The organism is Rhodococcus sp. AB351 (assembly GCF_049538275.1).
GTDB lineage: Bacteria > Actinomycetota > Actinomycetes > Mycobacteriales > Mycobacteriaceae > Rhodococcus.
Map to the genome: position 1 here is coordinate 1 of NZ_JBMVFW010000012.1, position 57,428 is coordinate 57,428.

The 57,428-nt window shown below is 68.3% G+C and carries 55 protein-coding genes, 1 tRNA gene and 1 pseudogene (1 of these 57 running past the window's edge); 21 read left to right on the top strand and 36 right to left on the bottom strand.

What is annotated here, in order from left to right; all coding sequences use genetic code 11:
* The 8 genes from ACPCXD_RS18910 to ssd all read right to left on the bottom strand — a co-directional run.
* The coding region (locus ACPCXD_RS18910) for a peptide ABC transporter substrate-binding protein (protein WP_423660769.1) at positions 1-1,588 on the bottom strand (1,588 nt) is incomplete at its 3' end.
* A 444-nt stretch (positions 1,589-2,032) separates the two neighbouring features.
* On the bottom strand, positions 2,033-2,392 hold the full coding sequence (locus ACPCXD_RS18915; protein WP_229566887.1) for an Rv3654c family TadE-like protein: 360 nt from the start codon (positions 2,390-2,392) through the stop codon (positions 2,033-2,035).
* Positions 2,389-2,763 (bottom strand): TadE family type IV pilus minor pilin, encoded by a 375-nt coding sequence (locus tag ACPCXD_RS18920; RefSeq protein WP_229566885.1) that lies wholly within the window; start codon positions 2,761-2,763, stop codon positions 2,389-2,391. The genes ACPCXD_RS18915 and ACPCXD_RS18920 overlap by 4 nt, the downstream gene beginning before the upstream one ends.
* Before the next feature lie 9 nt (positions 2,764-2,772).
* Positions 2,773-2,976, bottom strand: coding sequence for a DUF4244 domain-containing protein (locus ACPCXD_RS18925; RefSeq protein WP_088898787.1), 204 nt, complete (start codon positions 2,974-2,976; stop codon positions 2,773-2,775).
* A gap of 61 nt (positions 2,977-3,037) precedes the next feature.
* The gene (locus tag ACPCXD_RS18930) at positions 3,038-3,613 is read right to left on the bottom strand and encodes a type II secretion system F family protein (RefSeq protein ID WP_088898788.1); all 576 of its coding nucleotides are present in this window, start codon (positions 3,611-3,613) and stop codon (positions 3,038-3,040) included.
* Positions 3,610-4,413, bottom strand: coding sequence for a type II secretion system F family protein (locus ACPCXD_RS18935; RefSeq protein ID WP_088898789.1), 804 nt, complete (start codon positions 4,411-4,413; stop codon positions 3,610-3,612). The genes ACPCXD_RS18930 and ACPCXD_RS18935 overlap by 4 nt, the downstream gene beginning before the upstream one ends.
* On the bottom strand, positions 4,410-5,582 hold the full coding sequence (locus ACPCXD_RS18940) for a TadA family conjugal transfer-associated ATPase (protein WP_088898790.1): 1,173 nt from the start codon (positions 5,580-5,582) through the stop codon (positions 4,410-4,412). The genes ACPCXD_RS18935 and ACPCXD_RS18940 overlap by 4 nt, the downstream gene beginning before the upstream one ends.
* Positions 5,579-6,649, bottom strand: coding sequence for a septum site-determining protein Ssd (ssd, locus tag ACPCXD_RS18945; protein ID WP_423660774.1), 1,071 nt, complete (start codon positions 6,647-6,649; stop codon positions 5,579-5,581). The genes ACPCXD_RS18940 and ssd overlap by 4 nt, the downstream gene beginning before the upstream one ends.
* A gap of 344 nt (positions 6,650-6,993) precedes the next feature.
* Here ssd and ACPCXD_RS18950 point away from each other — a divergent pair, with 344 nt between their 5' ends.
* Positions 6,994-7,848 (top strand): HAD family hydrolase, encoded by an 855-nt coding sequence (locus tag ACPCXD_RS18950; protein ID WP_390889739.1) that lies wholly within the window; start codon positions 6,994-6,996, stop codon positions 7,846-7,848.
* A gap of 449 nt (positions 7,849-8,297) precedes the next feature.
* On the opposite strand, the gene ACPCXD_RS18955 is transcribed toward ACPCXD_RS18950, so the two are convergent.
* On the bottom strand, positions 8,298-9,047 hold the full coding sequence (locus ACPCXD_RS18955) for a Fic family protein (RefSeq protein ID WP_172414998.1): 750 nt from the start codon (positions 9,045-9,047) through the stop codon (positions 8,298-8,300).
* 198 nt (positions 9,048-9,245) lie between these two features.
* On the opposite strand from ACPCXD_RS18955, the gene acs reads away from it, so the two are divergent.
* On the top strand, positions 9,246-11,177 hold the full coding sequence (acs, locus tag ACPCXD_RS18960; protein WP_016693237.1) for an acetate--CoA ligase: 1,932 nt from the start codon (positions 9,246-9,248) through the stop codon (positions 11,175-11,177).
* 68 nt (positions 11,178-11,245) lie between these two features.
* Here acs and ACPCXD_RS18965 read toward each other — a convergent pair whose 3' ends face one another.
* Positions 11,246-12,616 (bottom strand): MFS transporter, encoded by a 1,371-nt coding sequence (locus tag ACPCXD_RS18965; RefSeq protein WP_229566877.1) that lies wholly within the window; start codon positions 12,614-12,616, stop codon positions 11,246-11,248.
* Positions 12,617-12,817: 201 nt separating this feature from the next.
* Between ACPCXD_RS18965 and nhaA the strand changes: the two genes are divergently transcribed.
* The 3 genes from nhaA to ACPCXD_RS18980 are packed head-to-tail and all read left to right on the top strand — an operon-like array spanning position 12,818 to position 15,499.
* Entirely contained in the window at positions 12,818-14,032 is a 1,215-nt protein-coding gene (gene nhaA / locus ACPCXD_RS18970; RefSeq protein WP_026061359.1) for a Na+/H+ antiporter NhaA, read from the top strand.
* Entirely contained in the window at positions 14,032-14,547 is a 516-nt protein-coding gene (locus tag ACPCXD_RS18975) for a phage holin family protein (RefSeq protein WP_016693234.1), read from the top strand. Before nhaA ends, ACPCXD_RS18975 begins: the two co-directional genes overlap by 1 nt.
* Positions 14,548-14,563: 16 nt before the next feature.
* On the top strand, positions 14,564-15,499 hold the full coding sequence (locus tag ACPCXD_RS18980; protein WP_160876047.1) for an alpha/beta fold hydrolase: 936 nt from the start codon (positions 14,564-14,566) through the stop codon (positions 15,497-15,499).
* 27 nt (positions 15,500-15,526) lie between these two features.
* On the opposite strand, the gene marP is transcribed toward ACPCXD_RS18980, so the two are convergent.
* Genes marP through nth form a run of 4 tightly spaced genes read right to left on the bottom strand, consistent with a single transcriptional unit; the run spans position 15,527 to position 18,876 of the window.
* Positions 15,527-16,714 (bottom strand): acid resistance serine protease MarP, encoded by a 1,188-nt coding sequence (gene marP, locus ACPCXD_RS18985; RefSeq protein ID WP_016693232.1) that lies wholly within the window; start codon positions 16,712-16,714, stop codon positions 15,527-15,529.
* A complete protein-coding gene (locus tag ACPCXD_RS18990; protein ID WP_016693231.1) occupies positions 16,711-17,409 on the bottom strand; it encodes an NUDIX hydrolase in 699 nt (232 codons plus the stop codon). The genes marP and ACPCXD_RS18990 overlap by 4 nt, the downstream gene beginning before the upstream one ends.
* Positions 17,406-18,077 carry a TlpA family protein disulfide reductase gene (locus ACPCXD_RS18995; protein ID WP_088898795.1) on the bottom strand — a complete coding sequence of 224 codons (672 nt, stop codon included), beginning with the start codon at positions 18,075-18,077 and terminating at the stop codon, positions 17,406-17,408. The genes ACPCXD_RS18990 and ACPCXD_RS18995 overlap by 4 nt, the downstream gene beginning before the upstream one ends.
* A gap of 4 nt (positions 18,078-18,081) precedes the next feature.
* A complete protein-coding gene (gene nth / locus ACPCXD_RS19000) occupies positions 18,082-18,876 on the bottom strand; it encodes an endonuclease III (protein WP_016693229.1) in 795 nt (264 codons plus the stop codon).
* Between the two features lie 72 nt (positions 18,877-18,948).
* On the opposite strand from nth, the gene ACPCXD_RS19005 reads away from it, so the two are divergent.
* Entirely contained in the window at positions 18,949-19,221 is a 273-nt protein-coding gene (locus ACPCXD_RS19005) for a hypothetical protein (protein ID WP_060653839.1), read from the top strand.
* 191 nt (positions 19,222-19,412) lie between these two features.
* A complete protein-coding gene (locus ACPCXD_RS19010) occupies positions 19,413-20,087 on the top strand; it encodes a Crp/Fnr family transcriptional regulator (RefSeq protein ID WP_006552426.1) in 675 nt (224 codons plus the stop codon).
* 79 nt (positions 20,088-20,166) lie between these two features.
* On the opposite strand, the gene ACPCXD_RS19015 is transcribed toward ACPCXD_RS19010, so the two are convergent.
* From ACPCXD_RS19015 to sp36, 3 genes are read right to left on the bottom strand one after another with little or no spacing between them, the layout of a single operon-like run.
* Positions 20,167-20,955, bottom strand: a complete 789-nt coding sequence (locus ACPCXD_RS19015; protein WP_085469830.1) for an MBL fold metallo-hydrolase — start codon at positions 20,953-20,955, stop codon at positions 20,167-20,169.
* A 58-nt stretch (positions 20,956-21,013) separates the two neighbouring features.
* The gene (locus ACPCXD_RS19020) at positions 21,014-21,478 is read right to left on the bottom strand and encodes a RidA family protein (protein ID WP_160876050.1); all 465 of its coding nucleotides are present in this window, start codon (positions 21,476-21,478) and stop codon (positions 21,014-21,016) included.
* Positions 21,479-21,481: 3 nt separating this feature from the next.
* On the bottom strand, positions 21,482-21,646 hold the full coding sequence (sp36, locus tag ACPCXD_RS19025; protein WP_006552429.1) for a Sp36 family protein: 165 nt from the start codon (positions 21,644-21,646) through the stop codon (positions 21,482-21,484).
* A 50-nt stretch (positions 21,647-21,696) separates the two neighbouring features.
* Between sp36 and bagA the strand changes: the two genes are divergently transcribed.
* Together bagA and bagB are read left to right on the top strand one after the other, a co-directional pair.
* Positions 21,697-22,713: an ATPase BagA gene (gene bagA, locus ACPCXD_RS19030; RefSeq protein ID WP_420714492.1), complete on the top strand. Its 1,017-nt coding sequence runs from the start codon at positions 21,697-21,699 to the stop codon at positions 22,711-22,713.
* On the top strand, positions 22,710-23,840 hold the full coding sequence (gene bagB / locus ACPCXD_RS19035) for an ATPase BagB (RefSeq protein WP_016693224.1): 1,131 nt from the start codon (positions 22,710-22,712) through the stop codon (positions 23,838-23,840). The genes bagA and bagB overlap by 4 nt, the downstream gene beginning before the upstream one ends.
* Before the next feature lie 49 nt (positions 23,841-23,889).
* Here the strand turns inward: bagB and ACPCXD_RS19040 are convergent, their stop codons facing one another.
* Entirely contained in the window at positions 23,890-24,213 is a 324-nt protein-coding gene (locus ACPCXD_RS19040) for a WhiB family transcriptional regulator (RefSeq protein WP_006552432.1), read from the bottom strand.
* Between the two features lie 293 nt (positions 24,214-24,506).
* On the opposite strand from ACPCXD_RS19040, the gene ACPCXD_RS19045 reads away from it, so the two are divergent.
* The gene (locus ACPCXD_RS19045; protein ID WP_026061357.1) at positions 24,507-26,933 is read left to right on the top strand and encodes a penicillin-binding protein; all 2,427 of its coding nucleotides are present in this window, start codon (positions 24,507-24,509) and stop codon (positions 26,931-26,933) included.
* Between the two features lie 79 nt (positions 26,934-27,012).
* Here ACPCXD_RS19045 and ACPCXD_RS19050 read toward each other — a convergent pair whose 3' ends face one another.
* Complete coding sequence (locus ACPCXD_RS19050; RefSeq protein WP_016693221.1) at positions 27,013-27,489, bottom strand: GatB/YqeY domain-containing protein; 477 nt, start codon at positions 27,487-27,489, stop codon at positions 27,013-27,015.
* A 66-nt stretch (positions 27,490-27,555) separates the two neighbouring features.
* Here ACPCXD_RS19050 and ACPCXD_RS19055 point away from each other — a divergent pair, with 66 nt between their 5' ends.
* Positions 27,556-28,509, top strand: a complete 954-nt coding sequence (locus tag ACPCXD_RS19055) for a metallophosphoesterase (RefSeq protein ID WP_059383099.1) — start codon at positions 27,556-27,558, stop codon at positions 28,507-28,509.
* Between the two features lie 54 nt (positions 28,510-28,563).
* A tRNA-Pro gene (locus ACPCXD_RS19060) sits at positions 28,564-28,637 on the top strand.
* A 64-nt stretch (positions 28,638-28,701) separates the two neighbouring features.
* On the opposite strand, the gene ACPCXD_RS19065 is transcribed toward ACPCXD_RS19060, so the two are convergent.
* Entirely contained in the window at positions 28,702-30,195 is a 1,494-nt protein-coding gene (locus ACPCXD_RS19065; RefSeq protein WP_088898801.1) for an amino acid permease, read from the bottom strand.
* A 374-nt stretch (positions 30,196-30,569) separates the two neighbouring features.
* Here ACPCXD_RS19065 and ACPCXD_RS19070 point away from each other — a divergent pair.
* Positions 30,570-31,091, top strand: a pseudogene (locus ACPCXD_RS19070) (YdcF family protein).
* Between the two features lie 9 nt (positions 31,092-31,100).
* On the opposite strand, the gene ACPCXD_RS19075 reads toward ACPCXD_RS19070, so the two are convergent.
* The 5 genes from ACPCXD_RS19075 to ACPCXD_RS19095 all read right to left on the bottom strand — a co-directional run bounded on the left by ACPCXD_RS19075 (position 31,101) and on the right by ACPCXD_RS19095 (position 37,019).
* A complete protein-coding gene (locus ACPCXD_RS19075; protein ID WP_160876056.1) occupies positions 31,101-32,849 on the bottom strand; it encodes a cholesterol oxidase substrate-binding domain-containing protein in 1,749 nt (582 codons plus the stop codon).
* A 76-nt stretch (positions 32,850-32,925) separates the two neighbouring features.
* Positions 32,926-33,759 carry a metal-dependent hydrolase gene (locus ACPCXD_RS19080; protein ID WP_423660783.1) on the bottom strand — a complete coding sequence of 278 codons (834 nt, stop codon included), beginning with the start codon at positions 33,757-33,759 and terminating at the stop codon, positions 32,926-32,928.
* Between the two features lie 330 nt (positions 33,760-34,089).
* Positions 34,090-35,550: a catalase gene (locus ACPCXD_RS19085; RefSeq protein ID WP_423660785.1), complete on the bottom strand. Its 1,461-nt coding sequence runs from the start codon at positions 35,548-35,550 to the stop codon at positions 34,090-34,092.
* Positions 35,551-35,645: 95 nt separating this feature from the next.
* Positions 35,646-36,080, bottom strand: a complete 435-nt coding sequence (locus tag ACPCXD_RS19090; RefSeq protein ID WP_024102806.1) for a Fur family transcriptional regulator — start codon at positions 36,078-36,080, stop codon at positions 35,646-35,648.
* A gap of 87 nt (positions 36,081-36,167) precedes the next feature.
* The gene (locus ACPCXD_RS19095) at positions 36,168-37,019 is read right to left on the bottom strand and encodes an SDR family NAD(P)-dependent oxidoreductase (protein WP_423660787.1); all 852 of its coding nucleotides are present in this window, start codon (positions 37,017-37,019) and stop codon (positions 36,168-36,170) included.
* 186 nt (positions 37,020-37,205) lie between these two features.
* On the opposite strand from ACPCXD_RS19095, the gene ACPCXD_RS19100 reads away from it, so the two are divergent.
* The gene (locus ACPCXD_RS19100; protein WP_229566868.1) at positions 37,206-38,078 is read left to right on the top strand and encodes a helix-turn-helix transcriptional regulator; all 873 of its coding nucleotides are present in this window, start codon (positions 37,206-37,208) and stop codon (positions 38,076-38,078) included.
* Between the two features lies 1 nt (position 38,079).
* On the opposite strand, the gene ACPCXD_RS19105 is transcribed toward ACPCXD_RS19100, so the two are convergent.
* The 7 genes from ACPCXD_RS19105 to ACPCXD_RS19135 form a co-directional block, all read right to left on the bottom strand.
* Positions 38,080-38,712 (bottom strand): acetoacetate decarboxylase family protein, encoded by a 633-nt coding sequence (locus ACPCXD_RS19105; protein ID WP_229568238.1) that lies wholly within the window; start codon positions 38,710-38,712, stop codon positions 38,080-38,082.
* Complete coding sequence (locus ACPCXD_RS19110; RefSeq protein ID WP_423660789.1) at positions 38,705-40,417, bottom strand: FAD-dependent oxidoreductase; 1,713 nt, start codon at positions 40,415-40,417, stop codon at positions 38,705-38,707. Before ACPCXD_RS19110 ends, ACPCXD_RS19105 begins: the two co-directional genes overlap by 8 nt.
* On the bottom strand, positions 40,414-41,919 hold the full coding sequence (locus ACPCXD_RS19115) for a flavin-containing monooxygenase (RefSeq protein ID WP_423660791.1): 1,506 nt from the start codon (positions 41,917-41,919) through the stop codon (positions 40,414-40,416). Before ACPCXD_RS19115 ends, ACPCXD_RS19110 begins: the two co-directional genes overlap by 4 nt.
* On the bottom strand, positions 41,916-42,494 hold the full coding sequence (locus ACPCXD_RS19120; RefSeq protein WP_059383106.1) for a TetR/AcrR family transcriptional regulator: 579 nt from the start codon (positions 42,492-42,494) through the stop codon (positions 41,916-41,918). The genes ACPCXD_RS19115 and ACPCXD_RS19120 overlap by 4 nt, the downstream gene beginning before the upstream one ends.
* Positions 42,495-42,636: 142 nt before the next feature.
* A complete protein-coding gene (locus ACPCXD_RS19125; protein WP_145690975.1) occupies positions 42,637-43,668 on the bottom strand; it encodes an aspartate-semialdehyde dehydrogenase in 1,032 nt (343 codons plus the stop codon).
* Positions 43,669-43,670: 2 nt separating this feature from the next.
* Entirely contained in the window at positions 43,671-44,936 is a 1,266-nt protein-coding gene (locus ACPCXD_RS19130; RefSeq protein WP_088898810.1) for an aspartate kinase, read from the bottom strand.
* A 78-nt stretch (positions 44,937-45,014) separates the two neighbouring features.
* The gene (locus ACPCXD_RS19135; protein ID WP_423660794.1) at positions 45,015-46,310 is read right to left on the bottom strand and encodes a glycoside hydrolase family 183 protein; all 1,296 of its coding nucleotides are present in this window, start codon (positions 46,308-46,310) and stop codon (positions 45,015-45,017) included.
* 354 nt (positions 46,311-46,664) lie between these two features.
* On the opposite strand from ACPCXD_RS19135, the gene leuA reads away from it, so the two are divergent.
* On the top strand, positions 46,665-48,476 hold the full coding sequence (gene leuA / locus ACPCXD_RS19140) for a 2-isopropylmalate synthase (RefSeq protein WP_088898811.1): 1,812 nt from the start codon (positions 46,665-46,667) through the stop codon (positions 48,474-48,476).
* Positions 48,477-48,709: 233 nt separating this feature from the next.
* Positions 48,710-49,084: an SHOCT domain-containing protein gene (locus tag ACPCXD_RS19145; RefSeq protein ID WP_088898812.1), complete on the top strand. Its 375-nt coding sequence runs from the start codon at positions 48,710-48,712 to the stop codon at positions 49,082-49,084.
* Positions 49,085-49,106: 22 nt separating this feature from the next.
* Here the strand turns inward: ACPCXD_RS19145 and ACPCXD_RS19150 are convergent, their stop codons facing one another.
* Entirely contained in the window at positions 49,107-50,003 is an 897-nt protein-coding gene (locus ACPCXD_RS19150) for a LysR family transcriptional regulator (protein ID WP_016693199.1), read from the bottom strand.
* Between the two features lie 72 nt (positions 50,004-50,075).
* Here ACPCXD_RS19150 and ACPCXD_RS19155 point away from each other — a divergent pair, with 72 nt between their 5' ends.
* The 3 genes from ACPCXD_RS19155 to ACPCXD_RS19165 are packed head-to-tail and all read left to right on the top strand — an operon-like array spanning position 50,076 to position 52,964.
* Positions 50,076-51,113: an EamA family transporter gene (locus ACPCXD_RS19155; RefSeq protein WP_016693198.1), complete on the top strand. Its 1,038-nt coding sequence runs from the start codon at positions 50,076-50,078 to the stop codon at positions 51,111-51,113.
* Positions 51,008-52,261, top strand: coding sequence for a Mur ligase family protein (locus ACPCXD_RS19160; protein WP_088898813.1), 1,254 nt, complete (start codon positions 51,008-51,010; stop codon positions 52,259-52,261). Before ACPCXD_RS19155 ends, ACPCXD_RS19160 begins: the two co-directional genes overlap by 106 nt.
* Positions 52,254-52,964 carry a type 1 glutamine amidotransferase gene (locus tag ACPCXD_RS19165; protein WP_006552453.1) on the top strand — a complete coding sequence of 237 codons (711 nt, stop codon included), beginning with the start codon at positions 52,254-52,256 and terminating at the stop codon, positions 52,962-52,964. Before ACPCXD_RS19160 ends, ACPCXD_RS19165 begins: the two co-directional genes overlap by 8 nt.
* A gap of 19 nt (positions 52,965-52,983) precedes the next feature.
* On the opposite strand, the gene ACPCXD_RS19170 is transcribed toward ACPCXD_RS19165, so the two are convergent.
* The 3 genes from ACPCXD_RS19170 to ACPCXD_RS19180 all read right to left on the bottom strand — a co-directional run bounded on the left by ACPCXD_RS19170 (position 52,984) and on the right by ACPCXD_RS19180 (position 55,193).
* Entirely contained in the window at positions 52,984-53,826 is an 843-nt protein-coding gene (locus ACPCXD_RS19170; protein ID WP_423660798.1) for an alpha/beta fold hydrolase, read from the bottom strand.
* Between the two features lie 240 nt (positions 53,827-54,066).
* A complete protein-coding gene (locus ACPCXD_RS19175) occupies positions 54,067-54,537 on the bottom strand; it encodes a rhodanese-like domain-containing protein (RefSeq protein ID WP_016693195.1) in 471 nt (156 codons plus the stop codon).
* The gene (locus tag ACPCXD_RS19180; RefSeq protein ID WP_088898816.1) at positions 54,534-55,193 is read right to left on the bottom strand and encodes a TetR/AcrR family transcriptional regulator; all 660 of its coding nucleotides are present in this window, start codon (positions 55,191-55,193) and stop codon (positions 54,534-54,536) included. Before ACPCXD_RS19180 ends, ACPCXD_RS19175 begins: the two co-directional genes overlap by 4 nt.
* 234 nt (positions 55,194-55,427) lie before the next feature.
* Here ACPCXD_RS19180 and ACPCXD_RS19185 point away from each other — a divergent pair, with 234 nt between their 5' ends.
* A complete protein-coding gene (locus tag ACPCXD_RS19185) occupies positions 55,428-56,363 on the top strand; it encodes a metal-dependent hydrolase (protein ID WP_423660800.1) in 936 nt (311 codons plus the stop codon).
* Positions 56,363-57,428 carry the 5' portion of a hypothetical protein gene (locus ACPCXD_RS19190; RefSeq protein WP_088898818.1) on the top strand. The gene runs 83 nt beyond the window's last position, so only the first 1,066 of its 1,149 coding nucleotides appear in the window; it begins with the start codon at positions 56,363-56,365; its stop codon lies off the right edge, out of view. Before ACPCXD_RS19185 ends, ACPCXD_RS19190 begins: the two co-directional genes overlap by 1 nt.

Here is a 57,428-nt window from a genome sequence, read left to right on the forward strand (position 1 = left end):
CGATGTCTCCGAACGCGTCGATCTTCACGTTGTCGACCCGGTCGCTCGTCACGGCCTGGTTCAGTCCGTAGAAGAGCGGCGTGGCGGGCATGTCGCGGAACAGGATGTCCTCGGCACGCTGGTACTCCACCGTGGCGTCGTCGAGGGTGTCGGCGTTGTTACCGGCCGACAGGGCCGCGTCGAACTCGGGGTTGCTGTAGAAGGTCATGTTCGACCCGGCCGGCGGCATCGCGGCCGTGCTGTAGACGGGCGCCAGGAAGTTGTACAGCGACGGGTAGTCCATGATCCAGCCCATCCGGAACGGACCGGTCATGCCCTTGTCGTCCTGCAGCGGCAGGTACTGCGCGAACTGCAGGTCGCCGCGAAGCACGTACTCGACACCGAGGTTGCTGCGGAACTGGTTGCCGATCGCGGTCATCCACTGGTCGTGCCCGGCTCCGGCGTTGAACCACAGATCGACCGGCCGACTGCGATCGAAGCCGGCCTCGTCGAGAAGCTTGTTGGCCTGCTCGACGTTCAGCTCGCACTTGGCGCCGCAGGCGTCCTCGCGGTAGCCCTCGACGACGGGCGACCCGAAGGAGGCCGCCGGCGTGCGGGTGTCGGTGAAGATGGCCGTAGTGATGGCCTGACGATCGATCGCCATCGAGAATGCTTCGCGGACACGGGGATCGGCGAAACGCTCGTCGTAGGTCGGGAACGAGAGCGCGGTGATGTCGGGGCGGGCGCGCTCGACGTAACGATCACCGAACTGGTCGCGGGCGGTGGCCCAGGCGTCCGGCGGCAGATTCAGCAGCACGTCGAGGCCGCCGGCCTGGACGTCGGTGAAGGCGGTGGTCAGTTCGGTGTAGACCTTGAACTGTACGCCCTCGGCCTGCGCCGGGTTGTCACCGGCGTAGTCCTCGTACTTGGTCACGGTGAAGCCCTGACCGTCGACGAAGTCCTCGTCGGCCTTGAACGGGCCGTTGCCGATCGGACGGCGACCGAACGCCTCGGGGTCGTCGAAGAACACCTCGGGCAGAGGGTAGAACGCGGTGTACCCGAGGGTGACCGGGAAGATTGCGAACGGTTCCTTCAGCTCGACGGAGATCGTCGTGTCGTTCACGGCCTCGAGGCCCGACATGGTGGTCGCGGCGGGCTCGGCACCGTCCGCGGCCTGCAGCTCGTCGTATCCCTTGACGTTCTCGAAGAAGTACGAGGCACCGTACGCGTTGGTGCTCAGAGCGGTGTAGTTCCACGCGTCGACATACGACTTCGCGGTGACGGGAGTTCCGTCGTGGAACGTCCAGCCCTCGTTCAGTTCGATGGTCCAGGTCATCTGGTCCTCGGACTCGACCGATTTCGCGACGCCGGTGTACTCGACCTCGCTGGTCTCGTCGTTGTAGCGCACCAACGGCGTGAACAGCGACTTGAGGACCTGATTGCCCTCGCTCTCGGTGGTGTTGCCCGGAACCAGCGGGTTCTCGGGCTGCATGATGTGCAGGCTGTAGACGCCCTCGGCACCGGAAGCACTGCCGCCCCCACATGCCGCGAGCAGGCCGGCAGCCACGAAGCCTGCCGACACGGCCGCGATTACGCGCTTGACCCTCAAGATCGATCCTCCCTCAGTTCCCGCGGGACGGGGTCGCCGTCCGCGCAGGCCGCGATGGTCCGCGGTGTCGGTGTGGGCCACAGTGCGAACGATGTGCAGCCCGGAATGTCGGAGGACTCTAGACACACTTCGAGAGTCCGTCACGCGGCGTCCCCGATCGGGGGACCGGAAAAGAACGAACGAAATACCTTCGTAATCGGACAGGAACACACGTCGCCTGCCGGATACGTCGATGTGAAAGGGTTCCGACCACGGAACCGACCCTCATCCCCGCACTACATCCGCTCCCGCACCCCTTACCGCTGCCCGACCGGGAACCGGAATTGCTTCGTCCACCACCACTGTGTCCACAATCGTCTATGACGACCGTCACACATAATAAGCACAGGTAAGCAACGAGCGCGAATCCGCTGGATACGGCCGCGAGCGACCCGCCGACGGGCCTCATCGGGCAGGACCGGCTCGCGCGACGGCCGTCGCCTCCTTACCGCCGAAGAGGGCCGACACCGCAGCGGTAACCTCGACGACCGCGTCCCACTCGTCGATCTCGCAGCGCCGCAATCGCACTCGCATCCGCGTGGTGATCACCTCGCTCGCCTCGCAGGCCTGCACGACCCCGCGGTCCAGCGCCGAGGCGACCGCCACCGCCGCCAGGTCGGCTGCCGCCTGCGCACGATGACGTGCGACGACGACCGACCCGACGTGCAGCAACGTGGCCGTGATCGCGATGAGGCCGGCCATCACGGCGCAGCCGATCACACTCGCGCTCCCGTCGTCGCCGAGGAGGGACGGGCCCGACCTCATCGGGTTCCTTCCGGCTCGCGCACCGCCACCGTCTCGGCCGTGAGAGTCAGCAACGGGAGCAGCGGGCTCTCCGCGGTCACGACCGCCACGATCAGATCTCCCTCCTCGCGTACCGCCACGCGTGCGTCCGGAGGCGCGACTCGCGTGGCCACCTCGACCGCCCTCGCCTGGTCTCCCCGCGCGGCGAGGCGGGCGGCTTCACGGGCGGCGTCATGGCACCGCACCTGGTACGCGATGCCCAGCACCGCACCGAGGCACAGCACGAGCACCGTGACCAGGCTTGCGACGGCCAGAGCCGCTTCGACGGTGACCCCGCCTACGTCCTCACGAACGAAGGCGCGTAACCAGCGTCGTCCGAGCATCTTTCGCATGCGTCGGCGTCACACCGCCGTGTTCAGGGCACGCTCGACGATGCCCGTCAGCGCGGACACGATCGAATCGCCGGTCACCACGGTGTACAGCACCGCCCCGAAGGCCGCCGCCGCGATGGTCCCGATCGCATATTCCGCCGTCGACATGCCGTCGTCCTGCACGACGAGCGCTCCGAGACGACCACGCAGACCGTGTGCGAACGCTTCGGTCACTGTTCGTTTCCCCATCTTCCATCCCTCCCATCCGTACGGCGCGGACCGTCCGCGCCGACGTTCACATCAGCCCGGCACCCAGTACGTCCCGTGCCAGACCGACGACGACCGGCACGATGCCCAGGCACACGAAAGCGGGCAGAAAGCACAGACCGAGCGGCCCGCTCACGAGCACTCCCGCCCGATCGATCTCGGCGGCGACCCGATCCTCCGTCTCGGCGCGCTGCCGGACCGCGAGTTCGGCAACGGTGTCCGACAGGGGTGCACCGGATTTCGCCGATCGACGCGCCGCGCGGGCGAAATCGTCCAGCGCGTCGACTGCTCCCGACCCTCCCCACGCGTCGGCCGGATCGGCTCCGAGCGCCAGTCGGTCGGCGCCTCTCCGCAGTGCTGCTGCGAGGTCGGGTGGAGCGGACTCCGCGACGACCCGCGCCGCAGAGCCGGCGGGCATCCCCGCGCGCAGGCACGCCGCGAAGAGATCGAAGGCGGCTGGAAGTGCGTGCGGGTCGGTCTCGGGCGCAGACGTATCCGAAGGAGCAGCAACGGATCTCGTGGAAGACAAGCGGGTCGCTCCGCGAGGCATCGGTGCGACGACGAGCGAGGCCGCTCCCAGCAACACCGTCCACGTCGCGCTCATGTCCCCACCCGTGCTGCGATCCGGTCCGTCCACAGCAGACCCGCACAGACCAGCGCCGTGCCGACCACGAGCATGACGCCGCCGAGCCCACCGGCGAGAAGGATGCCGAGCGGGGCAGCACCCATGAGCTGCCCGAGACCCACCCCGAGCACCGGCAGTCCCGCCAGGACCGTCGCCGTGGCGCGCGCGCCGGCGAGCCCGGCCTCCGTGCGGGCGCGGATCCGCATACGGGCGGCCAGATCGACGCGCGCGGCTCCGAGCAGTTCGGCGAGCGCGAGACCGTGGTGGTCGGAGACCGCCCACGCGTCGGCGACACGGCCCAGACTGTCGGCGACACCCTCACCGCCCGACGATGCTGCGGCCGATCGCAATCCGTGTGCTGCCGACCCACCGAGGCGCGCCCGGGCCGCAGCGACCCGGAAGGCACCGGCGACGGGCCCGGCCGTCTCCCCGGCCGCCGTCTCACACGCGTCGGCGGGATGCGTCCCCACCCGCAGATCGGCGATCACGGTGTCGAGTCCCGACAGCAACATCCGTCGTTGCCGATCGAGCTCCGCAGCGCGACGACGCGATCGGCGACGCCACACCGCGGTCGTGGCGACGGTCGCGCCGGCCAGGGCCGGCGTGATCCCCACCCACACCACCACCGTCGCGAGCACGATGACCGCCACCCCGGCGACGAGGGCGCGCGGTATCGGGCGCGGCGTCGCGTCGGGCACCCCGCGTCGCAGTCGGCGCCGGGCGGAGGACGAGGGCAGGACGAACAGCGCCGCCGCGAGGCACAGGAGCGTCGCGTTCACGGTGTGTCCCGTCGACGCAGGATCCGCTCGAGGGCATCCATGCCGTGCTCGTCGCCCTTGTCGTGGGTCCACGCGGGTGTGACGATCACGCCCGCGACGGGGTCCCGCTCGACCACACCGATCCCCACGAGACGGCGCACTCCGTCGCTGCCCCGGTGGACGTGCAGGATCACCTGCACCGCTGCGACGAGCTGGCTGTGCAGCGCCGCCCGGTCGAGACCGCCGAGCGCGGCGAGGGCCTCGAGTCGCGCGGGCACCTCGTCGGGCGAATTGGCGTGCACGGTCCCGGCACCACCGTCGTGACCCGTGTTCAGCGCGGTCAGGAGATCGACGACCTCGGCGCCTCTCACCTCGCCGATGACGATGCGGTCCGGGCGCATCCGCAGCGCCTGCCGCACGAGATCGCGGACGGTGACCTCGCCGACGCCCTCCACGTTGGGTGCCCGTGCCACGAGGCGCACCACGTGCGGGTGGGCCGGGACCAGTTCGGCGGCGTCCTCGACACAGACGATGCGTTCGGTCGGGTCCACCGCGCCGAGCAGCGCCGCGAGCATCGTCGTCTTGCCCGCACCCGTACCGCCCACGACGAGGAAGGCCAGGCGCGCGCGGACGATGCGGAGCAGCAACCGGTAGGCGGCCTCGGAGATCGCACCGCGATCCCGCAGCGACTCGAGCCCCTGGGTCGCGGGTCGCAGCACCCGCAGCGACAGGCACGTCCCGGCCTGCGCGACCGGGGAGAGCACCGCGTGCAATCGGACGCCGAACTCACCGTGCCCGGGCAGTCTGCCGTCGACCCACATCTGGGCGTCGTCGAGTCGACGCCCGGCGAACAGTGCCAGTCGCTGCGCGAGCCGTCTGACCGCTGCCTCGTCGGGGAAGGTGACCTCGGTGAGGTGCAGCCCGTTGCCGCGATCCACCCAGACACGGTCGGGAGCGGTGACGAGCACGTCGGTCACCGCCGGGTCTGCCAGCAGATCCTCGAGCGGACCCGCGCCGGTCAGTTCGGTCTGCAGATGTCGCAGTGCCGCAAGCAGATCGGAGTCCCCGAGCACTCCCCCGGATTCCGCGCGCAGGGCCGCAGCGACGCGGGCCGACGTGAGCTCACCGGTCTCGTCGGCCAGCCGGTCGCGGACCCGCGCGAGGAGGTCGTCCCCGAGGATCCCGGTCATGCCGCACGTCCCGGGCCGTCGCGGTCGGCCCCGACGGCCGCCAGCACGTCGTGCGCCGCACCGAGCAACGGTGAGCGCGGCCGCAGCCGCAGCCCTCCACGTTCGAGCATCTCGGTCAGGCCCGGCTCGGGACGCATCGAGGTGAGCACCTCCAGGCCCACGGCGTCGGCCACGTCGACGGCCCGCAGGCCGCCCGGTGCAGGTCCGCGGACGACGACTCCGGCCGGCTCGCCCCGCGCCGCGAGCGTGCGGGCGACCCGGGCAGCGGAGAGCACCGCGCCGATCCGGGCCGGCACGACGACGACGGTGAGGTCGGCCAGTGCGATCACCACGTCGGCGACGGGGTCGAAACTGCGTCCCACATCGCAGACGACGGTGGCTCCCGCTCCGCGCACCCCGTCGACGACGGATTCTGCGGCGACGGGGGTGAGTCGTTCGTTGTTCTCGCGGTCGGTGGACAGCACGCCCACCCCGGATGCCCAGACGGGCACGGCGTCGCGCAGGGCACGCGCGGAGACCCGTCCGCCGTCGACGGTGAGACCGGACCACCGCACTCCGGGACGCTCCTCGAGACCGGTGAGGACGTCGAGTCCCGCGCCGAACGGATCGGCGTCGACGAGCAGGGTGTCGCGGCGTTCGTCGTGCCCCGCGGCCCAGGCCAGCGCGGCGGCGAAGGTCGACGCGCCCGCTCCCCCACATCCTCCGACGATCGCGAGGACGGTGCCGGTACCGGTGGAGGGTTCGTCGGCGGACGCGACGATCGAGAGCAGTTCCACCTCCTCGGACGGGAGGGCGAGGACGTGTTCGGCGCCGACGGTCGCGGCGGCCTGCCAGTCCGCCAGTCCGGCCGTTTCGCTGCACACGAGGATCACGCCGGGGCGGCGGGGATATCCGGCCGCACATGCCGCTGCTGCGGACGCGTCGACGACGACGATCGCCGCGTCGGTCCACGCCCTGCGGGGCACCGGCACGGACATCTCGTGCAGTGTGCGGTCGGCCGCCGCGACCACGCGACGGAGGTCGGCGAGCAGCGCGGGATCGTCGACCAGTCCGAGGATGTCGTTCATGTCCGACAGGCTGCCCGGCTGCGAAGTCGTGAGTGTCGCGGAAACGGCCTCGGAAGCCACGTCTGTGGATGGATCGGGGGCCTGTGGACAACCCGGCCGTACACACCCTCGTCGTACCTGTGCGCAGGTCGGCGGGTGTAGAAGACAGTACGAAGACGTGTGGGAAAGGCCCTCATACAAAGCGACAGCCCTCGCCAGGGGGGAGGAGGCGAGGGCCGTCTGCGTTCAGCCCCGGGGGGTCGGGCTGAACACAACCCGAGTATCGACCCGGGCATTCGCGATAGTACACCGTTAGGCGTGACTGCTTGCAACTTCAAACACCGGCGCGGCGCGCCCCTATTGTGGTGATCGTGACCGACACGTCCGTGAACCCGTCCCGACCGGCCCCGTCGACGGGGGGCTCACCGGACTCGGCTCGCATCGCAGCGTTCTTCGATCTCGACAAGACCGTCATCGCCAAGTCGAGCGTGCTGGCGTTCACCCGGCCGTTCTTCGAGGAGGGTCTCCTCAGCCGCCGGGCCGTGCTGCAGAGCACCTACGCCCAGCTGCTCTACCTGTTGTCGGCGGCCGATCAGGCCCGGGTGGACCGGATGCGCGAACACATCGCGCACATGTGCAAGGGATGGGATGTCGAGCAGGTCGGATCGATCGTCGAGAAGACCCTGCAGGACGTCGTGACACCGCTCGTCTACGCGGAGGCGAAGGACCTGATCGCCGATCATCGGGCCCGCGGTCACGACGTGATCATCGTGTCCGCGTCGGGCCAGGAGGTGGTGACTCCGATCGCCCGGACACTCGGTGCCTCCCACAGCACGGGGAGCCGGATGCGGATCGTCGACGGCCGGTACGCCGGCGAGCTCGAGTTCTACTGCTTCGGGGAGGCGAAGGCGGTCGCGATCCGCGAGCTCGCCGAGCAGTACGGCTACGACCTCTCCCGCAGCTACGCGTACTCCGATTCGGCCACCGACCTGCCGATGTTGCTCGAGGTCGGCAATCCGCGCGCGGTCAACCCCGACCGCCCACTGCGCCGAGCGGCGACCGAAAACGGTTGGCCCGTGCTCACTTTCGCTCGTCCGGTACCGCTCGGACGTCGCGCCCGTCCGTCGCCGCGTGCCCTGGCGACGCTCGCCGCCACCCTCGGCGCGACCGCACTGATACTGGGTGCCACCCGTCGACTGGCCAAGCGCCGGATACGTTGACACTCAGGGTCACTCGCCGCGAGATCGAAAACGGAGCATTGCCGCGGGGGGCTTGCCGACATCTCGCGGACGGGGTAGAAAGGAGTTACGGAAGGACGGAAGGCCAAGACCGAATCGGAAGAGAAGATTCGATCTCCCGACTGTTCTTCCCAGCACGGACACCGAGTACCCACGCGAAGCCGATGCCACTATAAGGGCACGAGTGTTGTGGGCCTGCGAGTTCCGGATTTTCGAAGACGAGTTCCCCGCACCCGTTGCGAGGACGAATCGACGATACCCGGATCATCGCCGAGGCCGTTGAATCACAACCCATTTCAGCACGCATGGTAACTCGGACCGCCCGTGCTAGCGGGTGGCGGAATCGATCTCGATCGATATGCCACCCGCTTTCGCGTGCAGGGGGTTTCGCGCCTCGGACTCGGTTCGGCCGGCGAAGCCCCACCCGGCACTCAGCCGGCGAACGCCTCGGCGATCGAGCCGGCCTCACGAGCCCCGGCCTCGAGCGACCCGCAGCAGAAGAGCACCCAGCCGCCGACGCCCTCCACGGTTCCCGCCCCGAATCCGGCGACCCCGTCGCGGTAGGCCTGCAGCCGGCGCATCCAGTGGACCTCGGGTACGCCCAGATTGCGCGTGTCGAGTCCGGACGCGACGCACACGAGCCGGGACGCGGCCCGCGCGACGATGCCGTCGGCGACACCGAAGGGCTTCAGAACGGACAGTTCACCGTGCACGACCGCCGCGAGAACCGGCGCCGGCGCGTTCGTCCCGCCGGTGACGAGTTGCGCGAGCCCGTCGAGACGCTCGGCGACCCCCGGTTCCGTCCGCGGACGACCCAGTTCCTCGGCGTCCTCCACCAGATCCGCGGCGGCGAGCAGGTGCAGGCGGGCGAGCGCCTGCAGCGGGGCACGTCGCCACGTCGCGACCATGTTGCCGAGCGCGTCACCGTCGAGCGTCTGCGCGACCCGCAGCGCTCCGGCCAGGATCGGGTCGCCGCTCTCCCCCGGCTGCGGAAGTTCCGTCGACCCGCCGTCGATCGACGCCGAGGCGCGGGCGGCCCGCACCGACGCCTCCGCGGCGGTGTTCGCCCAGCCACGCCGATTGGTTCGATGACGATGCACCTCTGCGAGCGCGTCGCGGGCACGGTCGGCGGCGTCGCGTACGCCCGGAAGGTCGACGAGAGGCTGAAGAGGGTCGGTCACGTCGACGACGGTACCGGCGCGGATGCGGTGGACGGACGAGAGGTTCACCGGTCGCGTCCGAATGCCGTTCGTCGCGCGAATTCGACCGATGAGCGAAAGTGACGGGGTTGCATATCGATGCAACGGTGCGGCGCCGGTCACAGATGATTACGCTCACAAGAGCCCGAATGGAACCATCCCGGAAAGAGGCCCCGCATCATGACGAGCGCAGCCCAGGAGCACGAATCGAAGGCGTACCCGCCGAGCCCGGAGTTCACCGCCACGGCCAACGCCGGTCCGGAACTGCAGGCCGCGGCCGACGCCGATCGGCTCGGATTCTGGGACGAGCAGGCGAAACGACTCGACTGGGCGGAGCCCTGGACGGAAGTGCTCGACTGGTCGAACGCTCCGTTCGCGAAGTGGTTCGTCGGCGGCAAGCTCAACGTCGCCTACAACTGCGTCGACCGGCACGTCGAGGCCGGTAACGGCGATCGGGTCGCCATCCACTTCGAGGGCGAGCCCGGCGACAGCCGGTCGCTGACCTACAACGACCTCCTCGCCGAGGTCTCCCGCGCTGCGAACACCTTCACCGAGCTCGGCCTCGTCGCCGGCGATCGCGTCGCGATCTACATGCCGATGATCCCCGAGGCCATCGTCACCATGCTCGCGTGCGCGCGCCTCGGCCTGACCCATTCGGTGGTCTTCGGCGGCTTCTCGTCGTCGGCGCTGCGGTCGCGCATCGACGACGCGCAGGCCAAGCTGCTCGTCACGGTCGACGGCCAGTGGCGCCGCGGCCAGGCCGCACCACTCAAGACCGCCGCCGACGAGGCCGTCGCCGACGCGAAGTCGATCGAGCACGTGCTGGTCGTCGCGCGCACCGGCATCGACGTCGAGTGGACCGAGGGACGCGACCTCTGGTGGCACGAGACCGTCGAGAAGGCGTCGCCGGAGCACGAGGCGCAGCCGTTCGACTCCGAGCACCCACTGTTCATCCTGTACACCTCGGGCACCACGGGTAAGCCCAAGGGCATCATCCACACCTCGGGTGGCTACCTGACCCAGGCGTCGTACACGCATCACTACGTCTTCGACCACAAGCCGGGCAAGGACGTCTACTGGTGCACCGCCGACATCGGCTGGGTCACCGGTCACAGCTACATCGTCTACGGACCGCTGAGCAACGGCGTCACGCAGGTCGTCTACGAGGGCACCCCCAACTCGCCGAACGAGCACCGGCACTTCGAGATCATCGAGAAGTACGGGGTGTCGATCTACTACACCGCCCCGACGCTGATCCGCACGTTCATGAAGTGGGGTCGCGAGATCCCCGACGCCCACGATCTGTCGTCGATCCGTCTGCTCGGCAGCGTCGGCGAGCCGATCAATCCGGAGGCGTGGCGGTGGTACCGCGAGGTCATCGGCGCGGATTCGGCACCGATCGTCGACACCTGGTGGCAGACCGAGACCGGCGCGATCATGATCTCGCCGTTGCCCGGCATCACGGCCACCAAGCCCGGCTCCGCGATGGCGCCGCTGCCCGGCATCTCGGCGAAGATCGTCGACGACGAGGCCAAGCCGCTCGGCGCGGGCGGTAACGGCTACCTGGTGCTCGATCAGCCGTGGCCGGCGATGCTGCGCGGCATCTGGGGCGACGACCAGCGTTACCGCGAGACCTACTGGTCGCGCTACGAGGATCAGGGCTGGTACTTCGCCGGCGACGGTGCGCGTTACGACGACGACGGAGCGCTGTGGGTGCTCGGCCGCGTCGACGACGTCATGAACGTCTCCGGTCACCGCATCTCCACCTCGGAGGTCGAGTCGGCGCTCGTGTCGCACCCGTCCATCGCCGAGGCCGCGGTCGTCGGCGCGGCGGACGAGACCACCGGTCAGGGCATCGTCGCGTTCGTGATCCTGCGCGAGCACGTCGAGAACACCGGCGACACGCTCATCAAGGAACTGCGCGATCACGTCGCGGTGGAGATCTCCCCGATCGCCAAGCCACGCCAGATCACGGTGGTGCCGGAGCTGCCGAAGACCCGCTCGGGCAAGATCATGCGCCGCCTGCTGCGCGACGTCGCCGAGGGTCGCGAGCTCGGCGACACCTCGACGCTCGTCGATCCGGCCGTCTTCGACGCCATCCGCGGCAAGTAGTCCCGAACGATGCGAAAGGCCCCTTCCGGATCGATCCGGGAGGGGCCTTTCGCGGTCGGTACGACTGACTACACCTCGTCGAGCGACCGGTCGCGCGTCTCCTTGACGACGAGCAGCGCCACGAAGGTCGTCGCCGCGGCGATGAGCAGGTAGATGCCCACCCAGCCGACGCCGTAGCTCGTGGCGAGCCAGGTCGCGATGAACGGGGCGACGGCGGCACCGAGGATGCTCGAGACGTTGTAGGAGATCCCGGAGCCGGTGTAGCGGACGTTCGTCGGGAACAGCTCGGGCAGGATCGCGCTCTGCGGCCCGAAGGTCAGACCCATGAGCAGCATGCCGACGATGAGGAAGAACAGCATGCGGCCGGAGCTCATGCCGTCGCTCGACAGCAGGAACTGGAAGCACAGGCCGAACACCATGATCGCGCCCGTGACGACGAGCAGGGTCGAGCGGCGTCCGTAGCGGTCGGCGAGCCATCCGGCGAGGGGCACGGCCGCGGCGAAGAACAGCACCGCGACCAGCTGCAGCACGAGGAAGTCCGAGTACTGGAATCCGGCGCCGTGGCCGCCTTCGGCGGGGGTCTTGCCCGTTCCGAAGCTCAGGACCCAGGTGGTCATGATGTAGAAGAGCGTGTACGTCGCGAGCATGACGAAGGTGCCGATGATCAGCTGCCGCCAGCTGGTCTTGAACACCTCGGCGAGAGGCGTCTTGACCTTCTTGCCCTCGGCGACGGCCTTGGCGAAGACCGGCGTCTCCTCGAGCTTGAGCCGGACGTACAGACCGATGATCACCATGATGGCGCTGAGCAGGAACGGGATGCGCCAGCCCCATTCGAGGAAGGCGCTCGACAGGTCGGGATCACCGTTGTCGTGGCCGAGCGTCAACGTGATGATCAGGAACAGGCCGTTGGCGCCGATGAAGCCGATGGGTGCGCCGAGCTGCGGCCACATCGCCGCCCAGGCGCGCTTGCCGGGTTCGGCCGTCTCGGTGGCGAGCAGCGCCGCCCCCGACCACTCCCCACCGAGACCCAGACCCTGGCAGAAGCGCATGAGCGCCAGCAAGGCCGGTGCGATGAGTCCGGCCTGGTGGTAGGTCGGCAGCAGGCCGATGAGGAAGGTCGCGATGCCCATCGTCAGGAGTGAGCCGACGAGGGTGACCTTGCGGCCGATGCGGTCGCCGAAGTGTCCGAAGAGGACGGATCCGACCGGGCGGGCGACGAAGGCGATACCGAAGGTCGCGAGGGAGGCGAGCAGCGCGGTCGTGCTGTTGCCCTGCGGGAAGAACAGGTGCGGGAAGACCGAGACGGCGGCTGTCGCATAGATGTAGAAGTCGTAGAACTCGATGGACGTGCCGACCATGCTGGCGACGACGATGCGCCGGCGAGGAACGCCTGCGACGAGCGAGGAACCCCCGTCCTCCACTCCGACCGATGTGCTCACTGAACCATCCCCATTACTCCACTCACATTCTGAGACCGAATCCCATTTACTAGGAAAAGTGAACACCCGAGTTTCCGCCCACCGCAAATCGGACACTCCTACGGACGCCCTCCGTCCGGCGTTAGACTCTTCCCCGGTGTGCCGGGAAGTCTGGTCGGCGACGGTTCGCCCGTGCCCGTATCCGCCCAGCGAAAGACACCCGTGTCCGACACTTCCTCCGTTACCTGGACCAGTTCCCTGAACCGCTATCTCCGCGCCGAGACGGTCGGCGGTTCACTGCTGCTCATCGCCGCGGCGATCGCGCTGATCTGGATCAACTCCCCCTTCGGCGACTCCTACACCGCCTTGCGCGACTTCGAGATCGGGCCGGAGTTCCTCCATCTGCACCTGTCGCTCGGGACGTGGGCGAAGGACGGACTGCTCGCCGTCTTCTTCTTCGTCGCCGGCCTCGAGCTCAAGCGCGAACTGGTCATCGGTGAACTCGCCGACCGCAGGAAGGCGATCCTTCCGGTCATCGCGGCCTGCGGCGGTGTGCTGCTGCCGGCCCTCATCGCCGCCGCCGTGGGTTGGGGAACCCCCGGCATGGACCGGGGCTGGGCGATCCCGGTCGCAACCGACATCGCCTTCGCTCTCGGCGTGCTCGCACTCACCGGTTCGCGCATCCCCACCAGCGCCCGGGTCTTCCTGCTGAGCCTGGCCGTCGTCGACGACCTGATCGGCATCGCACTCATCGCGATCCTGTTCACCTCCGGCCTCGCGCTCGGCTGGATGGTCGCCACGGTGGCTGCGGCAGCGGCGTACTGGTTCGCGCAGAAGCAACGCATCACCACCCCGTTGCTGTACGTGCCGCTCGCGCTGTTCACCTGGTACGCGATGCACAGCGCCGGCATCCACGCGACCGTCGCCGGGGTCCTTCTGGGCCTGCTCACCCGCGTCCGCACCGATCCCGGGGAGGACTACGGGCCCGCCGAGCGACTCGCCCACCGCCTCCAGCCGTGGTCGGCAGGTCTGTGCGTCCCCATCTTCGCGTTGTTCGCCTCGGGTGTTCCCATCGGCGCCGAGATGCTCGGCAACGTCTTCACCGAGCCCGTCGGCCTCGCCATCGTCCTCGGTCTGCTCGTCGGCAAGACCGTCGGCATCTTCGGCAGCACGTGGGTGGCCATCCGCTTCCGGGTCGCGACGAAACCGACCGGGCTGCAGTGGGGCGACGTCTTCGCCCTCGCCGTGCTCGGCGCGATCGGATTCACCGTGAGTCTGCTGATCACCGAGTTGTCGCTGACCGGAGACTCCGCCGAGATCGCCAAGGCCGCCGTGCTGGTGACATCATTGATCGCCTCTCTCCTCGGGTCGGCGCTACTGTTACGGCGTGGGCGCGCCCACCGCCAACGGAACGAACCAACCGAAGGGGTCGAGTAGTGAGCGTGACGAACGCGAATCGTCCGGAGAACGGAGTCCCGTCGAGCATCTCGGGCATCCCGTTGACGAAGGTGGACGCTCCGACACCCCGCGATGCCAGTGTGGGCGAACTGGTACGCGACGCCGCGACGCAGCTGTCCACGCTGTTCCGCGCCGAAGTCCAGCTCGCCAAGGCCGAGGTGACCGGTGAGGTCAAGAAGGGCGTGCAGGGCAGCCTGTTCTTCATCCTCGCGCTCGCCGTGCTGACCTTCAGTTCGTTCTTCTTCTTCTTCTTTCTCGCCGAACTCCTCGACGTCTGGGTGGCGCGCTGGCTCGCCTTCCTCATCGTCTTCCTGATCATGCTGGTGGTGACGGGCCTGCTGGCCCTGATCGGCTACATGCGGGTCCGCAAGTTGCGCGCGCCCAACAAGACCATCGACTCGCTCAAGCAGACCGCGTCGATCCTTCCGAGCAGCCAGGACGGACACGACGCCGACGGCCCGCGCCACGCCGCGCCGCGTCACGCCACCCGCTGACGAACCGGAACCGTCAGTGCCCGTCCCCGACCCGTCCACGGTCCGGTATCCCGGACCGTGGACGCATCGAGACATCCACGCCAACGGCATCCGCTTCCATGCCGTCGAAGCCGGCCCGCACGACCCGGACACACCGCTCGTGGTGTTCGTGCACGGCTTCGCCGACCTGTGGTGGTCGTGGCGTCACCAGCTCACCGCCTTCGCCGATCTCGGCTACCGGGCGGTCGCGGTGGACCTGCGCGGTTACGGCGACACGGACAGGCCGCCGCGCGGATACGACGGCTGGACGCTCTCGAACGACATCGCGGGACTGATCCGCGCCCTCGGGCACACCGAGGCGATCCTCGTGGGCCACGCCGACGGCGGCCTCGTGTGCTGGGCGACCGCGGTGCTCCATCCCCATGTCGTGCGGGCGATCGCGGTCGTCGACTCCCCGCACCCCATCTCGCTGCGCGATGCGACCCTGCGCGACCACGCGCAACGCAAGGCCCTGCTGCCGACCTTCCTCGCCTACCAGCTGCCGTGGCGTCCCGAACGGAAACTGGTCCGCGACAACGGCCTCGAGATCGAACGGCTGCTGCGCGTGCGGTGCGGCCCGGACTGGCGACGCACCGACGAGTTCGCCGACGTCGTCGACCGGCTGCGCACCGCGATCCGCATCCCGGGCACGGCGCACCTGACCCTCGAGTACCAGCGCTGGGCGTTCCGCAGCCAGTGGCGTCCCGACGGTCGCCGCTTCATGAAGGCCATGGACGTCGAGCTCACCCTGCCGATCCTGCAGCTGCACGGCGCGCTGGATCCCTACGTGCTCGCCGCGACCCTCCGACGCTGCGTGCGGCACGCCCCCGGACGGATCCTGAAGTTCGTCGACGGGGCCGGCCACTACGCCCATCAGGAGAAGCCCGACGCGGTGACGGCGTTGCTCGCCGACTTCGTCCGCAGGCTCGACTGACCTGCCCGTCCGCCGGACGGGCAGGCGTCAGACGATGCAGGCGCCGGTCGCGACCGGCTGATTCACTCCGGCCATCTCCAGCTGCCGGCTGACCTCTGCGGCGGTGAGAACGAAACCGGTGTCGGTGTCGTCGACCGCCGCGCCGAAGACCATGCCGAGGACGCTGCCGGACGGATCGACCAGCGGACCACCCGAGTTGCCCTGCCGGATCGTGCCGCGCACCGTGTACACCTCGCGTTCGACGGTGCCGCCGCGGTAGATGTCCGGGCCCTGCAGGTCGAGCGTCTCGCGGATGCGCGCCGCGCTCGCCGTGTACGGGCCACCGCCCGGGTAGCCGAGCACGATCGCGTCGTCACCCGACTCCGCCGGCTCCGGCGCGAAGCCCAGCGGCTGCGCAGTCAGTCCCGGCACCGCGAGGATCGCGACGTCCACCTCCGGGTCGAACAGCACGACGGTCGCTTCGAGCGGACCGCCCTCCGTATCGACGGTCACCGCTGCGGTTCCGGCCACGACGTGCGCGTTCGTCATCACCCGTTCGGGCGCCACGACGAAACCGGATCCTTCGAGCGCCTTCTGGCAGCTGGGGGCGACGCCGTTGATGCGCAGCACGCTCGTCTGCAGCCGGGCGGGCACCGATCCTTCGAGGAGACCACCGTCGGGTGCCTCGACCTCGGCGATCGGGGTGCGTCCGAACGGCCCGATCACCTCGGGCAGACCCGAGGTGTCGAGCAGCGCCGAGAACTCGTTGGGGATCGCGCGCATCCAGTCGGGGGCGACGTCGTCGACAGTCCCCAGCACCTGGGATCCCCGCACGGCCGCGGAGACGGCGGGCTGGGTCGTGGCGGTCAGTGGGATGGCGAGCAGCCACGCGGCGACGAGCACCGCGACCGACTGCAGCCCGGCACCGACGACGCTGTCCACCGCCCGCGCGCCCGGACTGTGGATGCCGCTGCGCGCGGCGCGTCCGAGCACCATGCCGGCCACCTCGCCGATCACCACCAGCACCACGATCAGTGCGATCCCGGCGAGGATGCGCATGCGCGCGTCGTCGATGTGCACGAGCACGTGCGGGGCGATGAGGATGCCCGCGACCGCACCGAGCAACACGCCCAGGAAGGCGAGCGCCGAAGCGACGGCTCCCTGCCGGAGCCCGGAGGACGCGGCGATCAGGACGATCACCACGATGATCAGATCGATCCAGCCCGATCCGGTCATGATTCGACCACCCCCGTCTCCAGTTCGGCGAGTACGACGTCGAGGTCACGGACATCGTGGTGATCCCACTCGATCTCCCACCCCGACACCGCGAACAGACCCGCGAGCACGCCCGCGGTGAAGCCCCAGACCAGCATCCCGTCCACCTGGAAGGCCGGGCCCTGATAACCCAGCCGGTGCCGGACCTGGAAACGGTTGTCGGGGTCGAGCAGCTCGTGCAGCGACACCCGGACCACGCGGGTCGCCTCCTGCGGATCGACGACGCCGACGGGGCTCGGGGTCTCCCAGTAGGCGACCACGGGGGTCACGTCGAAGCCGGAAGGCGGGATGAACAGTTCGGGGAGCACGGCGAGCGGCCGGATCCCGGACGGATCCAGGCCGGTCTCCTCCTCCGCTTCACGCAGTGCGGTGTGGATGGCGCCGTAGTCCTCGGGATCGGCGGCGCCTCCGGGGAAGGCCACCTGCCCGCTGTGCTGCCGCAGGGTCGCGGCGCGCTGGGTGAGCAGGACGTCGGCATCGGCGGGAAGTCCGCCGCGGGCCATCGGATCGGCCTCCGGCGACCCGCCGAACAACACCAGCACCGAGGCCTGCCGCACCCGCGCGTCGCGCGGGGCGCGGCGGTTCAGGATCGGGTTGAGACCGTGCGGGTCGGTGGGCGAGACCGAGGCGACGCGCCGGAGCCATTCGGGGATCATGCGGCCACCCCCAGGTGCTCCTCGACGACCGAGGCGACCTCGTCGGCCGACCGGAACGGGATCGGGAGCACCGCGGCGACCGATCCGTCGGCGCGGAGCAGCACCGTCACGGGAAGGACGGCGGGCGCGCCGACCGCGGCCTGCACGCGTCCCGAGCCGTCCTGCACACCCGGCAGGTGCACGCCGTAGTCGGTGAGCCGGCCGAGGGCGTTCGACTCGTTCGGGTCGGTGTGGACGGTGACGACGGTGACCTCCTCGCCCACCCGGGCTGCGTAGTCCTGGAGAACCGGTAGTTCCTCGGCGCAGGGAGCGCACCACCAGGCCCACAGGTTCACCACGGCGGGTTTTCCGGCGAGGGCGGCCGCGAGGTCGACGGGAGATCCGTCGCCCACGCACTCGAAGACCAGCCCGGCGAGCGGACCGGCGGGAGCGGGCGAGGACACGCCCGGCTGCGGGCACGGATCCAGTGCGGCGTTCTCGCGCAGCGGGGCGAGGGCCTGCGCGTCGTCCTGGGGCCGGCGGTCCACGGGTGCGGCCGAGGGAGTGGCCGGTCCCGAACCGGTGGCCGGTGGCGGGTCGCTGCGGTCGCGCGGCCAGATGGCGACGATCAACGCGATGACGACGACGAGGGCTGCCAGGCTCCAGCGGCCTGCTGTGGAAGGACGCACTCCGTCACCGCCCGGCCAGCTCGAGCAGGTGCTCGGTCTCCGGTCCCTTCACCAGCGCGGCCGCGGTCTGCGGATCGGTGGGCCCGGTCCCGTAGGAGGGGCAGTCCTTCGCGAGGACACACACCCCGCATGCCGGCTTGCGTGCGTGGCACACGCGCCGACCGTGGAAGATCACGCGATGGGACAGCAGCGTCCACTCCTTGCGCTCGATGAGCGCACCCACCGCGTGCTCGATCTTGACCGGATCGGTCTCGTCGGTCCATTCCCAGCGACGCACGAGCCGCTGGAAGTGGGTGTCGACCGTGATACCCGGCACATCGAAGGCGTTGCCGAGGATGACGTTGGCGGTCTTGCGGCCGATGCCGGGCAGCGCGACGAGATCCTTCAGGCGGGCCGGAACCTCACCGTCGTGCCGCTCGAGCAGAGCCTGACCGAGGCCGATGAGCGAGTTGGCCTTGTTGCGGTAGAAGCCGGTCGAGCGGATGTACTCCTCGAGCTCGGCGCGGTCGGCCTCCGCGTACGCGCGGGCGTCGGGATACCGGGCGAACAGAGCGGGAGTCACCTGGTTGACCCGCACATCCGTGCACTGTGCCGACAGGATCGTGGCGACGGCGAGCTCGAGCGGATTCGTGAAGTCGAGCTCGCAGTAGACGTGCGGGAAGGCCTCGGCGAGGCGTCGGTTCATCCGTCGTGCGCGACGGACGAGCGCCAGTCGCGACTCCGGTCCGCGAGCCTTTCCGTTCACTCGGCGCGGGGCCGTCTCGGGGCTCTCGGACTGGGTGGCATGCACCTGATCCACTCTACGTAAACACTCTCCCCAGGATCCGGCCCCGTGTCTCTTCCGAGACCTTCCGGGTGTTTACTTCCGGGTATGCAAGCTCTTGCTGTCGTCCTCTTCCCGGTGCTGCTCATGTTGTTCGCACTGTCCATGGAACGTGTCGAAGCGCGCTTGAGTCGGTTGTCCGTCCGCGAGCAGGAAGTGGAGGAGTTCCTCGACAAAGCGGACCAGGCCGATGTCGCGGCACTCGCTCGTGAAGGTTTCCCCGGGGCCCTGGCTCGCTTCCAGCGTCGCCGCCGCCGCGGACCGAGCGCCGACGGAGCGGACGATTCGGACGGCCATCTGCGCGCGCGCCGCGCCAGCTGAACGACTACCTGCCGGTAGCCTCGAAGTGCCGATGATCGGGTTCGTCGACCGTTTCCGTGGTATCGGTCACTCACTCGTGCAGCGCGCACGATAGACTGGGCGCTCGTACGCCTGACAGGTGACCTGCCCGGGAAGTCCGTCGACGTGCAGACCCGGCAGTAGATGACGAATCATTCCCAAAAGGAGCGCACGTGGACGAGGTCCTGGCCAGAGCAGGCATCTTCCAAGGAGTCGAGCCCTCGGCGGTTGCGGCGCTGATCAAAGAGCTTCAGCCTGTAGATTTCCCGCGCGGCCATGTCATCTTCAACGAGGGTGAGCCCGGCGATCGGCTGTACATCATCGTTTCCGGCAAGGTGAAGCTCGGACGTCGTTCGCCCGACGGCCGCGAGAACCTCCTGACGATCATGGGCCCGTCCGACATGTTCGGCGAGCTGTCGATCTTCGACCCGGGTCCGCGCACCTCCACCGCCACCACCGTCACCGAGGTGCGTGCCGTGAGCATGGACCGCGACGCACTCAAGGCGTGGATCGACCAGCGCCCCGAGATCGCCGAGCAGCTCCTCCGCGTGCTGGCCCGTCGTCTGCGTCGCACCAACAACAGCCTCGCCGACCTGATCTTCACCGACGTCCCCGGTCGTGTCGCCAAGGCGCTGCTGCAGCTCGCCCAGCGTTTCGGCACCCAGGAGGCCGGCGCCCTGCGTGTCACGCACGACCTGACGCAGGAAGAGATCGCGCAGCTCGTCGGCGCCTCCCGCGAGACCGTGAACAAGGCCCTGGCCGACTTCGCGCACCGTGGCTGGCTGCGTCTCGAGGGCAAGAGCGTGCTGATCTCCGACTCGGAGCGTCTGGCGCGTCGCGCTCGCTGACCCACAGATCGCCGAAAGGCCGGGACGCTCGCTGCGTCCCGGCCTTTCGTGTGTTCCGGCCCGTCCGGGCTGCCCTGGCTCAGCCGTGGCTGCGCAGGTATTCCAGCTGCACGTTGACCGACTTCTCCGCCGCACCCCACAGCGAGGGGTCGACGTCGGCGTAGACGTGCTCGACGACCTGCCGTGCGGAGGCTTCGGCGCCGAGGGTGCGCAGCGCACCGCGCACCTGCTCGAGCCGGCCCTCCCGGTGCGCGAGGTACTCCCGCGCGATCGTCTCCAGATCGGGCAGCTCGGGACCGTGCCCGGGCAGCACCGTGTAGCCACCGCCGAGACCGATGAGCGACCTCAGCGACCGCAGGTAGTCGCCGAGGTCACCGTCGGAGTCGTCGAGCACGGTCGTGCCGCGGCCGAGGATGGTGTCGGCGGTGAGCACACTGCGGTCCTGCTCGATCACGAACGACAGCGAATCGGCGGTGTGACCCGGGGTCGCGACGACCCGGATGCGCAGACCCGCCGCCTCGACGACGTCGCCGTCGGACAGCTGCTGCCCACCGCCATGGCGGTGTTCCGGCAGCACCGCGTGCACCGGGCATTCCGCGAGCTGCGAGAACCGCTCGGCACCCTCGGTGTGGTCGAAGTGGCGGTGACTGATGAGGGTCGCCGCCACCGGCACCTGCGCGATCCGCTCGAGATGCCCTTCGTCGAGGGGACCCGGATCGACCACGACGCACTCGTCGCTGCCGGGCGCCCGGAGGATCCAGGTGTTCGTTCCCTCGAGGGACATGATCGAGGGGTTCTCGGCCAGGATCACCGCGGCGTTCTCGGTGACCTGCCGTAGCTGCGCGTAGGCGGGGTGGACCAGCGCCATCAGTCGTGCCTCTCGTGTCGGATCCGTCGGGAGCCGCCCTCGGTCGGGGAGGGTGGCGTCAGCGTACTTCCACCATCAACTCGACCTCGACGGGAGCGCCGAGGGGCAGCTCCGCGACGCCGACGGCCGAACGGGCATGCGCGCCGACCTCACCGAAGATCTCCCCGAGCAGTTCCGACGCGCCGTTGATGACGCCGGGCTGCCCGGTGAAGCCCTCGGCGGACGCCACGAAGCCGACGACCTTCACGACGCTCGCGATGTTGTCGAGTCCGACGAGAGCATCGACGGCGGCGAGCGCGTTGAGCGCGGCGGTGCGAGCCGCGGTCTTCGCCTCCTCCGCCGACACCGCGGCGCCCACCTTGCCGGTGTGCGTCAGCTTCCCGTCGACCAGCGGCAGCTGACCGGAGGTGTAGACGACGTCGCCGTTGCGGACGGCGGGCACGTACGCCGCCACCGGGGCGGCGACCGGCGGCAGGGTGATGCCGAGTTCGGTCAGGCGTTCGCTCCAGGTGTTGTGCGACACGGGTCAGCCCTTCGGACGCTTGAGGTAGGCGACGTGCTGCTCACCGGTGGGGCCGGGCAGGACGGTGACGAGCTCCCAGCCGTCGGCACCCCACTGGTCGAGGATCTGCTTGGTCGCGTGCGTGAGCAGCGGCACGGTTGCGTATTCCCATGTGGTGGTTTCACTCATGTCCTGACCCTATCCGGCACCGTTCACCGTCCACGACTTATAGGCTCGTGATCGTGGCATCTCCGACATCACATTCCGGCGAATGGCCGGCAGGCGCCGCCGAGGCGCGATTGCACTTCGTGTCCGGCAAGGGTGGCACCGGGAAGTCCACCGTGGCCGCAGCGCTCGCGCTGGCGCTCGCCGCCGGAGGTCGCAAGGTCCTGCTCGTCGAGACCGAGGGACGTCAGGGCATCGCGCAGCTGTTCGACGTGCCGCCGCTCCCGCCGGTCGAGACGAAGATCGCGACCGCGCCGGGTGGCGGTGAGGTGTCGGCTCTCGCGATCGACATCGAGGCGGCCTTCCTCGAATACCTCGACATGTTCTACAACCTCGGATTCGCAGGTCGCGCGATGCGGCGGATGGGCGCGATCGAGTTCGTGACCACGCTCGCGCCGGGTCTGCGCGACGTGATCCTCACCGGCAAGATCAAGGAGACCGTGGTGCGGACCGACGCGACGGGCACCCCTGTCTACGACGCGGTCGTCGTCGATTCCCCGCCCACCGGCCGCATCGGCAGCTTCCTCGATGTCACCAAGGCCATGGCCGACCTCGCGAAGTCCGGTCCGATCCGGTCGCAGAGCGAGGGCGTGGTCCGGCTGCTGCACTCCGATCAGACCGTCGTCCACCTGGTGACCCTGCTCGAGGCACTGCCCGTGCAGGAGACGGCCGACGCGGTGGAGGAACTCGAGGCCGCCGATCTCCGGATGGGCACGGTGATCGTCAACCGCACCGCCCCCGAACACCTGCCCGAGGAACTCGTCGACGACGTCGCCGCCGGCCGCATCGCCGGGCCCGCGATCCGGACGACCCTGGAGAAGGTGTCCGTCAAGCTCTCCGACGACGATTTCGCCGGCCTGCTGACCGAGACCATCGAGCACGCCGCGGTACTCCAGGCGCAACAGGTGAGCGCCGCTCAACTCGACGAAGTGAAGGTGGCACGCATGTCCCTACCGGCCCTCGCCGACGGTGTCGATCTCGGTGGCCTCTACGAACTCGCCGACGCCCTCGCCGAGCAGGGTGTCCGATGAGCGCACCGATCCGGAAGGTCCTCGACGTCGCCCGCATCCTGGACGACCGCTCGTCCCGGGTGATCGTGTGCTGCGGGTCGGGCGGTGTCGGCAAGACGACCACCGCCGCGGCGCTCGCGTTGCGCGCGGCCGAGCGGGGCCGCAGCGTCGTGGTGCTCACGATCGACCCTGCGCGGCGACTGGCACAGGCCCTCGGGGTCGCCTCGCTCGACAATTCACCGCAGAAGGTGGAGCTCGGGCCGGAGGCGAAGGGCGAGCTGCACGCGATGATGCTCAACATGCGTCGCACCTTCGACGACATGGTGCTCGAGCACTCGACGCCGGAGAAGGCGCAGCAGATCCTCGACAACCCCTTCTATCAGACCGTGGCGTCGTCGTTCTCCGGCACGCAGGAGTACATGGCGATGGAGAAGCTCGGTCAGCTCGCGCAGAGCGACGAGTGGGATCTCATCATCGTCGACACCCCGCCGTCCCGGAACGCACTCGACTTCCTCGACGCTCCCCAGCGGCTCGGGGCGTTCCTCGACGGCCGGATGATCCGGATCTTCACGGCACCCGGACGTGGCTTCGGCCGCCTGGTGACGGGCGCGATGGGGCTCGCGCTCAAGGCGGTCTCGACGATCGTCGGGAGCCAGATGCTGTCGGACGCGTCGGCCTTCGTGCAGTCGCTGGACTCGATGTTCGGGGGTTTCCGCGAGCGCGCCAACCGCACCTACCGGTTGCTGCAGCAGCCGGGAACCCACTTCATGGTGGTCGCGGCACCCGAACCCGATGCCCTGCGCGAGGCGTCGTTCTTCGTCGAGCGACTCTCGGGCGATCGCATGCCGCTGTCGGGCCTGGTGCTCAACCGCACCCATCCGACACTGTCGGCGCTGCCGTCCGATCACGCCCTCACCGCAGCGGATCAGCTCGCCGAGGAGGAAGGCGTGGACGCGAAGGCCGCTGAGGCCGTTCTCCGCATCCACGCGCACCGGGCGGTGATCGCCAAGCGGGAGCTGCGGTTGCTACGCAACTTCACCGCGGCGAACCCTGCCGTCCCCGTGGTCGGGGTGCCCTCGCTGCCCTTCGAGGTCTCGGATCTCGAGGCGCTGCGGGCGGTGGGCGAGCAATTGACCCGCGAGGCGTGATGTCTCGCGGGTCATGATCTCGGCGGTTCGTGTACCGGTGAGGTGGTGACTAGACCGCGCTCTGGTGCTGTCGCTGCGCCTGGAAGAAATCGGCCCAGGACTCGACCTCGGGATGCTGCTTGAGGAGAGCACGACGCTGCCGCTCCGTCATGCCTCCCCACACGCCGAACTCGACACGGTTGTCGAGGGCGTCCGCCCCGCACTCGAGCATCACCGGGCAGTGCCGGCAGATCACCGCAGCCTTGCGCTGCGCTGCGCCACGCACGAACAGTTCATCGGGATCGACTTCGCGGCAGCGAGCCTTGGAGACCCAAGCGATGCGCGCTTCGGCCTGGTCGACGTCGAGTCGGGTCGTCGGGGTGGTCATGTGCATTCAGTTGCCCCTTTACTTTCCGAACGCCGGTTCGCGGTGTTCGAGGTCTGCGCCGTCCGTGTGCCGCGACGGCGCGAAACCTGCCCGTCAAGGTGTTATCTGCGTCACACTGATGTCTCAATCTAGGTAAACTGATGCCCACGCGCAAGGCGAACGAAACCTTTTCTGGTACGTACGTACAAAGTTGCACGTCGGAGGCGTTTTCACAGCGCCCGTCGTGCCACGCCCGCTCCCTGGAAACCGCCGGCCGGTCCCCCGCCACGTAGTGTGTAGGCGTGTCGATCCGAAGAACGGTGGCGAAGCTCGCTGGTTGCACGGCCCTCGGCGGCGTTCTCGTAGCAGGGATGCTCTTCCCGGCCGCGGGTGGATTCGGGTACGTCTCGAACCGCGCCGCGGACACCGTCGACAACAGTTCCGCAGAGCTCGTCGAAGGTGTCGTCCCAGCCGTGACGACCATGGTCGACAAGGCGGGTGAGCCGATCGCGTGGCTCTACGACCAGCGTCGCTTCGAGGTGCCCAGCGACCAGATCTCGAACGAGATGAAACTGGCGATCGTCTCGATCGAGGACAAGCGGTTCCCCGAGCACCAGGGCGTCGACTGGCAGGGCACCATCCGCGCGTTCCTCACCAACACCACGAGCGGTCAGGTCGAGCAGGGCGCCTCCACGATCGACCAGCAGTACGTCAAGAACTACCTGCTGCACGTGATCGCGAAGACCGACGCCGAACGCCGCGCGGCGATCGAGACGACGCCGGCCCGCAAGATCCGTGAGATCCGCATGGCGCTGACCCTCGACGATCAGCTCACCAAGGACGAGATCCTCACCCGCTATCTGAACCTCGTCCCCTTCGGCAACGGTTCGTTCGGCATCCAGGACGCCGCCCAGACCTACTTCGGCATCGACGCGAAGGACCTGAACATCCCGCAGGCCGCGATGCTCGCGGGCATGGTGCAGTCCAGCTCGGCGCTGAACCCGTACACCAATCCCGACGGCGTACTCACCCGTCGCAACATCGTGCTCGACACGATGATCGACAACATCCCCGAGCGCGCCGACGAGATCCGCGCCGCGAAGGAACTGCCGCTCGGCGTGCTGCCCGAGCCCAACACGCTCCCCCGCGGCTGCATCGCCGCCGACGACCGCGGCTACTTCTGCGAGTACGCGCTGCAGTACCTCGAGAACTCCGGACTGTCGCGCGAGCAGATCGACCGGGGCGGATATCTCATCCGCACGACCCTCGACCCCGAGGTCCAGAACTCCGTCAAGGAATCGCTCGACCGGTTCACCAGCCCCACCGTCGACGACGTGGCCTCGGTGATGAACGTGATCGAGCCGGGCCAGGATTCGCACAAGGTCCTCGCCATGGGGTCGAGCCGCAAGTTCGGCCTCGACGCCGAGGCCAAGGAGACGGTCCAGCCGCAGCCCTACTCGCTGGCCGGTCACGGCGCCGGGTCGATCTTCAAGATATTCACCGTCGCCGCCGCCATGGAACAGGGCCTGGGCACCTCGGCCGTGCTCGACGTCCCGTCCCGCTACAACGCCCGCGGTCTGGGCGACGGCGGCGCCCGCGGCTGCCCGGCCAACTACTACTGCGTCGAGAACGCCGCACCGTATCCGTCGCGACTGTCGGTGACCGACGCGCTGGCACAGTCGCCGAACACGGCGTTCGTCAAGCTCATCGAGGCCACCGGCGTCGACGCGGCCGTCGACATGTCGGTGCGCCTGGGTCTGCGTTCGTACCTGCAGCCGCGCACCTCCGGCTTCGGCGACCAGTCGATGGCCGAGATGCAGAAGGACCAGCACCTCGGCTCGTACACGCTCGGCCCGACGTGGATCAACGCGCTCGAACTGTCGAACGTCGCGGCGACCCTCGCCTCGCACGGCAAGTGGTGCCCGCCCAGCCCGATCGAGGAGGTCTTCGACCGCGAGGGCAAGCCCGTACCGATCACGCAGCAGGCCTGCGAGCAGGTGGTCGAGCCCGGCCTCGCCGACACCCTCGCCACGGCGATGAGCAAGGACACCGCCGCCGGCGGTACCGCCTCGGGTGCCGCGGGATCGGTGGGCTGGAACCTGCCGGTCGCGGCGAAGACCGGTACGACGGAATCGCACATGTCGTCGGCCTTCCTCGGCTTCACCAACCGGTTCGCCGGTGTGGTCTACACCTACGGCGACTCCCCCACCCCCGGCCAGATCTGCTCGGGTCCGGTCCGCCCCTGCTACGACGGCAACCTCTTCGGCGGTACCGAACCGGCGCGGACATGGTTCTCGGCGATGCTGCCGGTGGCGAACAAGTTCGGCTCCATCGAACTGCCCGCCCCCGATCCCCGGTACGTCCGCGGCGCGGGCAACGCCCAGGTTCCGGACGTGACGGGCCTGTCGAAGGACCGCGCGGTCCAGCGACTGCAGGACGCCGGATTCTCGGTCTCGGAGGCGACGATCGCCGGTGAGGAACGCGCCGGAACGGTGACGGGTACGTCCCCGAGCGGCTCGGCCGTCCCGGGATCGACGGTCACACTGTTCATCAGCGACGGATCGGTCCGCGTGGCTCCCACCACAAGCGCCACCCCGGCCCGCCCGCGCGACCGCGAGGTGCCCGACACGACCCGCCGATCGACGCCCGCGCCCATCCCGGGACGTGAGCTCGAGCAGAGCGAGTCGAGTCCGCCGGCGGAGGAGGACTCCACTCCCACGACGACACCGAGCCGCCCCGACAACTGAGCCGCAGGGCTTCCACGGCCGTGCAGTTCTCGTCGCCCCGTCCTCGTGACGGTCGACCAGAACTGCGCGGCCGTTTCGGTTACAGGCGTGAACGCACGGCCGCGGACAGGCGCTTGCCGTCGGCCTTCCCTGCCGCGATCTCGGTGGCGGCCTTCATCACCTGGCCCATGTTCTTCGGACCCGGACGCGCGCCGATCTCCTCCGCGACGCGCGCGAGGGCGGTGTCGACGACATCGACGAGCTCGGCATCGGTCAGCGGGGTGGGCAGATACTCGTCGATGATGCGCGCTTCGGCGTGCTCCTTGGCCGCGAGCTCACCGCGGCCGTTCTCGGTGTAGACCTCGGCGGCCTCGCCACGCTTCTTCGACTCCTTCGCGAGGACCTTGAGCACCTCGTCGTCGGACAGCTCACGCGCCTCCTTGCCGGACACCGCCTCGTTCCGGACCGCCGCGAGCAGCATCCGGAGGGTCTCGGTCCGCAGTTTGTCCTTGTCCTTCATCGCTGCGGTCAGGTCCGTCCGCAGCCTGGATTCGAGGGAGGATGTGGTGTCGCTCATGCCGGAAACGCTACGCGGGGCAGGCGAACCACGTGCGAGGACCACGCACGGCGGTACGCTGGAGAAGTGCCTGACCTGTCTGCAATTCGCCGCGTAACCCTCGGTGCTGCCGGCGCCGCCGCTCTCGGCCTCGGTTACGCCACGTTGATCGAACGGAACGCGTTCACCCTTCGCGAGGTCACGGTGCCGGTGCTCGCGCCCGGCGCGTCGACACTGCGGGTCCTGCACATCAGCGACCTGCACATGACTCCCAACCAGAAGCTGAAACAGAACTGGTTGCGCGAGCTCGACGGCCTCGAGCCCGATCTCGTCGTGAACACGGGCGACAACTTGTCGCATCCGAAGGCCGTTCCGGCCGTCGTCCAGGCGCTCGGCGGACTCCTCGCCCGCCCGGGTCTGTTCGTCTTCGGGAGCAACGACTACTTCGCTCCCGTGCTGAAGAACCCGCTCGCCTACTTCGACAAGGACCACGACCGCGTCTACGGTCCTCCGCTCCCGTGGGGCGACCTGCGTGCGGCGTTCACCGAACGTGGCTGGCAGGACATGACGCACGTGCGCCGTGACATCGAGGTCGGCGGCGTACGCATCGCCGTCGGTGGTGTCGACGACCCGCATCTCGACCGCGACCGGTACGAGACGATCGCCGGTGCGGCCGATCCCTCGGCCGATCTGCGACTGGGCATGACGCACTCCCCCGAGCCTCGGGTGCTCGATCGCTTCGCCGAGGACGGCTACGACCTCGTCCTCGCCGGCCACACCCACGGCGGCCAGCTGTGCCTGCCGTTCTACGGCGCGCTGGTGACCAACTGCGGGATCGACCGGTCGCGGGTGAAGGGCGCGTCGCGCTGGGGTGCCCACATGCGACTGCACGTCTCCGCGGGCATCGGCACGTCGCCGTTCGCTCCCGCTCGGTTCTTCTGCCGTCCGGAGGCCACTCTGCTGACCCTCGTTCCGGCCTCGCGCGACACCGCGCAGCAGGCCAGCGGCGATGCGGCAGAGCGCGCCGGGTTACGTCGCTGACCAGCCGATTTAATCTTCTGCGGCCTCGTGTTGTAAGCTGACCGAGGTTCAATACGGGGTGTGGCGCAGCTTGGTAGCGCGCTTCGTTCGGGACGAAGAGGTCGTGGGTTCGAATCCCGCCACCCCGACTCGTGGAAGAACTCGTCAGGGCACTTTCTCCTCGCGGAGAAAGTGCCCTGATTGCTTTCCCGACTACGTTTCCGGGCCGGCCCGAACCCGGGATGGGGTCGCGAGGACGGAGTGGTTCCGGCTGTAGGCGAAGTAGATGATCAGGCCGAGGAGCATCCATGCCACGAACCGCAACCATGTCTCGACGGACAGATTCACCATGAGCCACACACAGGCGATCACCGCAAGGATGGGCACCAGAGGTACCAGCGGCACCCGGAACCCGCGTTCGAGGTCCGGTCGCGTGCGCCGCAACACGATCACGCCGATCGACACGAGTACGAACGCGAAGAGTGTGCCGATGTTGACCATCTCCTCGAGAGTGCCGAGCGGCACGAGCCCCGCGAGTACTGCGACGATCACCGCCACGAGCACCGTCGTGCGTACCGGAGTTCCATGGCTGCCCGTGTGGGAGAGCCCGCGTGGCATGAGTCCGTCCCGTGCCATCGCGAACAGCACCCTCGTCTGACCCAGCATCAGCACCATCACGACCGTGGTCAGACCCGCGAGGGCGCCGATCGAGATCAGGTTCTTGGCCCAGTCCATCCCGTTGAGTGCGAAGGCCGTCGCCAGTGTCGACTCGTCCCCTTCGAGCTCGGTGTAGTCGACCATGCCGGTGAGGACGAGGCTGACGGCCACGTACAGCACCGTCACGATCGCGAGCGAGCCGAGGATGCCGATCGGCACCGCCTTCTGCGGGTTGCGCGTTTCCTCGGCCGTGGTGGCGACGACGTCGAATCCGATGAACGCGAAGAACACCAGGCTGGCTGCGGCCAACAACCCGTACCAGCCGAAGGTGCTGCCGCCTGCCCCGGTCGCGAACGAGAACAACGACTGGTGCAACCCCTCACCTGTGTCGCCGGCTTCCGAGGGCGGGACGAACGGCGAATAGTTCTCGGTCTCGATGTAGAAGGCGCCGAGAACCACCACGAACACCACCACTGCGATCTTGATCGACGTGATGACCAGTGAGACCCGGGACGAGAGTTTGGTTCCCGTGGCGAGCAGCACGCCGATCACCGCGACGATCAGGATCGCACCCCAGTCGATCTTCACCGGTCCGATCATGACGCTCGACGACACGGCCACGACCTCGTGGAGGTAGAGCGACCACCCCTTCGCCACCACCGCTGCGGCGAGGGCGAACTCGAGGATGAGATCCCATCCGATGATCCACGCGACGAACTCTCCGAAGGTCGCGAACGAGTAGGTGTAGGCACTGCCGGCGACAGGCACGGTCGAGGCGAACTCGGCGTAGCAGAGGGCTGCGAGCGCGCACGCGATCGCAGCGAACACGAAGGCCAGGGACACCGACGGACCGGCGACGTTACCCGCGGTGCGGGCGGTGAGCGTGAAGATGCCGGCGCCGATGACGACTGCGACGCCGAACACGATGAGATCCCAGGCGGTCAGGTCCTTGCGCAATTTCGAATCCGGTTCGTCCGTGTCACGGATGGACTGCTCCACCGACTTGGCACGCAGGAGTCCGGTCCTCGGGGTCCTACCGATCCGAGTCATCGCGATCCTCTCCCCGGAGGGGAACCCCATCGCTTCGGGCACGACCCGAGGTTGCGAGCTGTTCTGCCGCAGGGCGTAAGAGCAGAATAGGCCGCCATCCGCTCCTGGAACGGTGCTTCTGTGCAGGGAAAAGCGGATGCCGTGCCCGCGCAAAAGATTCTTCAAGTTTGTTTTAGGCACGAAAAACAGACTTATACGCCCTAAACTGAAACGCGGCACCGCACTCGCGAGACGCTCCGACTCCGGTCGGGGGGAACGGAAAACAGCGGATGACGCGACGACACAGGGCCTCCCGGCAGGACGCGCCGGAGAACTCCGGAGGTTCCACACTCACCAGGCCACGGCCCCGGCGACGACGGTGGTTCGCCGTCCTCGTGCTCGTGGCGTGCGCATTCATCGCTGCGGGAGTGCCCGTCTACGTGGCTCCGCAGATCGAGATCGAGAACCTGAGCCCGTACCGCCGCGCGGATGCGATCTTCGTCCTCGGCGGTGCGATCTACGAGCGTTATCCGTACGCCCTCGAACTCGCACTCGAAGGCTTCGCACCCGAGGTCGTGGTCTCGAATCCCAACGGCACGAAGGACGTCTGGTTGACGGACCTGTGCGACCACCCGCGTTACGAATTCCCCGTCACGTGCTTCGAGCCGGAGCCGGCGACCACACGCGGTGAAGCGATGGAACTGCGTCGCCTCGCGGAGCAGCGCGGCGGGGAGAGCGTCATCGTCGTGACGTTCGTGCCGCACGTCTCCCGCGCGCGCTTCATCCTCGACCGATGCTTCGACGGCGAGCTCATCATGGCCGCCAGCCCCGCCGACATCGCCCTGTCGTACTGAGCGTGGGCCTACGCCTATCAGACCGCCGGCTACATGCGGGCCTTCTCGCACACGGGGTGCTGAGACGGGACGTCAGGGCAGCAGGCGGTCGAGGAACCGGTTGCTGAACACCCGATGCGGGTCGTACTGCTCGAAGGCTGCGAGCGCGGCGTCCCAACCCTGCCCGGACGGCAACCCGGTGCGGTACATGGCCGGCACCGTCTCCCCGAGGAAACCGGGGTCGCGGTAGCCGCCCTGGTCGTCGAACGCCCAGCCCTTCGACCACTCGGAACGGAAGGTCGCGTAGTCGCCCGAGTAGTGGGCGGCCATCCACTGCTCCATCTCGCGGAAGAAGGCCGGCATCCCTGCCGTTCCGGGGATGGAGACCACGTTCATCCAGATCGCGGTGTCCCAGTCGGGGCGGTCGGGGCGGGGTCGCACCGGCGACAGGTCCGGCACACCGGCAGCGTCGACGAGCACCTCGTCGGCGTCGTCGACCTTGCACAGACGCACCTCGAACGGCATGTTCACGGGGTACTGGCCGAGCGAGGCGTAGTGCGTCATCCGCTCGTGCAGCCACGTCGTGAACTCGTTGATGACGCGGGCGATGTTGTCGCGTCTCGTCACGACGACACCGCCGCCGGCGACCACGCGCAGGGTCGCGGCGCGCAGGTAGAACAGCAGGTCCTTGGACCAGCCCCACAGATCGTTCGTGCCGGTCGCTGCGAGTCCCGCTGCCACCGCACCGAACTGCGACGCACCGAAGGCCGGTGTGACGCCCTGGGCGCCGCGCACGACCTGGCCGAGCAGGTCGGTGAGTTCCTCGGGCAGGCTGTCCGAGAAGTAGTAGTTGTAGGGGCCCTGCACCTCACGGGAGGCGGCGGGCTTCTCCGGGGAGACCGACCAGATCTTGAGCCAGGGTGTCTCGGTGAAGGGGAACCAGATCGCCTCGACCCGCCCGTGTTCCTCGACGTAGCGCTCGAAGGTGCGCCCCGGCGAGCCGGGCGGGGCGAACAGTTCGCGCCACGGGATGTCGGTGAAGCTCTGGCAGCGCACCCGGTAGTTCGCTCCGGCCTGCAGTGTCACGGAGGTGACGAAGGTGCGTCCGAGGTGGGCGAGCAGGGGTCCGATCTCCGGGTCGGCGCGGCGGAACTCGCGGAGTTCGTAGGCACCGGTCGACGGATTCCACACCACGGCGGTCAGCGCCAGGACGAGATTGGACAGGGAGCCGAACGACTGGCCGGGGATCACCGTCTCCCCCGCTGCCGGATAGGTGGCGCCGTGGGCACCGATCGACAGTGCCCCCGCGATGGAGATGTCGCCGATGGCCGGCGAGTTGGCCCACCCCAGTCCGTTCGCTTCGAGCGCGGTGAGGATCGCTTCGATGCTCGCGCCACCGCCGGCGGTCACGCGCGCAGGTGCGGCGCCCGCGTCGACGACGACCTGGTTGAGCTGCGACATGGTGTCGACCAGCACGACGTTCTCGATGTCCTGCCCGGCCTCGAGGGTGAGCGGACTCCAGCTGTGCATCGATCCGCGGGGACGGATCCGGAAGCCGTGGGCGTGTGCCCAGTTCGCGAGGCGGACGACGTCGTCGGCGGTGCGCGCGGTCGCGGTCCACACCGCGTCGAACTGGATGGTCTTCGCCCAGTTGACGAACTGTTGCTGCGAGAGCGGGATGTCGGCCGGGAAGTCCGGCGGCGCCGGGATCGTGGCAGCCGGGTCGCCGAGCGGTACCGCACCCGCGAGCGTCCATCCCGTGCCTGCAAGGACGGCCGCTCCTGCGGCTGCTCCGAGAAGACCTCGACGACTGAGTGTGGGACCAGAGGCTCGAGCGCTCACGAGGGCGGGTTCCGTTCTGTTCTGCGGGCACGGACTCCGCAAAAATAGAACAAGTTCTCTTTATTCTCCAGTACCGCTACCGGTGTGCGGCACCCTCGCTCCAGAACGACAGGCCCGACGCCTCCAATGTGCCGAGGATGTGTTCGGGTGCGCCGTCGACCGACCAGACGGCCATCGCGACCGCCGCCACGGTGAGGGCCGGACCGAGGATGCCGAGTTCGAACGGGCCACCCGCACGGATGGACAACACCGACGGCAGCTTGATCTCCCACCAGCGCGACCCGCGCCAGGGAACGAACGGCGCGAGGAAGGGGATGCCCTCCTTGGTGATGGCGTCGCCGAGGCAGTGTGTCGCGCATCCGAGGGCCACCGCGACCCCCAGGCCCGTGGACGCGACCTCCTGCGGGAACCACGTCCACGACAGGATCGACAGCACTGCCGCGCTCAGGGTGACGACCACCCACCCGCGCTTCTTCGCCCACGACCCGAACAACCCGCGCAGTGCGAGACCGAGAGTGACGAACAGGACCCCGATGATCGCTTCCCTGCCGAAGCTCGCGACGAGCGCCGAGACTCCGGCTCCGAGCAGCGCCGCGAACAGCGCGGTGTGCGTCATGGTGCGGTGCCCGCCGCGCCGCTTCCGGTCGCGACTGCCCTTGGTGAGCGAGTAGTAGCCGAGCGAGACCGCGTCGATGCCCTTGGCGAAGGTCTGGCTCACGGGCCCGAACGACCTCGCGACCGTCGACTGCGCCGTGTCGAGATCCGGAAGCAGGGCCGCCCCCGAACACACCGCCGCGAAGGCGAAGGTCTCCGCGGTGGATGCGGGTGCACCCCAGTCGGGAGGAAGCAGATCGGCGACGACGAGCCCCACCAGCGCCCCGGATACTGCATGGGTAGGACCCATCACCATGTCGGACAACACCTTTCGACGAACGAGCGCGAACCCGACCCCGCGTGACGACGCCGGCCCGGATCTCCAACCTAACAACCACAGCCGACACAGCTGTCACACGCGTGTTCGAACAGCCGATATGTTCGGCAGACGCCGGCAGGGCCGTCCACCGGAGAGGTGGACGGCCCTGCCGTCTGTGCCGGATTCCTCGTTTGCGAGGAAGATGGAGTTGTTGCCGTCGGATAGAGGGAGAGCGACATGGACACCACGCTGATCGTGCTGGCGCTGGCAGCCCTGATCTACTGGTGGGGACTGCTCTGATCCCGCCGCATCTCCCCCGGTGACGGGTCAGGCTCCGGCGCGCACGCCCGTCTCGACCCGCTTGCCGAGTTCCTCGTCGACGTTGCGCCAGTACTCGAAGATCCGCTCGTAGAGCGCCTCCGAGGTACCGCCGAGGACGTGCCCGACGATGTTGTTCACGAGGCGTTCGCGTGCTGCGTCGTCCATCACCTCGCGGACGAGGGTGCCCGCCTGACCGAAGTCGTCGTCCTCGGGGTGCTGCACGTATCCCGCACGCACGGCCTCGGTTCCGAAGTTCCACAGACCTTCGTCACCGGCCCGCTCGGGATCGGCATGCGGACCACCGAAGCTGTTCGGCGCGTAGACCGGGGTCTGCGGATCGTTGAAGGTGTAGGCCATGTTGCCCTCCTTGCTGTAGGAGTCGACACGGGCGGCCTTCGCGGAGTTCACCGGCAGCTGTGCGTGGTTGACACCGATGCGGTAGCGGTGGGCGTCGGCGTAGGAGAACACGCGGCCGAGCAGCATCTTGTCGGGCGAGAATCCGATGCCCGGCACGACGTTCGACGGGGCGAACGCGGCCTGCTCGATCTCCGCGAAGAAGTTGCGCGGGTTGCGGTTCAAGGTCATGGTGCCGACCTTGATCAGGGGGTAGTCCTTCTGCGACCACACCTTGGTCAGGTCGAACGGGTTGAACCGGTAGTTCTCCGCCTCCGCGACCGGCATGATCTGCACGTGGAGCGTCCAGCTCGGGAACTCGCCGCGCTCGATCGCCGTGTAGAGGTCGGCGCGGTGGTAGTCGGGATCCGAGCCGGCGAGGCGGTCGGCCTCGTCCTGGGTGAGGAACTCGATGCCCTGGTCGGTCTTGAAGTGGTACTTCACCCAGAAGCGCTCACCGTCGGCGTTGCTCCACTGGTAGGTGTGCGAACCGAAGCCGTCCATGTGGCGCCACGTGCGCGGCAGGCCACGGTCACCCATCAGCCAGGTGACCTGGTGTGCGGTCTCGGGGCGCAGGGTCCAGAAGTCCCACTGCATCGTGTGGTCGCGCAGGCCGGAGCCGGGCAGACGCTTCTGCGAGTGGATGAAGTCGGGGAACTTGATCGGGTCCTTGATGAAGAAGATCGGCGTGTTGTTGCCGACCAGGTCGTAGTTCCCGTCCTCGGTGTAGAACTTCAGAGCGAAACCGCGCGGGTCGCGCCAGGTGTCGGGGCTGCCCTGTTCACCGGCGACCGTCGAGAAGCGTGCCAGCATCTCGGTTTTCGCGCCCGGCTGGAACAGCTTGGCCTTCGTGTAGGCGGAGACGTCCTCGGTGACGACGAGCTCACCGAACGCGCCGGCGCCCTTGGCGTGCACGACGCGCTCGGGCACCCGCTCGCGGTTGAAGTGCGCGAGCTTCTCGACCAGGTAGTGGTCGTGGAGCAGGATCGGGCCCTGGGTGCCGGCGGTCAGCGACTCGTTGTCGCTGGCGACGGGGATACCGACGTTGTTCGTGGTGTAACGGGCATTCGTCATGGTGACCTCCGAATACGGGTGTTCCGGGTCTCGGGACACGAAGCCGGTGGTTCGGCCCCGCGGAGGGGCCGGACCACCGGTGAAGCGAGTGGGCGCTAGTCGGCGCGGCAATCGGGGCACAGGCCCCAGAAGGTGACCTCTGCTTCGTCGATGACGAAGCCGTGGTCGTCGGACGGCGTCAGGCAGGGTGCGGCCCCGACGACGCAGTCGATGTCGACGACCGTGCCGCATGCGCGGCACACGAGGTGGTGGTGGTTGTCGCCGATGCGGGTCTCGTACCGTGCGGGTGATCCGGCCGGTTCGATCCGGCGGAGCAACCCGTTCCCCACGCATGCCTTGAGTACGTCGTACACGGCCTGCGTCGACACCGAGCCGAGTTCGTCGCGCACGTGGGCGGCGATTCCGTCCGCATCGGAATGCGGATGCTCGGCAACGGTTCTCAGTACGGCAACGCGGGGAGCGGTCACCCGCAGACCCACGGAGCGCAGTTGCTCCTTGGGGTCGAAGTGATGCTCGTGTCCTTGTTGCATGACACCAAGTATGCCCCTTTTCTGGAATAAGTCAAGAAAAGGATCGGTGCGGTGCCCGTCACGCCCCACTTCGGGTCTCCGATCGGATCAGAGGTCGGTGTGGTCGGTGCCCGCCAGCGCCCGGGATGCGTCGATGTCCGCCTGCAGGGCCTTCACCCGCGCCTCGGCGAACGAGAGCGAGTCCGAACCGAGGAACTGGTGCAGCGGAGCGGTACCCGAGACGGCGACCTCGATGATCGCGGCCGCGACCTTCACGGGATCTCCGAGCTGGGTCCCGTGCATCGCCCGGTGCGCCTCGGTCGTCTCCCGCACGGCCGGATACTCACCGAGTGTCGAATCGGGAAGTGCGAGCGAGTCGTTCGTCAGGAAATCGGTCCGCACGTATCCCGGCTCGATCAGGTTCACCCCGATACCGAGATCGGCGACCTCCGCGGCGAGCGCTTCCGTCAGGGCCTCGAGCGCGAACTTTCCCGCGCTGTAGAGTCCCCAGCCCGGGAAGGTCGTGAGCCCCAGGATCGACGAGACGTTGACGATGTGCCCGCGACGGTTGCTCCTGAACGCCGGAAGCGCCGCCCGCAGCACGTTCAGCACCCCGAAGATCTGCACGTCGAACATCGCGTGGGCGTCGGCATCGGCGATCTCCTCGACGGCGGAGAGATATCCGTAGCCGGCGTTGTTGACGATGACATCGAGTCCGCCGAAGTGCTCCCGGGTCTGCGCGACGGCCGCGGCGACCTGCTCCTGATCGGTCAGGTCGACCCGGAGCGGAAGGAGCCGGCCGGTACCGATGTAGTCGAGGGCGGCGGTCAGACGCTCGACCGAGCGCGTCGTGGCCGCAACGTCGTCGCCGCGCCGGAGGAGCTGAGCGACGATCTCGAGACCGAGACCCCGCGAGGCACCGGTGACGAACCAAGTTGTGGTGGTGGTGGATTCGAGCATGATTCTTGTCCTTTCGAATCTCCGGGGCGGGGTCCGCCGCCGGGGTGATTCCAGAATCCCGCTCGAACATGCCCCGTGGGAGCACACCGTCGGCCCTGCCCGTCCTGGTCTCCGGCAGCCTCGGATCCGGCAACATAGGACTGGGAGGACCAGGCACGATCGCCTTCCGGGAGAGACAATGACCGGGTGGCCGCTCCCAGAAATCACGAACTGGCGGACTTCCTGCGCCGTGCCCGCGCCGCACGCGAACCCGACGACGCCGGGCTGCCGGAGGACGGGCGCGTACGGCGGGTGCCGGGACTGCGGCGCGAAGAAGTCGCCCTGCTCGCCGGGGTGTCCACCGACTACTACACCCGACTCGAGCAGGGCCGTCGGATCGTCCCGTCACGCCAGGTTCTCGACGCGCTCGCGCGGGCCCTGGGTCTGGACGATGCGGGTCGCACCCATCTCGACGACCTGATCGGCGCGTCGACCCGACCCGGCCGACGCAGCCGCGGCGCGGTCCAACGCGTGCGGCCCGGCCTGTACCAACTGCTCGACGGTCTCGACTCGCAGCCCGCGCTGGTCCTCGGCCATCGCACCGACGTGCTCGCCACCAACCGGATGGCGCGGGCGTTGTTCGCCGACTTCGACGCGATGCCACCACGGGAGCGCAACTACGCGCGTTGGATGCTGCTGAGCCCGGAGGCCCGGAACCTGTTCGCCGACTGGGAACAACAGGCCCGGACGGCGGTGGAGAGTCTGCGCCTCGACGTCGGCACGACCCCCGACGACCCGCTGGCGCAACAACTGGTCGGTGAGCTCTCGCTCGCGAGTCCCGAGTTCCGGCACTGGTGGTCCGAGCACCAGGTCCACCGGCGCACGCACGGATCGAAGCACCTGAACCATCCGGTGGTCGGCGAGCTCACCGTGGACTTCGAATCGCTCACCTTCCCCGACGACCCGAACCAGACGTTGTTCCTCTACTCCACCGCGCCCGATTCATCGTCCCGCGAGGCGATGAACCTGCTGGCGTCGTGGGTGCAGCCGGCACCGCGGCGCACCCACGACACCGGCTGACCTACATACGCGACACGACTCGCGACGCGCCCGTGGACATCCGTCCGGAGGTGATGACGATGCCGTGGTGGGCGCCGGGGCGAAGCCAGCGGCTCAGCGTCGGTCCCTCCGCCGCGACGGTCACCCGTGCGTAGCGGAACTTCCCCCGCAGCCGGGCGGTGGCGCGTTCGACGGCGCCGCCGGGGATCGGCTGGGCGAAGGTCAGTCCACCCGCGATCGGCAGTTCCGGCCCCTTCGGCGCGGCCGAGGTGGCCACGCTCCATCGGGCGCCGGTCGCGGAGAAGTCGCCGAGGACGTCCCCGTCGAACTTCGCGAGTACCTTCGGCAGCTTCCAGTGCTCACGACCACCGTGTACCGACGGTTCGGAGTCGACGGCGATGAACGGCACCGCCATCGCCGGAATCACGCCACGACGCAGCACCGGGCTGGCCAGCACCTCGCGGTACGGCCCGACCGGCGAGTCGAGGTAGTCGACCATCATTGCGAGGGTGATGGGCAGGGTCGCGCCGGTCGGCCCGTACTGGGCGGCGTCCGGGGTGCTGCGATGCCACCACAGGGTGGCCCGCACGGCGGCCGGCCAGGGCGGTGGCGGCGAGACCGGATAGTCGGTGCGTTCGTCCTCGCTCTCAGGCACTGTCCAGAGCACGGGCGCTCTCCTTCCGAACGGGAGTGATGGGGAGTCGCAGCGCCGCCGGGGCCTCGACGGGCACGACCGGTCGCACGGGCTGCACGGGTTGCACGGGTTCGTAGGCCGACCCGAGCGGAGGCCGGTTGTCCTTCTCCCCCTTGTTCGGCCACAGCGCCAGCGCACGTTCGGCCTGCGCGGTGATCGTGAGGGACGGGTTCACGCCGAGGTTGGCGCTCACCGCGGAGCCGTCGACGACGTGCAGACCCTCGTGCCCGTAGACACGCAGGTACGGGTCGACGGTGCCGGTACGCGGTGAATCGCCGATCGCACACCCACCGAGGAAGTGTGCGGTCATCGGAATGTTGAACAGGTCGGCGATCGAACCGCCGGCGTCGCCGTCGATCTTGTCGGCGACGCGGCGAACCGCCTCGTGGCCCACCGGGATCCACTCGGGCGGCGGGGTGCCCGGCCCCTGCTTGCTGGTCAGGCCCCGGCCGATCGGCGTGCGCCGGGTCGCGAGCTCGAGCGAGTTGTCGTCGGTCTGCATGACCAGAGCGATGACCGTGCGCTCGGACCAGTTCCGCACCGACAGCGAGCGGAGGAAGGCAGCGGGATTCTTCGCGGCGACACCGAAGAACTTCAGCAGTCGCGGCATCCGCGTGCCACCGTCGACGAGCAGTGCCTGGAGCAGACCGATCAGGTTGCTGCCCTTGCCGTACCGCACCGGTTCGATGTGGGTGTGGTCGTCCGGATGGAAGGACGACGTGATGGCCACGCCCTTCGTGTAGTCGACGACGCGGTCCTGCGCGGTCGCGGCGAGCACCGCCTCGGAGTTGGTGCGCACCACGGTGCCGAGGGCCGGAGACAGGTTCGGCAGGTCGCCGGTCTCGCGGCTCGCGAGCAGCAGGCGCGCCGTGCCGTAGGTACCGGCGGCGATCACCACCTGGTCGGCGGTGAAGACCTTGCGGCGCTTCCTGATGCCGTTCGTGCTGCGGGTGTGGACCTCGTATCCACCACCGGCGCGGGGCACCACACGGGTCACCGTCGTGAGGGCGTGGATGTGCGCGCCGGCCTTCTCGGCGAGGTAGAGGTAGTTCTTGACGAGCGTGTTCTTCGCTCCCACACGGCAACCCGTCATGCAGCTGCCGCACTCGGTGCAGCCGGTGCGGTCGGGGCCGGCACCGCCGAAGAACGGGTCGGGCACCGTCCTGCCGGGCTCGTCGAAGAACACGCCGACCGGGGTCGTCGTGTAGGTGTGACCGACACCCATCTCGTCGGCGACCTGACGCATCACCTCGTCCGCGGGCGTGGTGCTGGGATTGGGTCGGACGCCGAGCATCCGTGCCGCCTGGTCGTAGTACGGGGTCAGTTCCGCTTCCCAGTCGGTGATGTGACCCCACTGCGGGTCGCGGAAGAACGGCGTCGGCGGCTTGTACAGGGTGTTGGCGTAGTTCAGCGACCCGCCGCCCACCCCCGCTCCGGCCATGACGAGCACATTGGGCAGCAGGTGCATGCGCTGCACCCCGTAGCACCCCAGCTGCGGTGCCCACAGGTACTTGCGCAGCCGCCAGCTCGTCTTGGGCAGCTCGTCGTCCTCGAAGCGCCGTCCGGCCTCGAGAACACCTACCTTGTATCCCTTCTCGGTGGCGCGCAGCGCTGCGACGCTGCCGCCGAATCCGGATCCGATGACGAGGACGTCGTAATGGGTCATGCGCCTGCTCCTGCCGTCGCGCGGTGCTCGGTGTAGCTCTCCGGGTCGAACTGCTTGGTCCGCGCCCGGTACTGCCACGTGAAGGTCGGCCACATCACGGAGTTGCGGCCCTTCTCGTCGATGTACCAGCTGCTGCAACCGCCCTGGTTCCAGACCGTGTTGTTCAGCGCCGGGTCGAGATCGGCGGTGTAGCGGCGCACCGCGTCGTCACGCACCTCCACGGCCGAGATGCCGCGACGCTCCATCGTGCGCAGCGCGTCGGAGATGTAATCGGCCTGGGATTCGAGCATGTACACGATCGAGCTGTGGCCGAGATTGGTGTTGGGGCCGTACATGAGGAACAGATTGGGGAAACCGGGCACGGTGATGCCGAGATAGGCCGAGGGGCTGCCGTCCCAGGTCTCGGCGAGGGTGCGGCCGTCGCCACCGCGGATGTGGTGCGCGACGGGCGGTTCCGTCGGCGTGAAGCCGGTGCCGAAGATGATGGTGTCGACCGGGTACTCGGTGCCCTTGTCGTCGACGACGCCGTTCTCGGTGACCGCGGCCAGACCGGAGGACACCACGTCCACCTTCGGCCGGGTGATGGCGGGGAACCAGTCGTTGGACAACAGGATCCGCTTGCAGGTGATCGCGAAATCGGGGGTCAGGCGCTTGCGCAGCTCCGGATCGCGCACGTTCTTGCGCAGCACCTGCCGTGCCCGGACCTCGAACAGCGGCAGGAGGTACTTGCGGGCGAAGGGCTTCGTCATGCCGACGACGTAGATCTCCTTCTGCCCGTACACGAATCCGCGCATGAGCTTCTGCGCCACGGGGAAGCGCCGGTAGAGCGTGCGGACCGACCGCGCGATGACGTGGTCGTGCTTGGGCATCACCCAGGAGGCCGTGCGCTGGAACAGCGTGAGGTGTTCGACGCGGTCGACGATCGCCGGCACGAACTGGATGGCCGACGCGCCGGTGCCGATGACGGCGACACGCTCACCCGTGAGGTCGTGGTCGTGATCCCATTCGGCCGAGTGGAACTTCTTGCCGCGGAACAACTCCAGGCCGGGAACCTTCGGGTAGGTGGGCGTGGAGAGGGCACCGGTCGCGGCGACGAGCACGTCGGCCGTCAGGTCACCGCGGGAGGTGGAGATCCGCCACACGGCACGCTCGGCGTCCCACTGGGCCTCGCGCAGTTCGCACCCGAACATCGTCCGGTCGGTCACGCCCTGCTCACGTGCGACGCGGCGGAGGTACGCGTAGATCTCCTCCTGGGTGCCGTGCGCTCGCGACCAGTCGGGTTCGGGCGCAAAGGAGAACGAGTACAGCGCACTCGGAACATCGCATGCGGCACCGGGATAGGTGTTCACGCGCCAGGTTCCGCCGACGTCGTCACCGCGCTCGAGGACGAGGACGTCGGCATCGGAGTTCTCGCGCAACAGTGTTGCGGTCATGCCGATGCCGCCGAAGCCCGCGCCGACGACGAGCGTGTGCACGTGATCGGGAAGCAGTGCGAGACTCATTTCATCACCAGCGCCTTCCAGACCGGGAGCAGGCGCTCCCGGAATTCTCGATCGGATTCGGGGGTACGCATCAGGGCCGAGACGGCGAAGCCCCGGGCGATTTCGATGCTGAGGTCGATGTGGTCGGGCGAGACCCTGTCGCCCATGATCTCCAGGCAACCCGTGCGGAGCGCGTCCGAGACCTTGCGTTCGAGCGGGATCATCGCCTCGTGCAGGGACGGATCGGTCCGCGCCGCGACCCACAGTTCGAGCGCTGCGGCGAAGAGCGGACCGGAGAAGGCGTCCATGAGCGCCTCGAAGCCGTGCTCCGGATCGGGCCGTTTCTCGAGGATCTCCTGCAGCCGCTTGTCGACGAGGTGCTCGACCGCCGCGACGACAAGGTTCTCCTTCGTCGGGAAGTGGTGGAGCTGGGCGCCTCGCGAGACTCCGGCACGTTTGGCGATGCCCTGCGTGCTGGTGCCCGAGTAGCCGTGCTCGACGAGCGAGTCGACCGCGGCGTCGAGCAGCTTGGCTCGCGTCGCGGCGGTGCGTTGCGCCTGGGTACGACCACCGTTCGGCGCAGTGTCCTGGATCACGCTTCGCAGCGTAACGGGAAAACAACAAACAGTCCAGACTGCTTGTAAATATTTCTCTGCCGTCCCGGTTGCGCCCGAAACGCAAGGGAGCGGGTGGACCCGAAGAGGTCCACCCGCTCCGTCGAGCAGGTCCGAAGAGCCTTTAGACGAGCAGCTCCGCGATCTGGATGGTGTTGAGAGCGGCCCCCTTGCGCAGGTTGTCACCCGAGACGAAGAGCGCGAGACCGCGGCCCTCCGGAACACCCGGATCCTGGCGGATGCGGCCCACGAGCGAGACGTCGTCGCCCGCTGCGGCGAGCGGGGTCGGCACGTCGACGAGGCGGACGCCCGGAGCGTTCGCGAGCAGCTCCTGCGCACGCTCGACCGACAGCGGCCGCTCGAACTCGGCGTTGATCGACAGCGAGTGGCCGGTCACGACGGGAACGCGCACGCACGTGCCCGAGACGAGCAGGTCCGGCAGGCCGAGGATCTTGCGTGACTCGTTGCGCAGCTTCTGGTCCTCGTCGGTCTCGCCCGTGCCGTCGTCGACGATCGACCCGGCGAGCGGGACGACGTTGAACGCGATGGGCGCGACGTACTTGTTCGGGGCCGGGAAGTCGACGGCGTCGCCCGCGTGGACGAGCTTGTCGGCCTCGTCGGCGACGGCGCGCACCTGGCCGACGAGTTCCTCGACGCCCGCCAGGCCGCTACCGGAGACGGCCTGGTAGCTCGACACGATCAGGCGCTGGAGCCCGGCCTCGTCGTGCAGTGCCTTGAGCACCGGCATCGCGGCCATCGTGGTGCAGTTCGGGTTGGCGATGATGCCCTTCGGCGGGTTCTTCACCTGCTCCGGGTTGACCTCGCTCACGACGAGCGGAACCTCGGGGTCCTTGCGCCACGCCGACGAGTTGTCGACGACGATCGCCCCGGCGGCCGCGAAGCGCGGAGCCTGCTCCTTGGAGAGGGTGCCACCGGCCGAGAACAGCGCGATGTCGATGCCCTTCAGATCCTCGTCGGAGGTCGCCGCGACGTCCTCGACCACGATCTCCTCACCGCGGAACGGCAGCTTCTTGCCGGCCGAGCGGGCCGACGCGAAGAACCGAACCGTGTCGGCCGGGAAGTTGCGCTCCTCGAGGAGGGTGCGCATGACGATACCGACCTGCCCCGTGGCGCCTACAACTGCAATGGTGGTCACGATTACCGCCCCGTTCCTGCGTGCACGACGGCCTCTTCGTCGCCGCCGAGCTCGAATGCCGCGTGCAGAGCGCGCACGGCGTCGTCGAGTTCGTTGTCATCCACCAGCACGGAGATGCGGATCTCCGACGTCGAGATCAGGTCGATGTTGATGCCGGCGTCGGCGAGGGCCTCGCAGAACTTGGCCGTGACACCGGGGTGGCTCTTCATACCGGCACCGACGAGGGAGACCTTGCCGATGTGGTCGTCGAAGAGGACCTGGGTGAAGCCGATGTCGCCCTGCTGCTTGGTGAGGAGCTCGACCGCGCGCGGGCCGTCGCTCTTCGGGCAGGTGAAGGTGATGTCGGTCTTGCCGGTCTCGACCTTCGAGATGTTCTGCAGCACCATGTCGATGTTGATCTCGGCGTCGGCGACGGCGCGGAACACCTTGGCGGCGTAACCGGGGGTGTCGGGGATGCCGACGACGGTGATCTTCGCTTCGCTGCGATCGTGCGCAACGCCGGTGATCAGGGCCTCTTCCACAGGGATGTCCTCCATCGATCCGGACACGATGGTGCCGGGCTTGGTGGTGTACGACGAACGAACGTGCACGGGCACGTTGTAGCGGCGGGCGTACTCCACGCACCGCAGCATGAGAACCTTCGCGCCGCACGCGGCGAGCTCGAGCATCTCCTCGAAGGAGACCTTCTCGAGACGCTGCGCGTCCTTGACGATGCGCGGGTCCGCGGAGAACACGCCGTCGACGTCGGTGTAGATCTCGCAGACGTCCGCGTTCAGCGCGGCGGCGAGTGCGACGGCGGTCGTGTCCGAACCGCCACGACCGAGAGTCGTGATGTCCTTGCTGTCCTGGCTCACGCCCTGGAAGCCGGCGACCAGCACGATGCTGCCCTCGTCGAGGGCGGCGCGCACGCGGCCGGGGGTGACGTCGATGATCTTCGCCTTGCCGTGGCTGCCCGTGGTGATCACGCCGGCCTGGGAACCGGTGAACGACCGGGCCTCGGCGCCGAGCGAGTGGATCGCCATCGCGACGAGGGAGTTGGAGATGCGCTCACCGGAGGTGAGGAGCATGTCCATCTCGCGGGCCGGCGGGGCCGGGCACACCTGCTGCGCGAGATCGAGGAGTTCGTCGGTCGTGTCTCCCATGGCCGAGACGACGACCACGACGTCGTTGCCCGCCTTCTTGGTCTCGACGATCCTTTCAGCGACGCGCCGGATCCGCTCGGCCGTCGCGACCGAGGATCCTCCGTACTTCTGGACGACGAGTGCCACGCTGGCCAACCTCCGGGTCTCGGGAACAAGTCCAGTGGCCCAGCTTACCGACCGCGGCTTTCATCGCCCCGGGGCATCTCAGGAAAGTGTCGTGCGCAACAACAGGACGTTGTAGTCACCCCACCGCGAGGCGGTGAAGTAGAGGTCCGTATCCGTGGACCACGGGTGGATGAACGGAGCGTAGAGACCACCGATCTCACGGTGGGTGACCAGCACTCGAGCCTCGCTCCACGGCCCCTCGGGTCTCGCGGACGTCCTCATCTCGATCGTGCCGTTCGCCTCGTTGCCGTAGAGCATGACGAACTCACCGCCCAGGAACTGCACCGACACCTCCCCGACTGCGGGTGGCACGACCGGGGTGGCCGCGGCGGCGTCGCCGGACACCCAGTCGTCGCCGCTCCAGTACTCGTAGGCGGCCAGGTCCAGCAGAGCGGTCTCGGGGACGCGCGAGACGAAGGCCGCGCCGAACCGGCCCTGCGGTGTGCCGAAGTCGTAGACGTATCCCTCGTGGCGGACGTAGGCGTGCTGCTGGAAGTTCTCGTTCCCGGTGGACAGCTGCTGCACCGTGGGCACGTCGAGGGGCAGGTTGATCCGCGCCGTCGTCGGGTCGAGCTGCCAGGTCTCCCCGTTGTCGGCCGAGGTCGCGATCATCGACGCGTTGGTCCACCACTCGCCGTGGTCGCCCCAGGACCGCACCGACATGAAGTTGACGTACTGGACGCCGTCGACGGCGATGCCGGCCGTGGGGATCACGGTGATCTCGACGCCGTCGAGTGCGAGACTGCCCACGAGTTCGCGGGAGATGTCGGGAGCCGAGGGCAGGACGGGCGAACCCGCACGCCGGTCGCCGGGCACCGGATCGGGCACGTCGATGCCGTCGGAGAGGTCGGCGTCGGTGGTGCGCATGAGGACGTTGTGCCGCCACTGCTGGTCGGGCAGCGAGCAGTCGCCGAAGGTGTCGCCGAAGGCCATGAGGATCTGGCGGGCGTCGCCTTCCTCCCCGTTGTCCCACATGATGCCGAGGTCGGTTCCCGAGATGGAGAACCTGTCGAAGGTCCTGTTGGGGCTGCGCGGACCGGTCACCCAGGACACGGTGCTGGTGGGTCCCGGGCCGAGTGCCGGCAGCGGTCCCTGCGGTCCTTCGGGTGCGAGTCCCCCGCTTCCCGATCCGCTGCTTCCGAGCCGGGGGCCGGCCGATCCTGTGCCGAAGGATCCGGTGCCCGAACCCGAGCCGGGGAGACCCGATCCGGAGCCCGACCCGAGGGGTCCGGAGTCGCAGGGTTCGGCATGCGCCGCGGGAGCGGAGACCGCCATGAGTCCGAGTGCCAGCAGTGCACTGCACGATCCGGCAACCGCCGTGCGCAACGATCCCATCGACACGCCCTTCACCCGTCGTGTTACCGGAGTTATCGGTGATACCGGTGTTACTGATGTTGCGGGAGTTACGTTCGGTAACGCTAGGGGCGCAAGTACTGCTCTGTCAGGCGCGTTCGTATCGATCGGGTCACGACATCACCGCCACCCGGTCACACGGAACGCGCGCGTGTGGGAGGTGCCACTTGGTCGAGGTGGGGGATGGCGCGATACACTGCTGGACATGCAGCGCGTGCTTCTCCTCGGCCGCCGCGGCGGGATCTGACCAGACCGGCTTCCCGTCGCGGGGTTTCGACGCGCCGGTCGATATTCGATCTGGGCCCACAGGTCCCCTTTTCTCTTTGGAGTTACGTCATGTCACCCGCCGACGCTTTCACCTCCGGCTCGCGCACCATCACGCCGCCGAGCAAGCCGGCCCCGGCCGACCAGCCGTCGTGGAACAAGCAGAAGAACTCGTCGATGCCGACCTACCGGTACCGGCCGTTCGCCGAGGAGGTCGAGTCGATCTCGCTGCCCGACCGCACCTGGCCCGACAAGATCATCGATCGTGCCCCGGCGTGGTGCGCCGTGGACCTGCGCGACGGAAACCAGGCGCTGATCGACCCGATGAGCCCCGCTCGTAAGCGGCGCATGTTCGATCTGCTCGTACGCATGGGTTACAAGGAGATCGAGGTCGGTTTCCCGTCCGCGAGCCAGACCGATTTCGATTTCGTCCGCGAGATCATCGAGGACGGCGCGATTCCCGACGACGTCACCATCCAGGTGCTGACGCAGTCCCGCCCCGAACTGATCAAGCGCACCTTCGAGGCGTGCGCCGGGGCACAGAACGCGATCGTGCACTTCTACAACTCGACGTCGATCCTGCAGCGCCGCGTGGTCTTCCGCGCCGACAAGGAGACCGTCAAGAAGATCGCGACCGACGCCGCCGAACTGGTGCTCGAGGAGGCGAAGAACCACCCCGACACCAACTGGCGCTGGGAGTACTCCCCCGAGTCGTACACCGGCACCGAACTGTCGTACGCCAAGGAGGTCTGCGACGCGGTCGTCGAGACCCTGGGCGCGACCCCCGAGAACCCGGTGATCATCAACCTGCCGGCCACGGTCGAGATGGCCACCCCCAACGTCTACGCCGACTCGATCGAGTGGATGCACCGCAACCTGGCGAAGCGCGACTCGATCATCCTGTCGCTGCACCCGCACAACGACCGCGGCACGGGTGTCGCCGCGGCCGAGCTGGGCTACCAGGCCGGCGCCGACCGCATCGAGGGCTGCCTGTTCGGCAACGGTGAGCGCACCGGCAACGTCTGCCTGGTGACCCTGGGCATGAACATGTTCAGCCGTGGCGTCGACCCGCAGATCGACTTCTCGAACATCGACGAGATCCGCCGCACGGTCGAGTACTGCAACCAGCTGCCCGTCCACGAGCGCCACCCCTACGGCGGCGACCTGGTCTACACCGCCTTCTCCGGCAGCCACCAGGACGCGATCAACAAGGGCATCGACGCGATGAAGGTCGATGCGGAGGCCGCCGGTGTCGACGTCGACGACCACACCTGGGCCGTGCCCTACCTGCCGATTGACCCGAAGGACGTCGGCCGCACCTACGAGGCCGTGATCCGCGTGAACTCGCAGTCCGGCAAGGGCGGCATCGCGTACATCATGAAGCACGACCACGGCCTGAACCTGCCGCGTCGCCTGCAGATCGAGTTCTCGCAGGCCGTGCAGAAGGTCACCGACGGTGAAGGTGGCGAGGTCAGCCCCAAGGAGATGTGGGACATCTTCCACGAGGAGTACCTGGCCCCGATCTCGCCGCTCGAGCGCATCCGGCAGAAGGTCACCGCGGCCGAGACCGACGACGGTGAGGACACCATCGCCGCCGTACTGAAGGTCGACGGCGTGGAGAAGGAGATCTCCGGCAGCGGCAACGGCCCGCTGGCGGCCTTCGTCGACGCCCTCGAGTCGCTGGGTTACCAGGTGGCCGTCCGCGGCTACGCCGAGCACGCCATGTCCGCCGGCGACGACGCAAACGCCGCGGCCTACGTCGAGGCCGACGTCACGCGTCCCGACGGCACGAGCGTCCTGGTGTGGGGCGTGGGCATCGCCCCGTCGATCACCACGGCATCGCTGCGCGCGATGGTTTCCGCGGTGAACCGCTCGCACCGCTGACCCTTCTCGATACCGAATGCGGTGGACCCATCAGGGTCCACCGCATTCGTCGTTTTCGGGGATTTTCACCCCGACAATTCATCTCACGAATACCGTTTCGGGCAATTACCGCACTCTCCGGAAAGATACAGTTCCGAATGTTCGACGAGAACGAACCCGTTCACGGGTGATATCCGTCGAATTCCGCAATTCTCGTCCCGCAGAGTCGTTCTGCTCGAACCCGGAGTGTGCGTATGGAATTCATGGACATCATCTGGTACATCATCGTCTGCTTCGCATTCATCGCGTACCTGATCATGCTGTGGATGATCATCGGGGATCTGTTCCGCAACCGCGAACAGTCCGGCTGGGTCAAGGCGATATGGATCGTCTTCCTGTTCGTCTTCCCGTGGCTGACGGGCCTGATCTATCTGATCGTCCACGGCAGCGGCATGGCCGAGCGGTCCGCGAAGGAAGCAGCGCAGTACAAGGCCGTGCAGGACGACTACATCCGCTCGGTCGCCGGCAAGTCGCCCGCCGAGCACATCGCCGACGCGAAGAAGCTGCTCGACGACGGTGTCATCGACCAGGCCGAGTTCGACGCGCTGAAGGCCAAGGCACTCGCCTGATCCCGCGTGACCACCCGTTCGTTCACATCGACAGCTTCCGTGCCGCCGCGGCCCGGAAGCTGTCGAGCACTGCACCCACGGCGGGCCGCCGCGCTGCTCCCGGGCGGGTGACGAGCTCGTAGATCCGCGCCGCACGCACACCGGCCAGCGGCAGGCGCACCAAGGCCGGATGCAGAACCGAATACCGCGGCAACAGGGCCACCCCGTGCCCCGCGGCGACGAGCTCCTCGATGACACGGAAGTCGTTGATGCGGTGCACGACCCGCGCCCGGATGCCCGTCACCGCCGCGACGGAGAGCAACACGTCGTCGACGGGGAATCCACCCCGCACGCTGATCCAGCTCTCCCCCACCAGTTCGTCGACCTGCACACGGTCCTGCGCCGCGAGCCGGTGCCCCGGCGGGAGGACGACATCGATCGGTTCGCGCATGAGTGTCTCGACGTGGACCCGCGGGCCGGACAGCGGCGCCGAACGCTCGTCGCGGTGGGTGAGCACCACGTCGTAGTCGGCGAGCAGTGCGGGCGCGGCCGAGGCGGGGACGTCCTCGTCGCTCACGTCCAGCTCGACACCGATCGTCCCGGCTGCCTCGAGCACGGCCGGCAGCAGGAGCGCCGCCCCGGAGGGGAACGACGCCACGCGCACCCGTCCGCGAGGCGACCGGGCGTAGGCGGTCATCTCGTCGGCGGCCCGGTCGAGCGCGTCGAGGACCTCGTCGGCGCGCACCACGAGCGCGCGACCCGCATCGGTGAACCGCAGACGCCGGCCGTCCGGTTCGAGCAGGGGTACTCCCGCCTCCCGCGCGAGCACCTTGAGCTGCTGTGAGACGGCCGAGGGTGTCATCGACAACGCTGCGGCGGTCGCGGCCACCGTCCCGCGGTCGGCGAGTTCGCGCAGTATCCGCAATCGCACGACATCCATGTAGTAAAGCTACACAGTTCCTTCAGAAACATTCGCTTGTCCTGATTGTTTCCTGCGCAAAGAATTGACGGCATGTCGTTCCGGGACCGTCTGCTCGCGCTCACCGTCGTGGTGCTCTGGGGATGCAACTTCCTCGCGATCAGACTGGGTCTCGATCACTTCCCGCCGTTCTTCTTCGCCGGCTTGCGCTTCGCGATCATCGCCGTCCCGGTCCTGCTGTTCGTCCCGCGACCCGCCGTTCCCATGCGCTGGCTCCTGCTCTACGGCGCCGGGTTCGGCTTCGCCCAGTTCGCTTTCCTGTTCTGGGCGATGGAGGCCGGTCTGCCCACGGGCCTCGCGTCCCTCGTACTGCAATCGTCCGCGCCCTTCACGGTCCTGCTCGCCGCTCTGTTCCTGCGCGAACGACTCGACGGAATCCGCCTCGCCGGTCTCGTCGTCGCCGTGTCCGGCATGATGATCGTCGCCGTGGGGCAGGGCGCCGCGGACGTGAGCCTTATCCCTATGACGCTCGCGTTGCTCGCCGGCCTGTCGTGGGCGGTCGGCAACATCGCGACCCGCAAGGCGGGCGCCGTTGACCCCATGCGCCTGATGCTGTGGATGTGCGTCGTGCCCGTGCTCCCCTTCTTCGGGATCTCCTGGTTCGCCGAGGGTCCGCAGGCGTGGTCGACCCTCGGGACCGCCGTCACCACTGCGGACGGGGGCCTGGCCCTGGCCGGACTCTCCTACGTCGTCCTGGCGGGCACCATTGCCGGCACCGGCATCTACGCCTCGCTGCTGTCGCGCTACCCCGCCGGGACCGTCGCACCGCTCTCGCTCATGGTGCCGGTCGTCGGGTTCACCGTCGCGTGGATCACGCTCGGCGAACAGCCGGCACCGTCGTCGCTGATCGGCGGTGTGATCGTCATCGTCGGAGCCCTCGCCGCCCAGGGCGGACACCGCAGTGTGACGAGCAGGACGCTCCTCCGGCGACACAACGCTCCCACGCCTGTGGAACACTCGCCGACGTGGGAACCAGCACAGGAATCACCGCACGTGGACGGCTCGCACTGCGCGCAGCCCGAGCCGCCGCGTGGGCGTCCCAGAAGGCCGGACGCGGTAAGGGCTCGATGATCGGAGGGCTCGTCGCCCTGAAGATCGACCCGGCACTCATGAAGCAGCTCGGCCACGGCCGGCAGACCGTGCTCGTCACCGGGACGAACGGCAAGTCCACGACGACCCGCATGACCGCGGCCGCGCTCGAGACCATCGACTCGGTCGTCACCCAGGCGGACGGCGCGAACATGGACGCCGGGATCGTCGCCGCGCTCGCCACCGATCTCCGGGCGCCGCTCGCCGCGATCGAGGTCGACGAACTCCACACCCCGCACGTCGCCGACGCCCTCGAGCCCCGCGCGATCGTGCTGCTCAACCTCACCCGCGACCAGCTCGACCGGGTCGGCGAGATCAACATGATCGAGCGGAAGCTGCGCGAGGGACTGAAGCGGCATCCCGACGCCGTGATCGTCGCGAACTGCGACGACGTGCTCGTCACGTCCGCCGCCTACGACAACCCGAACGTCGTATGGGTCGCCGCGGGCGCCGGCTGGGCCAACGACTCGGTGAGCTGCCCGCGCACGGGCGAGCCGATCGTCCGCGAGGGCGACCACTGGTACAGCACCGGCTCCGACTTCGCGCGGCCGACACCGGACTGGTGGGTCGACGACGAGAACCTGTACGGACCGGACGGCCTCGTCCTCCCGCTGAAGCTGACCCTCCCCGGTCGCGCCAACCGGGGCAACGCCGCCCAGGCGGTCGCGGCCGCCGTGGCCCTCGGCGCCGATCCGGCGAAGGCCGTCGCGGCCGCCTCGGTCGTCGAAGAGGTCGCCGGTCGCTACAAGACAGTGCAGGTCGGGCCGCACTCGGTGCACATGCTGCTCGCGAAGAACCCCGCCGGCTGGCAGGAGGCCCTGTCGATGATCGACCCGACCGTCGACGGCCTGGTGATCGCCGTCAACGGTCAGGTGCCCGACGGCGAGGACCTGTCGTGGCTGTGGGACGTGCGCTTCGAACATTTCGAAGGCGTGCAGGTGGTGGCTGCAGGCGAACGCGGCACCGATCTCGCCGTCCGCCTGACCTACGCGGGTGTCGAGCACACACTGGTGCCGGATCCGCTGAAGGCCATCGCCTCGTGCCCTCCCGGCCGTGTGGAGGTGCTCGCCAACTACACCGCGTTCCGCGATCTCAACACCGCCATCGCCAGGAGAGCTGCCCATGTCTGAGTCGACCGTCCGCATCGGACTCGTCCTGCCCGACGTGATGGGCACCTACGGTGACGGCGGCAACGCCCTGGTTCTGCGCCAGCGCCTGCGGATGCGCGGTCACGACGCCGAGATCGTCGAGATCGGACTGAACGATCCCGTCCCCGAGTCCCTCGACCTCTACACCCTCGGTGGTGCCGAGGACGCCGCGCAGCGACTGGCCACGCGGCACCTGCAGCGCTATCCGGGTCTGCAGCGCGCCGCCGAGCGCGGAGCGCCCGTGCTGGCCATCTGCGCCGCGATCCAGGTGCTCGGCCACTGGTACGAGACGTCCTCGGGCGAACGCGTCGACGGTGTCGGCATCCTCGACGCGACCACCTCGCCGCAGCAGACCCGCGCGATCGGCGAGATCGTCATCCGCCCCACGCTGTCGGGCCTCACCCAGCCGCTGACCGGATTCGAGAACCACCGTGGTGGAACGACTCTCGGCTCCGACGCCACCGGGCTCGGCCGCGTCGACCGCGGTGTCGGCAACGGTGTGGGCGACGGACTCGAAGGTGCCGTGCAGGGTTCGGTGATCGGCACCTATCTGCACGGTCCCGTGCTCGCCCGCAATCCCGAACTCGCCGATCATCTCCTGATGCGCGCTCTGGGAGTCGACTCGCTGCCGCCGCTGGATCTGCCCGAGGTCGATCTGCTGCGGCAGGAACGGTTGCGCGCCTGACGGTTACGCGCCCGGGCGATCAGCCGTGCGCGGCGATGTGTTCGAGGACCAGCCGCGCGAGCTTCTCCGGCTCCTCGTCCGGGATCCAGTGGCTCGTACCGACGAGCGTTTCCCGTCGGTACGGACCACTGACGTAGCGGGCGGTCGCGTCGACCCCCGCGGGCGCGATGGCGACGTCGCCGTCGCTCCACACCATGAGCGTGGGCACGCGAACGGGTTCGAGGGTCGCTCTCGGATCCACGAAGGGCACGGCTCGATACCAGTTCACGCCGCCGCGGACGGCGTCGGGATCGGCAATGCGCGCGGAGTCCCGCTCGGCTGCCTCGGCGGGTTGCCCCGTCCGCCGCAACACCGAGCGACCGACGGCCTCGTTGCTCAGCAGAATCTCCGGGATCCACGGGACCTGGAAAGCGAGCATGTACCACGAACGCAGCAGCTGCAGGCTCGTGCCGAAGGCACGCAGGAAGGCAGCGGGATGCGGGACGGACACCGCTGTCACGGTCCGGACCAGTTCGGCACGTCGGGTGGCCAGACCCCACGCGACGACCGCTCCCCAGTCGTGCCCGACGACGTGCACGTTCTTGCCTGGCACCACGTCGATGAGCGCAACGGCGTCGTCCACGAGGTGCCGCAGGCGGTAGTCCCGACGACGCCGAGGTCGGGCACCGGGCGAGTAGCCGCGCTGATCCGGGGCGAAGGTGCGGTATCCCGCAGCGTGCAGGTAGGGCGCGACCGCCTCCCAGGATCGGGAGTCCTGCGGGAAGCCGTGCAGAAGAACGATGGGGTCGCCGTCGATCGGCCCGTCGTCGCGGATGTCGAACCGGAGTCCGTCCCTCTCGACGGTCGTGATGCGCTCCCCCACCCGAGTCCCCCTTCGAAAGCCCCCGCTGCGGTCGCGGCGATCGGCACCGACCGGACAAGTGACCGCGAATCCTCCCCTGAACAGGGGTTCGGCCCGGTGATTCGCTTTACGCGTTCTCCGGGCCGGATCTCTGCTTCACGAGCTTCTCTCTGTCGTCCGCGGACGTCTCATAAGCTCGATTCGCACCTTCGATGTTAGCTACGTCACAGTGCGAACGCAAGTCCTTTTCCACGACCCGGGTCAGACCGAGGCGAGCGGGAATCCCAGAGTTGCCCAGTCGTGCAGGCCCCCGCGGTAGTAGGCGAGTGCGGACGCGGGATATCCGGCATCGATCAGCTTCCGGATCGCATCGGGCGACTGAGGGCACTGGGGACCGTTGCAGAAGACGATCGTCGTCCGGGCGGTATCGAGCTCGCCCTTCCTCTCGACGATGTCGTCGTGCGGGATGTTCACGGCACCGGGGAGGCTCACCCCGCTCCGGGAATCCGGCACCCGCGTGTCCACGAGCGCAGCACCCCGGTCGAGCAGTTCGATCACCTCGAGTTCACCGACGGTCGCCACGCCCGCCGCCACCTGCATCGGCTGCACCTCGCCCCAGGTCGTCTCCACCACCGTGCGGTCGGCTTCGCCCTCCAGCGGGCGGGGAACGTTCTGCGGGTCGCCGTCGCGCGTGCGATCGGCACGCCTGATCTGCTGCTCGTCGCTCGTCACGAACCGGACTCTACGGGAGAGTGATCGCCCTCCGCGGGGTTGCCGGAATCCCACTCCCGTTGGGCAAGGATCGCCGTCCCCATCCATCGCCGCAGGTAGCGGCGCAGATCGTCGTCGGAGCGTGGCGGCGTTCCCGGTGACACGAAGAACGACTGCATCGTGCGCAGCACGTATTCGACCAGCTCGGCGAGAGAGTCGTCGTCGTAGCCGTGCTTCTCCCAGTCCACGTCGAATCGCTTGATCATCGCCATGCCGAACATCCACGCCTCTTCCGAGGCGATCTCCTCGGGGTGCGGGTTCGAGTAGGTGCTCGACAGCAGGATGCCGAGATGCGGGGTGCGACGCACCTCCGCGAGTGTGTAGACCACGGCTTCGGTCATGGACTCGACCGGGTCGTCGAGCCCCGCCACCTGCCGGGTCAGGCGCTCCAGGAACCCTTCGACCGACGCGATGGCGGCCGCGCGCATGAGGGCGTCGGCGCTCGGGAAGTAGCGGTAGACCGTCTGGCGGATAACCCCGAGTGACTGGGCCACGTCGGCGATGCTGATCTCGGCGCCGGTCCGGTCGATCAGGTCGACGGCAGCCGCAACGATCCGTTGCGACGCCTCTTCGTCGCTGGCGGGAGGACTCCCACCCCACCCACGTCTACGTGCCACTTCGCGCTACCTCGAACCGTCGCCTGGAGAAGGCCCGACGGTAACACGGCCGGCCTCGGTGGATGTGGTCCGAAACAGGCTCCCGCGAGCGAATGGGACACCTATCATACACATGACGCATTTCGTGTATGGTCACGCCGATCGGGGGCCTCCCGGCTCTTCCGAGGTCCTCCCCGACCGTGTCCCAACCAGGTCCACAACCAGTCCGGTGTCGACGAGACGAGGTACCGCCCCATGACGAACCTGCAGGTCCGCAAGATGCGCTTCGCATTCGCGGATTACGACGTGCCGTTCCTGTGGAACGAGGAGAATCCGGCCTTCTCGAGCATGGCCAACGCCGTCTCGTTCCTCGCGATCGGCTTCGAGAAGATGATCGTGAACATGATCCGCGAGATCACCCCGCGCATCACCGATCCCGAGGTCCTCGAAGAGGCCAACGCCTTCATGTACCAGGAGGGGCAGCACTCCACCGCCCACCGGCAGCACGTGAAGGGTCTGATCAAGAGCTATCCGGGGCTGCAGGAGACGCTCGACGACGTCATCGGCGCCTTCGACAAGCTCACCGCCGAGACCTCCGCCGAATACCGCCTCGCGTACACCGCCGACCTCGAGGCGACCTTCACTCCGGTCTTCAAGCTCATGCTCGACAACGACGCATCGCTCTTCCGCCCCGGCGACGACCGGGTCGCCTCGTTGTTCATCTGGCATTTCGTCGAGGAGGTCGAACACCGCAGTTCGGCGCTCATCATCTTCGACGCGGTGGTCGGCAGCGATCTGTACCGCATGCGGCAGGCCGCCTCGGTGTTCAAGCACGTTCTCGACGTCATCGCCATCGCGTGCGAGGGCTTCAACAAACATGTGCCGCTGGAGGAACGGAAGATCGACGCGATGTCGATGTTCGCGTCGTACCGCCGTAAGCAGAACCTGCGGCGCCGGTTGCCGTTCCTGCAGTACGAGGACCACGGCCCGATGCCGCGTGCCTTCGACGTCCTGCCGCTCGGCGAACAGCTCGTCGCGTTGGTGGGCATCGTTCGCAGCCAGATGCCCAAGCACAATCCCGACCACGAGAAGCTGCCGGCGCTCGCCGACGTGTGGTTCCGTCGATTCGACGAAGGTTACGACGTCTCGCACTGGTACACGGCCGAAACCGTGGGCGGAAGGAACAACTGATGTCCGACCTGTGTTCGCCCACCTTCGAGGACCTCTCGACCCGCCTCGGATTCTCGTGCGACGAAGCCGGTGGGATCTTCGAACTGCGCAGCCCGTTCGCGCTGGAGAACTGGACGCTGCCCGTCCTCGAGGCGACCATCGTGCTCGGGGCGGTGCTGATGCTCGTGTACGCGATCGTCCGGCTGCGGCGCACCGGTGACGCCACGAACCTCGTCGTCTGGCTCGGTACGCTCGCGTTCCTGTTCATCATCGAACCGTTGCTGTACTTCCCCGACGCCTTCGGCGTGGAGGACTACCTCGACACGATGTTCGCGCACAACGTGTTCACCGTCGAGTTCATGTGGGGACGCCTGCCGCTGTACATCATCGCGATCTACCCGATGATGGCGACGATCGCGTTCGAGATCGTGCGGATGCTCGGGGTGTTCCGGCAGTACGGCACCGTCGTCGGCGCGGTCTGCGTGGGCTTCGTCCACCACGCCTTCTACGAGATCTTCGATCACCTCGGACCGCAGCTGCGGTGGTGGGAGTGGTCGCTCGACAATCCGATCAATCAGCCCTTCTTCGACTCCGTTCCGCTGCCCAGCGTCGTGGTCTTCGCTGCTCTGTGGCCGATGTCGCTCGCATTCTGCGCGCAGTTCTTCGTCGGCCGGCACATCGACGCCGGGCGCACCTTCGGCGGGCTCGAACTGACCTGGCGCACGATCACCGTCGGTCTTCTCGCGTCCGTGGGTGTGGTGATCCTCCCGGCGCCGGCGACCGTGATCGGCATGGGCAGCACGACGGTTCGGGCGACGATCTATGCTGCCGAACTCGTGATCCTGTCGATCGTGGCGATCTACGTGCTCTCGCGCCAGTGGTCTCGACTGCGGAGCACACCCACCGATCGGCCCTATTCGAACGACCTCGTCCGCTGGTACGCCGTCGCCTATCTTGCTGTGATGGCCGTGCTGTGGATCGGCGCTCTGCCCGACTGGTTCTCCGCCGTCGACGGGGTCACCGAAGCGGGCGACCCGATCGGCAGCCTGTGGTACACCGTGGCGTGCTTCGTCGTCGCGATCGCCT

Bases quoted from the DNA above. Each gene is read 5' to 3' on its own strand.
- ACPCXD_RS18915 (WP_229566887.1), bottom strand. From the start codon at position 2,392: ATGAGGTCGGGCCCGTCCCTCCTCGGCGACGACGGGAGCGCGAGTGTG.
- ACPCXD_RS18920 (WP_229566885.1), bottom strand. From the start codon at position 2,763: ATGCGAAAGATGCTCGGACGACGCTGGTTACGCGCCTTCGTTCGTGAG.
- ACPCXD_RS18930 (WP_088898788.1), bottom strand. From the start codon at position 3,613: ATGAGCGCGACGTGGACGGTGTTGCTGGGAGCGGCCTCGCTCGTCGTC.
- ACPCXD_RS18940 (WP_088898790.1), bottom strand. From the start codon at position 5,582: ATGACCGGGATCCTCGGGGACGACCTCCTCGCGCGGGTCCGCGACCGG.
- ssd (WP_423660774.1), bottom strand. From the start codon at position 6,649: ATGAACGACATCCTCGGACTGGTCGACGATCCCGCGCTGCTCGCCGAC.
- acs (WP_016693237.1), top strand. From the start codon at position 9,246: ATGACGAGCGCAGCCCAGGAGCACGAATCGAAGGCGTACCCGCCGAGC.
- marP (WP_016693232.1), bottom strand. From the start codon at position 16,714: ATGACCGGATCGGGCTGGATCGATCTGATCATCGTGGTGATCGTCCTG.
- ACPCXD_RS18990 (WP_016693231.1), bottom strand. From the start codon at position 17,409: ATGATCCCCGAATGGCTCCGGCGCGTCGCCTCGGTCTCGCCCACCGAC.
- ACPCXD_RS19005 (WP_060653839.1), top strand. From the start codon at position 18,949: ATGCAAGCTCTTGCTGTCGTCCTCTTCCCGGTGCTGCTCATGTTGTTC.
- ACPCXD_RS19015 (WP_085469830.1), bottom strand. From the start codon at position 20,955: ATGGCGCTGGTCCACCCCGCCTACGCGCAGCTACGGCAGGTCACCGAG.
- sp36 (WP_006552429.1), bottom strand. From the start codon at position 21,646: ATGAGTGAAACCACCACATGGGAATACGCAACCGTGCCGCTGCTCACG.
- bagB (WP_016693224.1), top strand. From the start codon at position 22,710: ATGAGCGCACCGATCCGGAAGGTCCTCGACGTCGCCCGCATCCTGGAC.
- ACPCXD_RS19040 (WP_006552432.1), bottom strand. From the start codon at position 24,213: ATGCACATGACCACCCCGACGACCCGACTCGACGTCGACCAGGCCGAA.
- ACPCXD_RS19050 (WP_016693221.1), bottom strand. From the start codon at position 27,489: ATGAGCGACACCACATCCTCCCTCGAATCCAGGCTGCGGACGGACCTG.
- ACPCXD_RS19065 (WP_088898801.1), bottom strand. From the start codon at position 30,195: ATGACTCGGATCGGTAGGACCCCGAGGACCGGACTCCTGCGTGCCAAG.
- ACPCXD_RS19080 (WP_423660783.1), bottom strand. From the start codon at position 33,759: ATGGTGATGGGTCCTACCCATGCAGTATCCGGGGCGCTGGTGGGGCTC.
- ACPCXD_RS19085 (WP_423660785.1), bottom strand. From the start codon at position 35,550: ATGACGAATGCCCGTTACACCACGAACAACGTCGGTATCCCCGTCGCC.
- ACPCXD_RS19090 (WP_024102806.1), bottom strand. From the start codon at position 36,080: ATGCAACAAGGACACGAGCATCACTTCGACCCCAAGGAGCAACTGCGC.
- ACPCXD_RS19095 (WP_423660787.1), bottom strand. From the start codon at position 37,019: ATGCTCGAATCCACCACCACCACAACTTGGTTCGTCACCGGTGCCTCG.
- ACPCXD_RS19110 (WP_423660789.1), bottom strand. From the start codon at position 40,417: ATGACCCATTACGACGTCCTCGTCATCGGATCCGGATTCGGCGGCAGC.
- ACPCXD_RS19115 (WP_423660791.1), bottom strand. From the start codon at position 41,919: ATGAGTCTCGCACTGCTTCCCGATCACGTGCACACGCTCGTCGTCGGC.
- ACPCXD_RS19135 (WP_423660794.1), bottom strand. From the start codon at position 46,310: ATGGGATCGTTGCGCACGGCGGTTGCCGGATCGTGCAGTGCACTGCTG.
- leuA (WP_088898811.1), top strand. From the start codon at position 46,665: ATGTCACCCGCCGACGCTTTCACCTCCGGCTCGCGCACCATCACGCCG.
- ACPCXD_RS19145 (WP_088898812.1), top strand. From the start codon at position 48,710: ATGGAATTCATGGACATCATCTGGTACATCATCGTCTGCTTCGCATTC.
- ACPCXD_RS19150 (WP_016693199.1), bottom strand. From the start codon at position 50,003: ATGGATGTCGTGCGATTGCGGATACTGCGCGAACTCGCCGACCGCGGG.
- ACPCXD_RS19155 (WP_016693198.1), top strand. From the start codon at position 50,076: ATGTCGTTCCGGGACCGTCTGCTCGCGCTCACCGTCGTGGTGCTCTGG.
- ACPCXD_RS19165 (WP_006552453.1), top strand. From the start codon at position 52,254: ATGTCTGAGTCGACCGTCCGCATCGGACTCGTCCTGCCCGACGTGATG.
- ACPCXD_RS19185 (WP_423660800.1), top strand. From the start codon at position 55,428: ATGACGAACCTGCAGGTCCGCAAGATGCGCTTCGCATTCGCGGATTAC.